Origin of the sequence: Actinoplanes sp. NPDC049265 (assembly GCF_043197135.1) — a bacterium.
Classification (GTDB): Bacteria; Actinomycetota; Actinomycetes; order Mycobacteriales; family Micromonosporaceae; genus Actinoplanes.
Map to the genome: position 1 here is coordinate 57,672 of NZ_JBICSP010000002.1, position 56,019 is coordinate 113,690.

Annotated in this window: 57 protein-coding genes (2 of these 57 running past the window's edge); 32 read left to right on the forward strand and 25 right to left on the reverse strand. The window is 71.0% G+C overall.

From position 1 onward, the window contains the following. Positions 1–444, forward strand: partial view of a DNA-binding response regulator gene (locus tag ACGFIO_RS06050; protein WP_392822700.1) — the 3' portion only. 147 nt of this gene lie to the left of the window's left edge; only the last 444 of its 591 coding nucleotides appear in the window; its start codon lies beyond the left edge, outside the window; the stop codon is at positions 442–444. 10 nt (positions 445–454) lie between these two features. Here the strand turns inward: ACGFIO_RS06050 and ACGFIO_RS06055 are convergent, their stop codons facing one another. From ACGFIO_RS06055 to ACGFIO_RS06080, 6 genes are all read right to left on the reverse strand, one after another. Further along, positions 455–1,681: an adenylosuccinate synthetase gene (locus ACGFIO_RS06055; RefSeq protein ID WP_392824332.1), complete on the reverse strand. Its 1,227-nt coding sequence runs from the start codon at positions 1,679–1,681 to the stop codon at positions 455–457. A 188-nt stretch (positions 1,682–1,869) separates the two neighbouring features. Then, on the reverse strand, positions 1,870–2,799 hold the full coding sequence (locus ACGFIO_RS06060) for a hypothetical protein (RefSeq protein WP_392822702.1): 930 nt from the start codon (positions 2,797–2,799) through the stop codon (positions 1,870–1,872). A 2-nt stretch (positions 2,800–2,801) separates the two neighbouring features. Then, positions 2,802–4,025 carry a hypothetical protein gene (locus ACGFIO_RS06065; RefSeq protein WP_392822704.1) on the reverse strand — a complete coding sequence of 408 codons (1,224 nt, stop codon included), beginning with the start codon at positions 4,023–4,025 and terminating at the stop codon, positions 2,802–2,804. Then, complete coding sequence (locus ACGFIO_RS06070) at positions 4,022–4,342, reverse strand: hypothetical protein (RefSeq protein ID WP_392822706.1); 321 nt, start codon at positions 4,340–4,342, stop codon at positions 4,022–4,024. The genes ACGFIO_RS06065 and ACGFIO_RS06070 overlap by 4 nt, the downstream gene beginning before the upstream one ends. Then, positions 4,339–5,076: an NUDIX domain-containing protein gene (locus ACGFIO_RS06075; protein WP_392822708.1), complete on the reverse strand. Its 738-nt coding sequence runs from the start codon at positions 5,074–5,076 to the stop codon at positions 4,339–4,341. Before ACGFIO_RS06075 ends, ACGFIO_RS06070 begins: the two co-directional genes overlap by 4 nt. Positions 5,077–5,318: 242 nt before the next feature. Then, positions 5,319–5,609 carry a DUF1540 domain-containing protein gene (locus tag ACGFIO_RS06080; protein ID WP_392822710.1) on the reverse strand — a complete coding sequence of 97 codons (291 nt, stop codon included), beginning with the start codon at positions 5,607–5,609 and terminating at the stop codon, positions 5,319–5,321. A gap of 305 nt (positions 5,610–5,914) precedes the next feature. Here ACGFIO_RS06080 and ACGFIO_RS06085 point away from each other — a divergent pair, with 305 nt between their 5' ends. Both ACGFIO_RS06085 and ACGFIO_RS06090 read left to right on the forward strand, forming a co-directional pair. After that, positions 5,915–6,844, forward strand: a complete 930-nt coding sequence (locus tag ACGFIO_RS06085) for a glycoside hydrolase family 26 protein (RefSeq protein ID WP_392822713.1) — start codon at positions 5,915–5,917, stop codon at positions 6,842–6,844. A gap of 137 nt (positions 6,845–6,981) precedes the next feature. After that, positions 6,982–8,196 (forward strand): IPT/TIG domain-containing protein, encoded by a 1,215-nt coding sequence (locus ACGFIO_RS06090; RefSeq protein WP_392822715.1) that lies wholly within the window; start codon positions 6,982–6,984, stop codon positions 8,194–8,196. 61 nt (positions 8,197–8,257) lie between these two features. Here ACGFIO_RS06090 and ACGFIO_RS06095 read toward each other — a convergent pair whose 3' ends face one another. After that, entirely contained in the window at positions 8,258–8,935 is a 678-nt protein-coding gene (locus ACGFIO_RS06095) for a hypothetical protein (protein ID WP_392822717.1), read from the reverse strand. 141 nt (positions 8,936–9,076) lie between these two features. On the opposite strand from ACGFIO_RS06095, the gene ACGFIO_RS06100 reads away from it, so the two are divergent. Genes ACGFIO_RS06100 through ACGFIO_RS06110 form a run of 3 tightly spaced genes read left to right on the forward strand, consistent with a single transcriptional unit; the run spans position 9,077 to position 12,588 of the window. After that, entirely contained in the window at positions 9,077–10,801 is a 1,725-nt protein-coding gene (locus ACGFIO_RS06100; RefSeq protein WP_392822719.1) for a S8 family serine peptidase, read from the forward strand. Between the two features lie 30 nt (positions 10,802–10,831). Continuing rightward, a complete protein-coding gene (locus tag ACGFIO_RS06105; RefSeq protein WP_392822721.1) occupies positions 10,832–11,758 on the forward strand; it encodes an aldo/keto reductase in 927 nt (308 codons plus the stop codon). Next, positions 11,755–12,588 carry a patatin-like phospholipase family protein gene (locus ACGFIO_RS06110; RefSeq protein WP_392822723.1) on the forward strand — a complete coding sequence of 278 codons (834 nt, stop codon included), beginning with the start codon at positions 11,755–11,757 and terminating at the stop codon, positions 12,586–12,588. Before ACGFIO_RS06105 ends, ACGFIO_RS06110 begins: the two co-directional genes overlap by 4 nt. Here ACGFIO_RS06110 and ACGFIO_RS06115 read toward each other — a convergent pair. Beyond that, positions 12,585–12,743 carry a hypothetical protein gene (locus ACGFIO_RS06115; RefSeq protein ID WP_392822725.1) on the reverse strand — a complete coding sequence of 53 codons (159 nt, stop codon included), beginning with the start codon at positions 12,741–12,743 and terminating at the stop codon, positions 12,585–12,587. The genes ACGFIO_RS06110 and ACGFIO_RS06115 overlap by 4 nt on opposite strands. Before the next feature lie 293 nt (positions 12,744–13,036). Between ACGFIO_RS06115 and ACGFIO_RS06120 the strand changes: the two genes are divergently transcribed. Beyond that, entirely contained in the window at positions 13,037–13,636 is a 600-nt protein-coding gene (locus tag ACGFIO_RS06120; RefSeq protein ID WP_392822728.1) for a sulfite oxidase-like oxidoreductase, read from the forward strand. Next, a complete protein-coding gene (locus ACGFIO_RS06125) occupies positions 13,606–14,364 on the forward strand; it encodes a ferredoxin reductase (protein WP_392822730.1) in 759 nt (252 codons plus the stop codon). Before ACGFIO_RS06120 ends, ACGFIO_RS06125 begins: the two co-directional genes overlap by 31 nt. 267 nt (positions 14,365–14,631) lie before the next feature. Here ACGFIO_RS06125 and ACGFIO_RS06130 read toward each other — a convergent pair whose 3' ends face one another. After that, a complete protein-coding gene (locus ACGFIO_RS06130; protein WP_392822733.1) occupies positions 14,632–15,423 on the reverse strand; it encodes an SGNH/GDSL hydrolase family protein in 792 nt (263 codons plus the stop codon). A 155-nt stretch (positions 15,424–15,578) separates the two neighbouring features. Here ACGFIO_RS06130 and ACGFIO_RS06135 point away from each other — a divergent pair, with 155 nt between their 5' ends. After that, positions 15,579–15,962, forward strand: a complete 384-nt coding sequence (locus ACGFIO_RS06135; protein ID WP_392822736.1) for a hypothetical protein — start codon at positions 15,579–15,581, stop codon at positions 15,960–15,962. A gap of 9 nt (positions 15,963–15,971) precedes the next feature. Next, positions 15,972–17,087 (forward strand): flavin-containing monooxygenase, encoded by a 1,116-nt coding sequence (locus ACGFIO_RS06140; RefSeq protein ID WP_392822738.1) that lies wholly within the window; start codon positions 15,972–15,974, stop codon positions 17,085–17,087. A 270-nt stretch (positions 17,088–17,357) separates the two neighbouring features. On the opposite strand, the gene tuf is transcribed toward ACGFIO_RS06140, so the two are convergent. From tuf to ACGFIO_RS06155, 3 genes are all read right to left on the reverse strand, one after another. Next, a complete protein-coding gene (gene tuf / locus ACGFIO_RS06145) occupies positions 17,358–18,548 on the reverse strand; it encodes an elongation factor Tu (RefSeq protein ID WP_392822740.1) in 1,191 nt (396 codons plus the stop codon). Positions 18,549–18,935: 387 nt separating this feature from the next. Next, the gene (locus tag ACGFIO_RS06150) at positions 18,936–19,712 is read right to left on the reverse strand and encodes a L,D-transpeptidase (protein WP_392822742.1); all 777 of its coding nucleotides are present in this window, start codon (positions 19,710–19,712) and stop codon (positions 18,936–18,938) included. A 26-nt stretch (positions 19,713–19,738) separates the two neighbouring features. Further along, a complete protein-coding gene (locus ACGFIO_RS06155) occupies positions 19,739–21,538 on the reverse strand; it encodes a serine/threonine protein kinase (protein ID WP_392822744.1) in 1,800 nt (599 codons plus the stop codon). 214 nt (positions 21,539–21,752) lie between these two features. Between ACGFIO_RS06155 and ACGFIO_RS06160 the strand changes: the two genes are divergently transcribed. Beyond that, the gene (locus tag ACGFIO_RS06160; RefSeq protein ID WP_392822746.1) at positions 21,753–23,795 is read left to right on the forward strand and encodes a response regulator; all 2,043 of its coding nucleotides are present in this window, start codon (positions 21,753–21,755) and stop codon (positions 23,793–23,795) included. Here ACGFIO_RS06160 and ACGFIO_RS06165 read toward each other — a convergent pair. From ACGFIO_RS06165 to ACGFIO_RS06185, 5 genes are all read right to left on the reverse strand, one after another. Beyond that, positions 23,731–24,174 carry a roadblock/LC7 domain-containing protein gene (locus tag ACGFIO_RS06165; RefSeq protein WP_392822748.1) on the reverse strand — a complete coding sequence of 148 codons (444 nt, stop codon included), beginning with the start codon at positions 24,172–24,174 and terminating at the stop codon, positions 23,731–23,733. The genes ACGFIO_RS06160 and ACGFIO_RS06165 overlap by 65 nt on opposite strands. A gap of 28 nt (positions 24,175–24,202) precedes the next feature. Further along, positions 24,203–24,745 (reverse strand): hypothetical protein, encoded by a 543-nt coding sequence (locus tag ACGFIO_RS06170; RefSeq protein WP_392822750.1) that lies wholly within the window; start codon positions 24,743–24,745, stop codon positions 24,203–24,205. 22 nt (positions 24,746–24,767) lie between these two features. Continuing rightward, positions 24,768–25,220: a hypothetical protein gene (locus tag ACGFIO_RS06175; protein WP_392822752.1), complete on the reverse strand. Its 453-nt coding sequence runs from the start codon at positions 25,218–25,220 to the stop codon at positions 24,768–24,770. After that, the gene (locus ACGFIO_RS06180) at positions 25,217–25,594 is read right to left on the reverse strand and encodes a hypothetical protein (protein ID WP_392822754.1); all 378 of its coding nucleotides are present in this window, start codon (positions 25,592–25,594) and stop codon (positions 25,217–25,219) included. The genes ACGFIO_RS06175 and ACGFIO_RS06180 overlap by 4 nt, the downstream gene beginning before the upstream one ends. 188 nt (positions 25,595–25,782) lie before the next feature. Then, positions 25,783–26,721, reverse strand: a complete 939-nt coding sequence (locus ACGFIO_RS06185) for a ribose-phosphate diphosphokinase (RefSeq protein WP_392822756.1) — start codon at positions 26,719–26,721, stop codon at positions 25,783–25,785. Positions 26,722–26,793: 72 nt separating this feature from the next. Here ACGFIO_RS06185 and ACGFIO_RS06190 point away from each other — a divergent pair, with 72 nt between their 5' ends. The 4 genes from ACGFIO_RS06190 to ACGFIO_RS06205 all read left to right on the forward strand — a co-directional run bounded on the left by ACGFIO_RS06190 (position 26,794) and on the right by ACGFIO_RS06205 (position 28,565). Then, the gene (locus ACGFIO_RS06190) at positions 26,794–27,096 is read left to right on the forward strand and encodes an ArsR/SmtB family transcription factor (protein WP_392822758.1); all 303 of its coding nucleotides are present in this window, start codon (positions 26,794–26,796) and stop codon (positions 27,094–27,096) included. Positions 27,097–27,173: 77 nt separating this feature from the next. Beyond that, a complete protein-coding gene (locus ACGFIO_RS06195; RefSeq protein WP_392822761.1) occupies positions 27,174–27,368 on the forward strand; it encodes a hypothetical protein in 195 nt (64 codons plus the stop codon). After that, positions 27,365–28,201, forward strand: a complete 837-nt coding sequence (locus ACGFIO_RS06200) for an ABC transporter ATP-binding protein (RefSeq protein WP_392822764.1) — start codon at positions 27,365–27,367, stop codon at positions 28,199–28,201. The genes ACGFIO_RS06195 and ACGFIO_RS06200 overlap by 4 nt, the downstream gene beginning before the upstream one ends. Before the next feature lie 37 nt (positions 28,202–28,238). After that, positions 28,239–28,565 carry a hypothetical protein gene (locus tag ACGFIO_RS06205; RefSeq protein WP_392822767.1) on the forward strand — a complete coding sequence of 109 codons (327 nt, stop codon included), beginning with the start codon at positions 28,239–28,241 and terminating at the stop codon, positions 28,563–28,565. On the opposite strand, the gene ACGFIO_RS06210 is transcribed toward ACGFIO_RS06205, so the two are convergent. Beyond that, positions 28,562–29,221, reverse strand: a complete 660-nt coding sequence (locus ACGFIO_RS06210; protein WP_392822769.1) for an ABC transporter ATP-binding protein — start codon at positions 29,219–29,221, stop codon at positions 28,562–28,564. The two genes, ACGFIO_RS06205 and ACGFIO_RS06210, sit on opposite strands and share 4 nt — an antisense overlap. A 51-nt stretch (positions 29,222–29,272) precedes the next feature. On the opposite strand from ACGFIO_RS06210, the gene ACGFIO_RS06215 reads away from it, so the two are divergent. After that, the gene (locus ACGFIO_RS06215) at positions 29,273–30,646 is read left to right on the forward strand and encodes an Hsp70 family protein (RefSeq protein WP_392822772.1); all 1,374 of its coding nucleotides are present in this window, start codon (positions 29,273–29,275) and stop codon (positions 30,644–30,646) included. Between the two features lie 8 nt (positions 30,647–30,654). After that, positions 30,655–31,386: a DUF6193 family natural product biosynthesis protein gene (locus tag ACGFIO_RS06220; RefSeq protein WP_392822774.1), complete on the forward strand. Its 732-nt coding sequence runs from the start codon at positions 30,655–30,657 to the stop codon at positions 31,384–31,386. A 51-nt stretch (positions 31,387–31,437) separates the two neighbouring features. Here the strand turns inward: ACGFIO_RS06220 and ACGFIO_RS06225 are convergent, their stop codons facing one another. After that, positions 31,438–32,442: a magnesium transporter CorA family protein gene (locus ACGFIO_RS06225; protein WP_392822776.1), complete on the reverse strand. Its 1,005-nt coding sequence runs from the start codon at positions 32,440–32,442 to the stop codon at positions 31,438–31,440. A gap of 82 nt (positions 32,443–32,524) precedes the next feature. Here ACGFIO_RS06225 and ACGFIO_RS06230 point away from each other — a divergent pair, with 82 nt between their 5' ends. Then, positions 32,525–33,580, forward strand: coding sequence for an aldo/keto reductase (locus tag ACGFIO_RS06230; RefSeq protein ID WP_392822779.1), 1,056 nt, complete (start codon positions 32,525–32,527; stop codon positions 33,578–33,580). A 108-nt stretch (positions 33,581–33,688) separates the two neighbouring features. Here ACGFIO_RS06230 and ACGFIO_RS06235 read toward each other — a convergent pair whose 3' ends face one another. Continuing rightward, the gene (locus ACGFIO_RS06235) at positions 33,689–34,459 is read right to left on the reverse strand and encodes an alpha/beta fold hydrolase (protein WP_392822782.1); all 771 of its coding nucleotides are present in this window, start codon (positions 34,457–34,459) and stop codon (positions 33,689–33,691) included. Positions 34,460–34,549: 90 nt separating this feature from the next. Between ACGFIO_RS06235 and ACGFIO_RS06240 the strand changes: the two genes are divergently transcribed. Beyond that, a complete protein-coding gene (locus ACGFIO_RS06240) occupies positions 34,550–35,404 on the forward strand; it encodes a LysR family transcriptional regulator (protein WP_392822785.1) in 855 nt (284 codons plus the stop codon). Positions 35,405–35,552: 148 nt separating this feature from the next. Here the strand turns inward: ACGFIO_RS06240 and ACGFIO_RS06245 are convergent, their stop codons facing one another. Beyond that, positions 35,553–37,790, reverse strand: coding sequence for an ATP-binding protein (locus ACGFIO_RS06245; RefSeq protein WP_392822788.1), 2,238 nt, complete (start codon positions 37,788–37,790; stop codon positions 35,553–35,555). Positions 37,791–38,126: 336 nt separating this feature from the next. Beyond that, positions 38,127–38,573, reverse strand: coding sequence for a nitroreductase/quinone reductase family protein (locus ACGFIO_RS06250; RefSeq protein ID WP_392822791.1), 447 nt, complete (start codon positions 38,571–38,573; stop codon positions 38,127–38,129). A gap of 56 nt (positions 38,574–38,629) precedes the next feature. Here ACGFIO_RS06250 and ACGFIO_RS06255 point away from each other — a divergent pair, with 56 nt between their 5' ends. After that, complete coding sequence (locus ACGFIO_RS06255; RefSeq protein ID WP_392822793.1) at positions 38,630–39,295, forward strand: TetR/AcrR family transcriptional regulator; 666 nt, start codon at positions 38,630–38,632, stop codon at positions 39,293–39,295. Between the two features lie 43 nt (positions 39,296–39,338). Here the strand turns inward: ACGFIO_RS06255 and ACGFIO_RS06260 are convergent, their stop codons facing one another. Next, positions 39,339–39,869 (reverse strand): hypothetical protein, encoded by a 531-nt coding sequence (locus ACGFIO_RS06260; protein ID WP_392822796.1) that lies wholly within the window; start codon positions 39,867–39,869, stop codon positions 39,339–39,341. A 295-nt stretch (positions 39,870–40,164) separates the two neighbouring features. Here ACGFIO_RS06260 and ACGFIO_RS06265 point away from each other — a divergent pair, with 295 nt between their 5' ends. From ACGFIO_RS06265 to ACGFIO_RS06300, 8 genes are all read left to right on the forward strand, one after another. Further along, entirely contained in the window at positions 40,165–41,421 is a 1,257-nt protein-coding gene (locus ACGFIO_RS06265; RefSeq protein ID WP_392822799.1) for an efflux RND transporter periplasmic adaptor subunit, read from the forward strand. Positions 41,422–41,482: 61 nt separating this feature from the next. Further along, on the forward strand, positions 41,483–42,256 hold the full coding sequence (locus ACGFIO_RS06270) for a response regulator transcription factor (RefSeq protein ID WP_392822801.1): 774 nt from the start codon (positions 41,483–41,485) through the stop codon (positions 42,254–42,256). Positions 42,257–42,279: 23 nt separating this feature from the next. Further along, on the forward strand, positions 42,280–43,485 hold the full coding sequence (locus tag ACGFIO_RS06275; protein WP_392822803.1) for an efflux RND transporter periplasmic adaptor subunit: 1,206 nt from the start codon (positions 42,280–42,282) through the stop codon (positions 43,483–43,485). Then, entirely contained in the window at positions 43,482–44,192 is a 711-nt protein-coding gene (locus tag ACGFIO_RS06280; RefSeq protein WP_392822806.1) for an ABC transporter ATP-binding protein, read from the forward strand. Before ACGFIO_RS06275 ends, ACGFIO_RS06280 begins: the two co-directional genes overlap by 4 nt. After that, positions 44,189–45,373 carry an ABC transporter permease gene (locus ACGFIO_RS06285; protein ID WP_392822808.1) on the forward strand — a complete coding sequence of 395 codons (1,185 nt, stop codon included), beginning with the start codon at positions 44,189–44,191 and terminating at the stop codon, positions 45,371–45,373. The genes ACGFIO_RS06280 and ACGFIO_RS06285 overlap by 4 nt, the downstream gene beginning before the upstream one ends. 9 nt (positions 45,374–45,382) lie before the next feature. Then, on the forward strand, positions 45,383–45,961 hold the full coding sequence (locus tag ACGFIO_RS06290; protein WP_392822810.1) for a hypothetical protein: 579 nt from the start codon (positions 45,383–45,385) through the stop codon (positions 45,959–45,961). 117 nt (positions 45,962–46,078) lie between these two features. Then, a complete protein-coding gene (locus ACGFIO_RS06295) occupies positions 46,079–46,627 on the forward strand; it encodes a TetR family transcriptional regulator (protein ID WP_392822811.1) in 549 nt (182 codons plus the stop codon). A gap of 1 nt (position 46,628) precedes the next feature. Then, entirely contained in the window at positions 46,629–48,818 is a 2,190-nt protein-coding gene (locus tag ACGFIO_RS06300; RefSeq protein WP_392822813.1) for an MMPL family transporter, read from the forward strand. A gap of 70 nt (positions 48,819–48,888) precedes the next feature. On the opposite strand, the gene ACGFIO_RS06305 is transcribed toward ACGFIO_RS06300, so the two are convergent. Together ACGFIO_RS06305 and ACGFIO_RS06310 are read right to left on the reverse strand one after the other, a co-directional pair. Continuing rightward, positions 48,889–50,562 (reverse strand): AMP-binding protein, encoded by a 1,674-nt coding sequence (locus tag ACGFIO_RS06305; RefSeq protein WP_392822815.1) that lies wholly within the window; start codon positions 50,560–50,562, stop codon positions 48,889–48,891. A 49-nt stretch (positions 50,563–50,611) separates the two neighbouring features. After that, positions 50,612–51,895, reverse strand: coding sequence for a Gfo/Idh/MocA family protein (locus ACGFIO_RS06310; RefSeq protein ID WP_392822816.1), 1,284 nt, complete (start codon positions 51,893–51,895; stop codon positions 50,612–50,614). 70 nt (positions 51,896–51,965) lie between these two features. Between ACGFIO_RS06310 and ACGFIO_RS06315 the strand changes: the two genes are divergently transcribed. From ACGFIO_RS06315 to ACGFIO_RS06330, 4 genes are all read left to right on the forward strand, one after another. Further along, entirely contained in the window at positions 51,966–53,072 is a 1,107-nt protein-coding gene (locus tag ACGFIO_RS06315) for an ROK family protein (RefSeq protein WP_392822818.1), read from the forward strand. A 77-nt stretch (positions 53,073–53,149) separates the two neighbouring features. Next, the gene (locus tag ACGFIO_RS06320; protein WP_392822821.1) at positions 53,150–54,388 is read left to right on the forward strand and encodes an extracellular solute-binding protein; all 1,239 of its coding nucleotides are present in this window, start codon (positions 53,150–53,152) and stop codon (positions 54,386–54,388) included. Between the two features lie 2 nt (positions 54,389–54,390). Continuing rightward, positions 54,391–55,293, forward strand: coding sequence for a carbohydrate ABC transporter permease (locus ACGFIO_RS06325; protein WP_392822823.1), 903 nt, complete (start codon positions 54,391–54,393; stop codon positions 55,291–55,293). After that, positions 55,286–56,019, forward strand: the 5' portion of a protein-coding gene (locus ACGFIO_RS06330; RefSeq protein ID WP_392822826.1) for a carbohydrate ABC transporter permease. The gene runs 91 nt beyond the window's last position; only the first 734 of its 825 coding nucleotides appear in the window; its start codon is at positions 55,286–55,288; its stop codon lies off the right edge, out of view. Before ACGFIO_RS06325 ends, ACGFIO_RS06330 begins: the two co-directional genes overlap by 8 nt.

Here is a 56,019-nt window from a genome sequence, read left to right on the forward strand (position 1 = left end):
CTCGCTGTTCTGGATCTCGAAATGCCGCCTGGTGACGGGATCGCCGCGGCCGCCCGACTGGCCATGCCGGTCGTCCTTGTCACTCGGCATGCGCGGCCGGGCATCTTGCGGCGGGCGCTCAGTGCCGGAGTTCGAGGGTTCGTGCCGAAGACCACGCCGGCCGAACGGCTCGCCGCGATCATTCGGGAGGTGCACGGCGGGCGGCGTTATGTGGATCAGGACTTCGCTTCCTTCGCGCTCAGCGAGCGGCCGTGTCCGTTGACAGATCGCGAAATGGATGTGCTGCGCGTGACGCGGCAAGGCTTGTCGATCAAGGGGATCGCGACGGTCGTTCATTTGACGCCGGGCACGGTTCGGAACTACCTGTCGAGCGCAATCACGAAGCTCGCTGTCGCCGATCGCCACGCCGCCGCTCAGGCGGCGTGGGAGCAGGGCTGGATCTAGACATGGCGAATCAACAACGCAACTTCTTGTCATTGGTGGCCGGGCCATGAGACTCGACCAGCACGGGAGCGCCGAGTACTTCGCTGATCTCGGCCGGCCAGTTCTCGGGGGTGTGGAGGTCGCCCGGACGGGCACGATTCAGGAGCGCGGTCAAGGCGGACTGATATCCGAGGTCCTGCGGTGGGCCGGGGACTACCCGCCGCCACGGCTGATCGTCGTCCACTGTGTAAGAGGTGCACATCTTCATGGCCGGGGTGACGCGGTCCAGGTGGGTGATCGCGAGGCCGTCCAGTCCGCCCGCCACCTCTGCCGCGTATCGGTGCGCCACGGCGTCGAAGTGACCGATGCGAAAGGATCCTTGCCACTCGTCCACGGCGTTGTGCGGCTCGGGGAGGTCCAGGTCGGTGGTCTCGGTGACCAGCGGGCCGGCGCCGTGGCGGGTGGTGTAGGTGCGGACGACGCCGAGGCGGATGAACGAGTCGCACAGGGCCGCCACGTTGTCGAAGGTGGTGGTCGACCAGGTGGTATAGGGGTGCCAGCCGCGCCATTCGTCGAGCAGCACGCCCTGGGCGCCTTCGAAGACACAGGGGCCCTCGTTCAGCAACTTGGCGACGTGGGAGCCGTCCACGATCGACACTGCCCGGCCGAAGGCGAGGAAGGCATCCACCACCGCGTGCAGTGGCGGTGCCGGGAGGGGTCCGTATTGCTCGGTGAGGACGGCGCGGACCTGGGCCAGGCGAGTACGCAGGCGGGACGGAGAGCGGACGTCGCCCACACGCGGGGCGGACGGGTGCTGCAGTGCGTACTCCATAGTTTGGCCGACACCCAACCCGCACGAGCCGTGGCGGCCGTCGCCTCGGCGCTGTTCGCGAAGCTGGTTGGCCGCGCGGTGCCACGGGGTCGCAAGCAGCGCGTCCTCGTCCACCGTGAGCAGGTGGTACGGGTTGCCGAGAGCGGACGCCTCGGCCGAAAGAGCCAGCGGGTCCACCACCATGAAGCGGGTGAGGTGCGTCGGCACACCCTGCAGAGTGCCCGCGCCGAACTGGGCGAAGGTGTGGTGCCGGCCCGATGCGGTGATCACGTTGTGGGCGGCCTGCGCTCCCCCGTTGAAGCGCAGGACCGCCCGGCGGGCCGTGGCGCACAGGGCGTCCACCACCGTCCCCTTGCCGGCGTCGCCATAGCCCAGATCAACGACGGCGACATGCTCGGCGCCGGCCGCTCGACGAGGTGCGACCAGTGCCGGGCGCCCAGACGACGACCTGCCCGAGTGGCGCGAACCATCCGATGGCGCCGGGCCGGCCAACGCTGCAGCGGGCTGAAGCGGCCCGACGGACGCCGCTGGGCTGGACGACAACGCGGCCGGCCGGAAGGGCTCGACCTGGGTCGGGCAACCGGACGGCGGCGTTGCCGGGTCGCGGGGCGATGTCACAGCCGGATGTTCCCGGCTGAGGTTGGCAGTTGGCGGCGTAGTGGGGCCAGCGCCTTGCCGACCGTGGTGGTGGCGGTCGAGCCGTATTCGACGAGGTCCGCCAGGCCGGCGTCCAGGTCGATGGTGTCCTCGCCCATGCCGACAGTGAGGGCGATGGTCTCGCAGACGGCGTCCAGGTCGTCGAGCTCGATGACGTTCTGGCCGAGCAGATCCCGCCACCGCGTCAGGACCTCCCGGTCGCCGCCCCAGCCGGCCGCGGTGGGCAGCAGGTAGTAGACGTCGAACGTCTGCTGCAGCTCGGCGAGCATCGTTTCGGTGCGGATCGGCTCGGTCAGGTTGTCGCCGATCCGGGCGCGGACCTCCTTCGGCTTCACTGCCGGGTAGGGCATCTCGTCGCCGATCAGAAACAGGTAGCCACGACGTCCACGCGTGAGCATCGAGTCGAGGGAGGTATGCCGGGCCATGAAATACATCGCCAGTTCGTAGGACTCCATCTTCTGACCGCCGCCACCGCCCTCGAGGACGATGCGGGCCAGGTCGTCGTCCATGCGGTTGTCCGACTCGAACTGGCCGATCTGCAGGGGAACTCGGTCGCAGGTTGCGTCGCCTACCGCGCCGAAGAGGAGGTGCGGGTCGGTGGCATAACCCTTGCGGGTCAGCAAGCCGAGCAGCTGGGGCAGCTTTGTCTGCAGCACGCGCGGGACGCCGCCCATCGAGCCGGTGACGTCGAAGAGGACCGCGATCGGGGTGCTTTGCGGGTGTTCGTCGCTGTCGCGGCTCTCCCGGTGAGTCACGCCCTTCGGGTCCAGGGCGGGGTGGGCTGCGCGGGCTCCGCTGTCGCTGTAGGAGAAGGCGCTCGTTCCAGTGGCCGCGCGGTAGTTGCGCGCGGCGTCGTACACGTCGGTGGACCAACGTCCACTGCCCATGATCAGGCTCCTTTCAGGAGAGTGAATGGCCGGAACTTTCGGGGGCCGAAGCAGGCGAAGAGCACTTCGTCGAGCTCGGCCAGCAACGCCCAGGCGTCTTGGGGACGCATCTGGGGCGCGTCGTAGAGGCAGCCGTCCAAGAAGCGCGCGATCGGTGCCGGCGACTGCCGGATCAGTCGTCGCATCAGGACGGTCGCCAGATAGATGTCAGTGGCGGGGGTAGCCGGCTGCTTCGACGGGACCTCGGGCGGATAGTCGGCGCGGTGCTGGCCGACCAGCGCGGTCAGCGGCGTGCCGGTCGCCACCGAATAACACCAGTCGACCAGCACCACGCCGTGCTCAGCGGGATGGATCAGCACGTGCGGCGGCAGCACGGCACCGTGCACCACGCCGGAACGATGCGCCCAGCCGAGGGCGGTCAGCAGGCGTCGCCATATCCACGCCGCGTCGCGCGGGTCGATGCCGTCGGGTCGCAGCCGCAAGACGTCGGACAGGGTGACGAAGCCCTCCAGTCGCTCCAGCACGTTCACCCGCTTGCGGCCATCGCGCACCGACTCGATGAGACGCGGCGCATAGGCGCGGTAACGAGGGTCGCCTTCGGTCCACAGTGTTCTGAGAGCCGCGGCCTCGGCGGTCATCAGGTCGTTGTCGCCGACCAGGCGCGGCGCCTTGCGCAGCGTGCGGCCACCGTCGAGCGGTGTCAGATCCGCGATGTCGCCGCACAGGCCGCCCGGGAAAGCGCCGTCCGGCCCGCCGGGGACACCGCCACTCGACCCACCCGGGACACCACCACTCGACCCACCCGGGACACCACCACTCGACCCACCCGGGACACCACCACTCGACCCACCCGCGAAGCCGCCGCCTGGGGCGCCGGGAAAACGGCCGCTCGAAGCGCCGGAGAAACCGCCGCGCGGGGCACCGGAAAAGCCGCCGGCCGAGACGTCGGAAAAGCCGCTGCCCGGGACGGCGGAGGAACTGCCGGTTGGTCGAGACGCCGACCAGAGGGACGAGAGCTTTGCGAAGGCTTCCGTCGCATGGGCGGACTCCGTTGGTGGTGCGACGTCTGGGTGCACGATTTTCGAGAGCATGCGGTAGGTCTCGACAGGCTCACCAAGGATGACTCCGCTGCTGACGGAAGCCGACGTGGGGTGGGCGGACGGACGGACGAGATCATCGAAGGTTCGCGCACGGGTGATTGCGGTGATCGCCTCTTCGAAAGTCACTGTGGGCCCCGCTCGAAGAACGGTAAGAACGGTAAGAACGGTAAGAACGGCGAAGACAGCGAGAACAACGACAAGAGCGACAGGAGCGAGGACAACGAGAGCAGCGAGGACAACGAAAGCGACGAGAGGAGCGACAGGGGCGAGACGAGCGACAGGGTCAACAGGACCGAGAGGAACGACAGGGGCGAAAGGAACGACAGGGGCGAAAGGAACGACAGGGGCGAAAGGAACGACAGGGGCGAAAGGAACGACAGGGGCGAAAGGAACGACAGGGGCGGAGGCGACGAGAACAGGGACAGCGATCGCGGCGGGGTCATCGGACTGTGTCCTCGCGGGTTGGCCTCAGCAAGGCTGGGTGTAGGAGGTGGGCGTCGCCTGGGCGGTAGAGACGGGCCTTGGGGCCACCCCGTTCGCCGCCTCGGGAAGCGGTGGTGCCGGTGCTCTCGACGAAGCCGGGGACGGAAAGGACCTTGCGGTGGAAGTTGCCGGCGTGGAGATCTTCGCCCCAGACCGCGGCGTACACCGCTCTCAGCTCGGTCATCGTGAACTCCGGAGGGAGGAACGCGGTGGCCAGCGGGGTGTACTCGAGCTTCGAACGGGCCCGGTCCAGGGCGTCGGCCAGGATGTGGGCGTGGTCGAAGGCCAGCTCCGTCACCTCGTCGACCGGGACCCAGAAGGCGCCGGACGCGTCGCCGCCCGCTCTGGGGTCGGGCAGGCTGGGGGCGAAAGCCAGGTAGGCCACGGACACCACGCGCATGCGCGGGTCGCGCTGGGGGGTGCCGTACGTGCGCAGCTGCTCCAGGTGCACGGCCGCGGGCATGGCGGCGCCGGTCTCCTCGGCCAGTTCGCGTAGCGCCGCGGCGTCGAGGGTCTCCTCGCGGACGAAACCGCCGGGGAGGGCCCGCCAGCCGGCATACGGCGACTCGCCCCGCTCGACCAGCAGCACACACAGCCGGCCGGCCCGGATGGTCAGCGCGACCACATCCACCGTCACGGCTACCGGCGTGAAGGCACTTGGGTCGTACGCCGCCAGGAACTCCTCGTCCGTCACCGCTTGCCCCTCGGTTGTTCTCGGCTTGAGTATTTCTTGATCTGAGAACAACCTAGCGGCCATGAGGGCGACGGTCAAGAGGCCCGGACGGACGGCAGAAGTAGACGGGCGGTCGAGAATGCCTCGGCCGTTGGGATTGATCTTGACCCGAGAACAGGGCCAGGAAAAGGGGCAACAATTAGCCGCGCAAAAGATTAGGCCCGCCTTCACCGAGGGAAGGCGGGCCTAACGTTGAATGAGCCTTACCTGGCCTCGAAAGTGAGGCAGTCGGCCTGATCGGTCGCGCTGCCGACGGTGATCGCCGGGGCCTGGCACTCGAGGTTGCTGTTGTGCTTGCACTCGGACCGCTTGCAGGCGCCGACCTGGGCCATGAGCTGCCCGATCCCGCCCTGCAGATCGGAGTCGACATACGTGTCGCACTCCGAGTTGCGGCGGCCGATGGTGATCGCGAACGCGGTGCATCCGTCGTGGTTGTAGCCGCAGCCGCTCACCGTGCACTGCGACACCCGCGGCATTTCCATCATCTGCGTCATGGCGTGGGCCTCCTCATTCTCATCGCATCTGCGACCCACGATAATGCAATCGACGACGATTCGCGCGGCACGCGCGCGGCCATTTCAACAATCAAATGTCTAAGGTTAGGCTGCAATTACTCGTACTTAGGTGAGGCAAACCGGAGGATCCCCGTATGTCACGCGCACGGCTCGCCACCGCCCTGCTGGCGGTGCTCGTCGCCATGGGCGGCTGCACAAAAGCCACGGAGACACCGGCTGCCGACAAAGCCACGGAAAGCCCAGCGGACGCAACAACGGACGCAAGAGCGGAACAGAAGGCGAGCGTGTTGCTCGCGGCCCCGCGTACCCCTGGGATCTGGCCTGGACCGAACGGCCTGTCCGGCGTGAACGGCGATCCGACCTTCGACACCGCGCACGTCGAGGCATTCTGCACCGAGCGCGGGCGGCCATGCAAGATCGCCCAGACCTACACCGACCGCAGCAGCTACGCGGCGATGACCAGCGGTACGGGCTGGACGTTCGAGTTCTTCGACGACTTCCCGGGGGCGCTTGTGGTGTCACAGGGGCTGGTGCCGACGGGCGGCGAGGCCGAGCTGCCGAAGTGCGCGGCCGGCCAGTACGACGAGCAGTGGCGCGACTTCGGCAATCTCATGGTCCAGCACAGGCGCGGCGACTCGATCGTGCGGCTGGGCTGGGAGATGCAGGAGAAGACGATGCCCTGGCGGGCGACCGACACGAGTGCGTACGTCGGCTGCTACCGGCGGGCGGCCGACAACATCCGGGCGACCAACCCGGACGTGATCCTGGACTGGTCGATCAACGCGCACAGCTCGCCGGCGGGGCTGTGCGGCGGAGTGAGCACCAACTGCTACCCGGGCGACGGCTACGTCGACATCGTCGGGATCGACAACTACGACCACTTCCCGTGGAGCCCGACCAAGGCCGCGTTCGACCGGACGGCGGCGCGGCCGGAGGGACTGACCTGGCTGTACGACTTCGCCCGCAAGCACGGCAAGCCGTTCTCGGTCGGCGAGTGGGGCGTGGTGCCGACCGGCGACGCCGGCCGGGAGAACCCGGATTACATCACCTGGATGCACGAGTGGTTCGCGGCGCACGCCGAGCATCTGGCCTACGAGGCGTACTTCTCCGACTGCGGCGAGGGCGGCGTACAGAGCAGTCTGTTCCGTGACGACGCCCAGTGCGTGAAGAACCCGAGGTCAGCTGCCACGTACCGAACGCTGTGGGCGCAGTGAGTCCATCGAAATTGCTCGTTACTGGCAAACCGCTGTAAAAACCACATTACGCTCCGTGCGAGAGGGCCCGTTGTGTCGACATGCGCGGGCCACACACCCAGCCCAGACGGTTCGCAGAGACCGTAGGAGGACCTCGCATGCGTAAGTCCGAAACAGGCACCGGCGCCCGGTTGCTCAAAGCCGGTATCGCGACCGCGGCGGCGGCCGCGGTCGTCGCAGGTGCGGCAACACCCGCCTTCGCGGCGACGGTGCCCATGACGCTCAGCGCGATCACGGGCCCGTCCGGCGGCCTGAACACCCTGCTCGGCAAGACGGCGACAGCGGTATTCACGACCGTACCGGCCGTCAACTTCGTGGTCGGCGCGACGTGCCCGGCCACCTTCACCGCACCGGCCGCGGTCACGGCCACGGCCGGCACCGTCCGGGCCACGGCCGGCACGGTGAAGAAGCTGTCCACCACCCAGATCTCCATCACGGTGCCCGCCGGCGTGGCCCTGCCCGCGAGCACGTCGTCGTTGAAGTGGAACGTCTGCGCCTACAGCGGGACGACAGTGGCTTCGGCCGCCGGCGTCACGCCCGTCGTCGTCGGTAGCCCGCTGGTCGCCAACGCGACCTACACGATCGCGGCCAAGCCGGTACTCGCGGCGAGCAACGTGGTCACACCGGCCACCGGACCGGCCCTGGGCGGCACCTCGGTCACCGTCACCGGTGACGGCACCTACAAGTTCCCGACGACCGGCGTCACCGCCACCATCGGGGGCGAGCCGCTGACGGCGATCGTGGTGTCCTCGGACCAGCTCTCCTTCACCGCCACGACGCCGGCCCACGGGGCGGCGACCAACCAGACGCTGGCCGTCACCACCTCCGGCGGCACGGTGACGAAGGCGGGCGCGTTCGCGTTCACCAACAACCTCAACGTCACGCCGAACACCTCGCCCGGCAACCAGTCCGTCGACGTTCTGGTCGAGGGTTCGGGCGTCGGCGACGCGTTCGCCACCTGGTCGGCACCGGCCAGTTCGGACACCGACGACCCGCACATCTACCTGGTCCAAGGTGCGTACAACCCGACGGCCAACTCGACCAACAAGACGCTCGGACCGATCGCCGACGCTTCCGGGATCACCTACATCGGCCCGAACCAGGTGCTCGCCACCTTCAACCTCGCCAACAGCGTGGCGGTGGACGGCACGGCCGCGGCCGGCACCCCGGTTCCGGACGGTGCCTACACGGTGACCTGGGTGACCAACGGCAAGATCGCCGTACAGCCGGGTGGGGCCAACGTCGACCCGCTCAAGCCGTACAGCAAGTCGATCGTGACCAGCGGCTCGACCTTCACGGTCGCTGACTACTGATCCGTCACCACGGCAAGGAGGAACGGCCCGGAGCGAGCTCCGGGCCGTTCCTCCTTGCCGGTCAGCCCAACCGGTTCCACTGCTTGTCGAGAGCCGCGACGCTCGCCGTCCGCGACGGCCGGCCGGCCGGGTTGGTGGCGACCGTGTACACGCTGCGTCCGGCGCTGGTCCGCCAGCACACCAGCAATGCCGGCTTCTCGGCCGGCTCCATCGTGGCGCTGAACCGGAACGTCTGCGAGCACCTGGCCGAGCCGGTGGGCTCACCGTCGTCGGCCACCCATCCGAGCTCCCGATAACCGGCCAGGTTCTTGCGCGCCGACATGACCCGGAGAGTCTGGCGACCGTTCACCACCCGGGTCTCGGTCACGTCAGCCGCGGTGACGGAGCGGTCGGCGGCGGTCCGCGGAAGCTGCCGCTGGATCTCCACGCCACGTTCCCGGCCGGCGTCCTGGGCCGCCTTGACACGGTCGGCGGTGGTTCTCTCGGCCGGTGCGGGCGACGGCGTCGGCGACGACGGGGCGGTCGTACCAGACTTGGCCGGGGTCGTGGTCGCCGGGGACGGGCCGGCCGGCGAAGGCTCCGGCGCGCCCTCCGACGACGCCTCCGCGGCCGGGGGCAGAGAGGTCACCGTGGGCTTGTCGTCGTTGGCCAGGTGATCGGTCACCACGTAGGCGCCGGCGCCCAGGGCGGCCAGGCCCACGATCCCGACGATCGCCTGCTTGCGGCGTGCGTGCGTCATCAAACTGATCCTCTCCTGACGAACGGCGGAACCCACATGCTCCCAAGAATCGGGACATAGCGGACCAGAACTCAAAAGACCTACGGTTCCCTCCCGGCCGGCCGATCGGACATCTCGTTGCCAGGCCAAGGGGAGGTTCACATGGGTCGGAAGCACTACGGTCTCGGACTCGGAGCGCTCGGTGTCGCAGCCGCTCTGGTCGCTCCGAGCGCGGCCATGGCGGCGGAACCGCCGCTGCCCGTCGCCGTCGCCAAGTCGATCCCGGCCAAGGTGAGCAAGGCCAGCCCCGTACGCATCACGCGTACCACCAAGGACCGCTCCGGCCGGCCCACCTTCACCACCCGTACCGCGACCAGCCGGGCCGAGGCCGAGCGGCTGATCCGCGCCTCGGGCACCGGCACGGCTGAGGTGGACCAGCCGATCCGTGCGCTGGACGCCGACACGTACCAGAGCCTGCTGTGGGCCCTGCCCAAGATCAAAGCTACCGACGCGTGGCCCACCTCGACCGGCTCCGGCGTGACCGTGGCCGTGCTCGACACCGGCGTCTCGGCCAGTCACCCGGACCTGGCCGGCCAGGTCCTGACCGGCTACAACGCGTTCACCGACACCACCGGGACCAGCTCCGACGCGCACGGGCACGGCACCCACGTGGCCGGCACCATCGCCGCGCTGGCCAACAACGGCCAGGGCGTGGCCGGCGTGGCCCCGAACGTGAAGATCCTCCCGGTCAAGGTGCTCGCCGACAACGGCGGCGGCACGTCGGTCTCGGCCTCGGCCGGCATGGTCTGGGCGGCCGATCACGGCGCCCAGGTGATCAGCATGTCGCTCGGTGGTGCCGGTTCCTCGCAGGCCTACCAGGCCGCGATCGACTACGCGCGGTCCAGGAACGTCGTGGTCATCGCCGCCGCCGGCAACGAACGCACGAACGGCAGCCCGGTCATGTACCCGGGCGCGGCGCCGGGCGTGGTCGCGGTGGCCGCCACCGACAACAACGACAGCGTGGCGTACTTCTCCAACGCCGGCAGCTACGTCGACGTGGCCGCGCCCGGCGTGAACATCTACAGCACAGTCCCGGGCGACGGGTACGCGTACAAGAGCGGCACCTCGATGGCCACCCCGCACGTCGCCGCCGTGGCCGCGCTGCTCCTGGCCAAGAACCCGGCGCTCACCCCGGACCAGGTCGAGCAGGCGATGGAGAGCAGCGCCAAGGACCTCGGCACCGCGGGCAAGGACAACGACTACGGGTACGGCCGGGTCGACGCGGTCGCCGCCCTCGCCGCCGTCTCCAGCGGCGGCGGAACCACCCCGCCGCCCCCGCCCCCGGCCCCGGCCCCGGCCGGCGCTTCGATCACCTCCGACGCCACCGACGAGCAGGTGCTCTTCAACACCAAGGTCGACACCAAGTTCACGGTGACCATCGACGGCGCCACGGCCGCCAAGCGAACCATTCAGCTCTGCACCGCCGACAAGGGCGCCGCCGAGAAGTGCAAGAACGGCACCACCAAGGCCGACGGCACCTACACGTTCACCCGCAAGGTGACCTTCCCGTACACCGTGCGCCTGAGCGTGCCGGCGACCCGGAAGAGCACCGTCACCGGCACCTCCGGGACGTACACGTACACGGTGCGGTCCGAGGTTTCGCTGGCCGTCCGCAAGAACTCGCTGGTGGTCAGCCTGACCGGCGCGAACAAGCAGGTCAACGTGCTGCAGCGGTCGGCCGACGGGATCACCTGGGAAACCGACCGCACCTTCAAGGCGGCCACGAAGTCGACCCTCACCAAGGTGGCCGCCGGATACCAGTACCAGGTGGTCGTGCCCGACACCGCGCTGGTGGCCGGGTCGACCAGCAACGCCGTGCAGATGTAGATCGGCCGGCCACGTCGTACCGTGTCGACCATGATGGCGAAGCGTCCCCTGGGCGCCACCGGGATCGAGGTCAGCACGGTCGGGCTGGGAGCGTGGCAGCTGGGCCGCTCGGCCGAGTGGCCCAGCGGTCCGGAACCGGAGGAGGCGGCCCGCATCGTGCGGGCCGCCTTCGACGTCGGTGTGACGTTCATCGACACCGCGCCGGCCTACGCGGGCGGGCAGAGCGAGCTGAACGTCGGCCGGGCGCTGGCCGGTGTCCCCCGCGACCGGTTCGTGCTGTGCACCAAGGTCGGCCGGCGGCCGGACGGCAGCGCCGACTGGGCACCGGAGGCGATCGAGGCGTCGGTCGTCGGCAGCGCCGGGCGTCTCGGGGTCGAGCACATCGACGTCGTGGTCCTGCACAGCCCGCCGGCCGAGGTTCTGGACAGCCCGGCCCACTACCAGGCGCTGCGCGCGCTGAAGGACAAAGGGCTGATCCGGGCGTACGGGGCCTCGGTCGACCACGGCCACGAGATCGAGGCGGCGGCCGAGGCCGAGGTGCTCGAGGTACGCCTGTCCGCGCTCTACCAGGAGCCTCTGCCGGCCCTGGAGAAGGCGGGTACCGGCGCGATCATCAAGGTGCCGCTGGAGTCGGGCTGGCTGTCCGGCGCGTACGACGAGGACTCCCGCTTCGACGACGTACGGGCCCGCTGGTCGCCGGCCGACGTGGCGCTGCGGGCGTCCCTGGCCGGCGAGTTCCGGGCGCTGCTGCCGGACGGCGTGGACGTGACCGAGGGGGCTTTGCGCTTCCTGCTGGCCCTCGACCCGGTCAGCACGGTCATCCCCGGCACCCGGTCGCTGTCCCACCTGGAGGCGAGCGTGGCCGCGGCCGCCCGGGGCCCGCTCGATCCGGCCACCGTGGACGCCGTCCTCGCCTGGTATCAGGACCGGCTCGGCGAGCAGGCCCTGCGGTGGTGAGCGACGAGCGGCGCGCGGTCGTCCTCGGCGGTGGCGGCGTCACCGGCGTGGCCTGGGAGATCGGGATGATCCACGGGCTCGCCGAGCGGGGCGTGGACCTGTCCCGGGCCGACCTGTTCGTCGGCACGTCGGCCGGGTCGGTGGTGTCGGCCCAGATCACCGCCGGTGTCCCACTCGACCAGCTGTACGCCCTCGAACTCGCCGACACCTCGGGCGACCGCAACGCCCGGATCAGCCGGGGCGTCATCCTGCGTTTCGCCGTCGCCGGTCTCCTGCCCGGCGCCCGCGGCCGGGCCTGGCTGGGCCGGGCGGCACTGCGGGCGCGGACCGTCCCCGAGGCCGAACGGCGCGCCGCCATCGCCAGCCGGGTGACGTCGGAGGTGTGGCCGGGCGCCCGGCTGCGGATCCCGGCCGTGGCCGCCGCCACCGGGCAGGTGGTGGTCTTCGACAACGACAGCGGTGTCCCGCTGGTCGACGCGGTCGCCGCCAGCTGCGCGGTGCCGCTGGTCTGGCCGCCGATGACCGTCGCCGGCACCCGCTACATCGACGGCGGCATGCGCTCGATCGCCAACGTGGACCTGGCCACCGGCTACGGCCGGGTGGTCGTGCTGGCCCCGGCCAACCTGTCGGTGCGGCGGTCGACCCGGCCCTCGGCGCAGACGGCGGCGCTGGCCGAGGGCGTACGCCGGATCTGTGTGCAACCGAGCGCGACCGCCCTCGACGCGATCGGCGACAACCCGCTCAGCCCCGAACGGCGCGCGGCGGCCGCCGAAGCCGGCCACGCCCAGTCGGCCGAGGCGGTCGACGCCGTCCGCGCGGTCTGGGGCTAAAAGGACTCGAGCGGCTCGCGCGACTTGATCAGCTCCTGGATGCGGTCGGTCACGTCCCAGACGTTCACGTTCATGCCGGCCAGCACCCGCCCCTCGAACGTCCAGAACGCGACGAACTCCCGGGCGGCAGAGCCGGCCGGCGACGGCGTGGCCATCAGGATCCCCGAGCGGCGTGACGACCTGATCGCCGGCCGAGGCGCCGGACGTCACCGCGTACCGCCAAGGAGGCCGGCACCGCGTCACCGAGCTCGACACCCTGGGTTTCCAGCCCCGCGCCGACGGCGACCTGATCGTGCTGGACGCCTACCCGTTCCACGCCCTGGCGGCCCGGCACGGCACCCTGATCTGCGGCATCGGTGGCGTTCCGGCGCGGCGTCACCGAGGGAAGCGACCGGCATCACGCGATACCGTCTCCCCACCGGGGCGGCTGTTGCGTAGCGTTGCGCCCATGAGCATCATCTCGACCGGCTTCGGCGGCCGGCGACGCTCCTCGCGCCCCGAGCTGCCGCCCGGGCAATACCTCACCACCGATTTCCCGGTGCTGTCGGCCGGCCCGACGCCGCGCGTCCCGCTCGACCGGTGGAAGTTCACGATCACCACCGAGTCCGGCGGCCGGCACGAGTGGAGTTGGACCGAGTTCACCAAGCTGCCCGCCGAGGACGTGACAACCGACATCCACTGCGTCACCAAGTGGTCCAAACTGGGCACCACCTGGCGCGGCGTCTCCCTCGACACCCTGTTCGAGCAGGTCGAGACCGCCGCCGACTTCACGATGGTCCACGGGTACGGCGGCTACACCACCAACGTGCCGATGCAAGACCTGGTCGACGGGCAGGCGTGGATCGCGTACGAGTTCGACGGCGAACCCCTCGCCTCCGAGCACGGCGGCCCCGCCCGGCTGATCGTCCCGCACCTGTACTTCTGGAAGTCGGCGAAGTGGGTCAACGGCATCGAGATGCTGCACGACGACGAGCCCGGCTTCTGGGAGGAGGCCGGCTACCACATGTACGGGGACCCATGGCGCGAGCAGCGATACCAGGGCGACTGACCTGGCGGGTGGCCACGGTCGCCGAGATCCGCGACGAGACCGCCACCGCCCGGACCCTCGCGCTCGACATCCCCGGCTGGCCCGGCCACCTGCCCGGCCAGCATCTCAACGTCCGCCTGACCGCCCCCGACGGCTACCAGGCGCAGCGCGACTACTCGATCGGCTCGGCCTGGCCCGCCCCCAGCCCCGACCCTGCTTCCGGCCCCGACTTTGGCTCCGGCTCCGGCTCCGGCTCCGGCTTTGTCGAGCTGACCGTGCAGCGGGTCGACGACGGCGAGGTCTCCGACTACCTGACCACCGGTGTCGCGCCCGGCGACCAGCTGGAGTTGCGCGGCCCGATCGGCGGCTGGTTCGTCTGGCGCCCGGCGTCGACGGCGCCGGTGCTGCTGGTGGCCGGCGGCTCCGGCATGGTGCCATTGATGTCGATGATCAGGGCCCGGCGCCGCCAGCCGTTCCGCCTGATCTACTCGGCGCGGACCCCGGAGGACGTGCTCTACCGCACCGAACTGGCCCGGCAGAAACCCGGCCTCGACATCCACTACGTCTACACCCGGGTGCCGCCGGCCCGCCGGATCAGCGTGGCGACGCTCAACACACACGGCTGGCCCCCCGACTTCGAACCGGACTGCTTCGTCTGCGGCCCGACCGGCTTCGTCGAGGCGGCGGCCGACATGCTGGTCGCCCTCGGCCACGACCCGCGCCGCGTCAAAACCGAACGCTTCGGCTGAGCCAGATCAAATCCGAGATCAAGAGCCGGTCGTAGCCGGGTGGGTGGCCCAGACCGCAGCTCCCGCCGAGGGTCGCTCCGCTCCACCTGCGTAAATGGTCACCCCCCGCCAACCGCCTCCCGCCCTCTCAACACCCCCGCCCACACGCCCCCCGTGCGCCCGCGCACCGCCACACCCCCGGATCTGAGCCCGGAACGGGCGGCACAGGCCGGACCACCGACCGGCTCGCCGGCCGGGCGAGCACGTGCTGTGCCCGTACCCGGCGAATTAAAGGGCTTTGACCAGGGCGTCCAGGTATCCGAGGCGGTAGCCGTCGGCGGTGGGGTGGAACGAGTCGGTCGGCGGGAGGGCGACCAGGCCGTGGATCCAGTTGGCGGGGGCGCAGATGCCGTGGCCGGCGAACTCGTCGGTTACGTCGACAAAGGTGAGTCCGGCGGCCTCGGCGCGGTCCTCGATGAGGGCGTTGAGCTCGGCGTTGGCGGCGTTGATGGCCCGGCGCTTGGGGATGCTCATGCCGGCGAATCCGCAGGTGGGGGCGTTGACGTCGAACAGGATGGGGTAGCCGAGGACGTATACGCCGGCGTGGGGGGCGTGGCGTTTGATGGCGCGGTAGGTGGCGTCGAGTTTGGCCGGCAGTTCCTCGCGGACGGTGACGGCCGCGTTGTCGACGACCGCCTGGCAGGCGGCGTCGCTGACCACCGTGCAGCTGATCACCGTGGGGGCGAAGCCGGCGTCGTTGCCGCCGATGGTGACCGTGACCAGGTCGGTCTTGCCGCTCAGGCCGATCAGCTGGGTGGCCCGCAGGGTGTCGGTGGTGGCGCCGCCGCAGGCTACGGAACGGTAGGAGTGCGGGTCGTTGGCGGCGGCCCAGAGCCCGGGGTAGCCCTTGGGGCTGCGCAGGCAGAGCCCGGTCGGGCCGGGGGCGCCGACGCCGGACGAGTACGAGTCACCCATCGCGACGTAGTCGACGGTGCTGGTGGCGGCCAGGGCGGGGGTGGCGACGGCCAGGGTGAGGAGGGACGAGGTGACGAGAGTTCCCAGGACGGTGGAGAGCCTCATCGATGACCTCCGCTGAGGTGAGGGGGTTACCCGACGGTAGGTCAAGGATTTAACAAAAGAAACATGGTGTTTTAACTATTACTTCGGAGTAACGTGTATCGATGTCTTAGCCGGCGTTCAGGCACCGCACAGCGATGAGAGCTACTTTCGTCGGCATGGAACAGGAGCAGGCCGAGCGGATCGTCACCGTGCTGCGGGCACGGAACGTCTTCGCGCACGTCAAACTGCCGCACGCCGGCATCACGCAGTACGGCATCCGGGTCGTACTGCCCGACGGCCGCGAGGCGGTCTGGGACAACGACGGCACCGCGGGGCTCGAGGCGCAGGTGATGCGCGACGGCGTCCTGGTCGGCTTCGTCCCGTCCATACCGGGTTCGGAAAACTTCTCCGACGAGCAGATCACCGAGGCGATCGCGGGCGCCGACTACGACCAGCCGATCGGCCGGTCCCGTCCGGCCACCCCGCGACCGGGCCCCGGGCCGGCGGCGCGACCGCGGACCATCGGCGAGCGTTTGCGGGGAACCCTCCGAAACTTCTAGAAAGGTCACGTGAACAACGTGACTGTGCTCGGCGCCGGTGCCGCCGGACTGGCCGTGGCGGCCCAGCTGAAGGCGCGCGGCGCCGACCCCGTCGTCCTCGAACGCGGCGACGGGGTGGCCGCCAGCTGGCGTGGCCGCTACGACCGGCTCAAGCTGCACACCACCCGGCGGCTGTCCGGGTTGCCCGGATTCCCCATACCGCGTGGGTACGGCCGCTGGGTCAAGCGCGACGACCTGGTGCGCTATCTGGCCGCGTACGCCGAGAAGTTCGACCTCGACGTCCGCACCGGCACCACGGTCACGAAGATCCAGCCCGGTGACCGCTGGTCGCTGAAGCTCGACGACGGCAGCGAGCACACCACCCGGACCCTGATCGTCGCGACCGGCAACCTGCACACGCCGCTGATCCCGGACTGGCCCGGCCGCGAGACCTGGCCCGGCACGCTGATCCATTCGGCCGGGTACCGCAACGCCGAGCCCTTCCGCGGCCAGGACGTCCTGGTCGCCGGCCCCGGCAACAGCGGCGCTGAGATCGCGAGCGACCTGGCCGCCGGCGGCGCCGCCTCGGTCCGCCTGGCCATCCGCACCCCGCCGCACATCGTCCGCCGTGCCGTCCTCGGCTGGCCCGCCCAGCTCAACGGCGTGCTCATGGGCGGCCTGCCCGAGCCGCTGTTCAACCGGATCGCCGCCCAGCTGATCAAGGTCGAGGTGCCCGACCTGCGCCCGTACGGCATCGCCCGCCCGGCCAAGGGCCTCAAGACTCGCTTCCGCACCGAACGCTACGTCCCCCTGCAGGACGTCGGCATCGTCAGGGACGTCCTCGCCCGGCGGGTGCTCCCGGTGGCCGCGGTGACCGCCTTCGACGGGCCGTCGGTCCGCCTGGCCGACGGCACCAGCCTGCGCCCGGACACGGTGATCGCGGCCACCGGCTACGGCACCGGGCTGCGCGAACTGTTCGACGATCCGGCGTTGCTCGACGAGGCCGGGCGCCCGCACATCCACGGTGGTGCGCCGGCGCGGCCCGGCCTGTTCTTCGCGGGTTACGACGTCAAGCTGGGCGGCATGCTGCGCCAGGCCGCGATCGAGTCACGCCGGGTGGCGCGGGCCGCACTTCAAAACCTTTGACGGGTACGAGCACAGCACGTGCTCGCCGAGCCGGCGAGCAGGTGGGTGGTCCGGCCCGTGCCGCCCGTTCCGGGCTGAGATCGGTGGTACAGCGCTTCCCAGCCGCCGCCCGAAACCGGCCGGTGGCCCGCGCGCCTCCGCCCACCATCGCCAAGCACGGCTCCGCTGACGGGTCGGACGCAATGGTGCAAGGGTGGTCGGGCCGGCCCGCGGCGGAACGGACAGCGGCCCGGGTCCACAAGGACCCGGGCCGCGGCGAGAGGACCAGCGTCAGTCGAGGATCTCGGTGACCGTGCCGGCGGCGACCGTGCGGCCACCCTCGCGGACGGCGAAGCCGAGGCCCGCCTCCATCGCGATCTCCTTACCGAGGTGAACGGTCACGGTGCCGGAGTCGCCGGGCAGCATCATCTCGATGCCGTCGGCGAGTTCGATCGCGCCGGACACGTCGGTGGTGCGGAAGTAGAACTGCGGCCGATAGTTCGCCACGAACGGCGTGTGGCGGCCGCCTTCCTCCTTCGTCAGGGCGTACAGGTTGGCGCGGAACGCCCGGTGCGGCGTCACCGAGCCGGGCACCGCGACCACCTGGCCACGCTGCACCTGCTCACGGCGTACGCCGCGAAGCAGCACGGCCGCGTTGTCGCCGGCCTCGGCGGTGGGCAGCGACTTGCCGAACGTCTCGAGCCCGGTCGCCACCGTGGCGACCGTCGGCCCGAGACCGACCACCTCGACCGGCTCGCCGACCCGCAGGACACCGCGCTCGATCTTGCCGGTGACCACGGTGCCGCGGCCGCTGATGGTGAGCACGTTCTCGATCGGCATCAGGAACGGCTCCCCCAGCGCGCGCTCGGGCACCGGCACGTAGCTGTCGACCGCGTCGAGCAGGTCCATGATGGACCGCTCCCACACCGGGTCGCCTTCGAGGGCCTTGAGCGCGCTGACCCGGACCACCGGCACCTCGTCGCCGGGGAACCCGTACTCGGACAGCAGCTCGCGGACCTCGAGCTCGACCAGGTCGAGCAACTCGGCGTCGGGGGCGGCGTCGGCCTTGTTGAGCGCGACGACCAGCCACGGCACGCCGACCCGCTGGGCCAGCAGCACATGCTCACGCGTCTGCGGCATCGACCCGTCCTGCGCCGACACCACCAGGATCGCGCCGTCCACCTGGGCGGCACCGGTGATCATGTTCTTCACGTAGTCGGCGTGCCCCGGCATGTCGACGTGCGCGTAGTGCCGGCCGGCGGTCTCGTACTCGACGTGGGCGATGTTGATCGTGATGCCCCGCTGGGCCTCCTCCGGCGCCTTGTCGATGCCCTCGAACGCCACGAACCGGTTGGTTGCCGGGTCGCGGTCGGCCAGGACCTTGGTGATCGCGGCGGTCAGGGTGGTCTTCCCGTGGTCGACGTGTCCCATCGTGCCGATGTTCAGGTGTGGCTTGGTGCGTACGAACTGGCTCTTGGCCATGGAAATGTGTCCTCACTGGATGCGAGAAACCGACAGGCATTCTTTGGTACGCGGTGACGGGTGCCAACCCCGCCTGCGTCAGAACCGAGCAGCGCTCAGCGACCCGTCCCCGGGTTCTGCTGGCGCTGGGGACGGGTCAGATTCGCGTATCGGCGAGATCGCACGCGGGAGCGGCCGCGAAGAGCGGCAGCTGCAGACCGGGCGCGAACATGGTGATCACGGTAGGCCAGAACGCACGGAGTATCGACCGTATTTCCGCGGCCGGTCACGCGGCATCCGCCCGGCCGCGCCGCCCCCGAGGCGAGGCGGGGCGGCGCGAGAGAAGGCGGGGCGGCGTCAAAGCAGCGCGGCGCGAGGGGTGGCGGCGCGAGGCGGGGTGGGGTGGGGTCAGGCGCCGTTGATGTGGGCCAACGGGGCCATGACGATGCGTGGCTTCTTGGCCGGGTCGAGCCACTTGAGCACGTTGATCATGTCGGCGCGGGCGAGGGAGACGCAACCGGCGGTTGAGCCGCTGCCGTTGACATGCAGGAAGATCGCGGAGCCGCGGCGGACGTCGACCGGCTTGCTGGTGATGTGCTCGCTGTAGGTGGTGTTCCAGGTGAGCGAGCCGGCGGCGGGGCGGTTGAAGTCTATGACGGCGGCGTACGCGTACTGGGTGGGGTAGTCGGCCAGGCGCTCGGCCTGGCTGGTGCGCCACGTGCGCTTGGCCGAGGCCGAGGGCTGGAAGATGTTGTACGTCTTCGGGTCCTTGTTGTCGCCGACCCAGTAGTCGTTGCTGTCGGCGCGGCGGTACGAGACCTTCGTCCCGGGATTGGCCTGCAGGCCGAAGGCGGTGGTGATCGCGTACGTGCCGGCCGGTGTGGTGCCGGTGTCCTGGATGCGCGAGTTGCCCCAGGCCCAGCCGGCGTAGCCGTTGCGGGCGGGCATGGCCGGGAAGCGTTCGGTCCAGCGGCCGTCGGTCCCGAGCTGGTAGGTGCGCAGCGTCGCGTAGGTGGAGGTGGTCGACTGCCCGGTGACCACGATCAGCTGCTTCGCGTCACCGACGTGGGCCAGCCGGGTGGGGTGGTAGGTGGGCGCCCCAGCGGCGAAGGCCTGCTGGGTGACGGCCACACCGGCGGCGCCGAGCACGGCCGCGGCGGCGATCACCACGAGTGACTTCTTCATCGCCGCGCACTGTATCGCGGGCCGGCTCAGAACGTGAAGGCTTCTCCCGAGGCTGACCCGTTGTTCATTTTGCCCTCGCGGGAGAACGACCATGCGACGCGGACGGTGTAGGTGTGGCCCCGGCTGGCGGCGACGGTCCGCGGCCCGCACTCCTGCGTGGTGTCGTCCCTGGTGAATTCCAGGTTCGAGCAGGTGTACGGGCCCGCGACGGTGCGCCCGCTCTCGACCAGGGCGACCGAGATGCTGCCGTACCCGCCGGACGCCGCGGTCACCGAGCCGGACATCTGCACCGCCTTGCCGACCGACTGGCACGGCTTGATCGCCAGCGGGTTGCTCATGTCGAACGAGAAGACCTGCCGGCAGTTCCACGGCCCGTACGGGCGGGCTTCCGGTTGCGGCTTGCGGGTGGCCGCGGGCTTGGCCGTCGTCGACGGGCGGACCGGGTCGCCGGGCTCGTCCTCGGCCGCCGGCGAGGTCGCCTTCCGGGCCCGGGGCGGGGCGGGCGGGGCGGAGGTCTCCCGCGCGACCGGCGTGGACGGCGCGGGGCTGGGCCGCTGGAACGCCACGGACGGCACCGAGGCGGACACGGGGATGTCCGCCGCCGACGCCCCGGAGCGGGTGACGTGCCAGGCGGTGGTGGCCACGCCCGAGGCCAGCATGGTGCCGACCAGCACGGTCAGCACCGTCCCGGGCCGCCGCCACCGCCAGCTGGCCGCCTTGTTGAGCGGCCGCTTCGGTACGCGTGGCTCCGGCACCAGGCTGAGCCGGGGCAGGTCGAAAGGCGACGGCGAAGCGGCCGGCGGAAGGGCGGGCAGGTCGAAGGGCGACGGCGAAGCGGCCGGCGGAAGGGCGGCCGGGTCGAAGGGCGACGGCGAAGCGGCCGGGGGACGGGAGGGCAGGTCGGGGGCGGCTGAAGTGGGGGCCGGAAGTTTGGGCGCGCCGGCGACCGCGCGGGCGACGTCGGCCAACTCGGCGACCAGTTCCTCGGAGGTCGGGCGCAGCCGCGGCTTCTGCTCAAGGCAGGATCCGATCACCGCCCAGACCTGGTCGGGGAGGCCGTCGGGGCGTTCGGGGCCGCCGGCCAGGTGCCGCTGCATCAGCTCGTGCACCGAGTCGCCGCTGTACGGCGGCCGGCCGGTGACCATCTCGTAGAGCGTGATGCCGAGCGCGTAGATGTCGGCGGCGGGGCTGGCCGGCGCGCCGTGGAACGCCTCCGGCGACATGTAGTGCGGGGTGCCGACGACCGCGTTCGGCGTGGTGATGGACGGCATGTTGAGCACCCGGGCGATGCCGAAGTCGGTCAGCCGGGTCTCCAGCCGGCCGTCCTCGGTCTGCAGCAGGATGTTGTCCGGTTTGAGGTCGCGGTGGATCACGTTGAGGCCGTGCGCCTCGGCCAGGGCGGCGGCGAGCTGACCGGCCAGCCGGGCGGCCTCGCCGGCCGCGATGGTGTGGTGTTCGCGCAGGTGGTCGCGGAGGCTGCCGCCGGGCACCAGGTCCATCACCAGGCCGAGCGACTCGCCCACGCTGAACAGGTCGCGGACCCGCACGACGTTGCGGTGCCGCAGCATCATCAGGATGGTTCGCTCCTGTACGAAGCGGGTGACCAGTTTGGGCTGGCGCAGCAGGCTCTCGTGCAGCAGTTTGACCGCGACCGGCTGGCCGGAGGACCGGTCGACGCCGCGCCAGACCGTGCCCGTGGCCCCTTGGCCCAGGGGCCGGACCAGGATGTACGAGCTGCCGACGCACCGTCCGCTCAGATCCAGCGTCGACGCGCCGTACCCGGATACGCCCGGCGCGCTGCTGCTGCTCGTACGATCCTGGTCCACCCGAAAGGTTCCTTTCCGTCGCCTTTTCGCCCAGAGATCCTGCTGTTTGTCCGGATCACTTCTCAACCTGACATGCCGGAGTTCGCACGTGGCGGACGAGACCTACCGCACCCGTCACCGTCGGCGGCTGTGACTCGTTCGGCCGAATGGTTGCTTTCCGCCCGAACCGCCCGCGCCTGGTCGTGGTTGCCCCGATCATGTCCGCATGGGTGTCATGGCTTATCCGCTTCGGTACGCGCTCGCCGACCTCGCCCTGGCCTTGAGCCGGGCCGCCGAGGACGCCGCCGAGGTGCGGTCCATCGCCGCCCGGGCCGCGGCCGACATGATCGGCGACGGCGCCGGCATCCAACTGCTCGGCGACGACGGCCGGTACGACGCGATCACCTTCCATCACCCCGACGTGGAACGCTCGGCCGCCCTGCGGCAGGCGCTGGACCTGCGCGGCCGGCTGCCCGAGGACGACTTCTCGACCACGCTGGCGGCCAGCCGCCGGCCGGTGGTGCTGGCCGCGGACGGGCGGGAGCCGCTCCCGCAGTTCTCGACCGGTGTGCACGCCGCCGTGCTGTGCCCGGTGATCGTGGACAACACGTACGCCGGCTATCTGATCCTGACCCGCGGTGAGGTGGGCTCGTTCTATGCCGCGGCCGAGGTCGAGCTGGCCCGGGACATCGCCGGCGAGCTGTGCCTGGCGCTGAGCTCGGCCCGGGCCCGCGAGCGGCTCAAGGCGACTGAGGAGAAGTACCGCCGGGTCCTGGAGACGATCCCCGAGGGCGTGCTCCAGCTCGACACCGAGGGCGTGGCGACGTACGCCAACGAGCCGATGGGCGTGGTCCTCGGCCTGCCGCGGCACCAGCTGGTCGGCATGCCGCTGCGGGGCTTCCTGGACGGCATGGGTCAGAAGGAGCTCAGCCGCCGGCTGGCCGAGTGCAAGGCGGGCCGGTCGACCGTCGGGGCCACCCGGTTGATCCGGGCCGACGGGTCGCACCGCAGCGTACGGGTGAGCATGATGCCCTTGCCGGACGAGCACGGGACCTACGCCGGCGTCGTCTGCATGGTCACCGACACCACCGACCACATCGACGCCCGCGGTCTCAAGCGGCAACTCGACCACCTGCGCCGGCTGGACAGCCTGGGCCAGCTCATCGGCGGCATCTCGCACGACTTCAACAACCTGCTGACCGTGGTGGCCGGGTCAGCCGACATGATCGCGACCACCACCGCCGAGGGGTCACCCCAGCACCAGATGGCCAAGGACATCATGGCCGCGGTGAACACCGGGCGCAGCCTGACGCATCAGCTGCTCGCCTTCGGGCGTACCGAGGGCAACCGGCCGGAGATCATCCCCATCCCGGACCTGCTCACCGACGTGCAGAGCCTGTTCTCCCGCACGCTGGGCGAGCACATCGGGCTCGACCTGGCCTTCGGGCCGGACGTCTGGCCGATCCGGGCCGAGCGCGGGCCGCTGGAGCAGGCGCTGGTCAACCTGGCCGCCAACGCGCGGGACGCGATGCTGCGCGGCGGCATGCTGCGGGTGGCCGCGACCAACGAGGTGGTGCAGCCGGGGCAGCTGGCCGAGGGCGCGCCGACCGGCAAGCTGGTGCACATCGTGGTCACCGACACCGGCGTAGGGATGAGCGACGAGACCAAGCGGCGGGCGTTGGAGCCGTTCTTCACCACCCGGCCCACCGCGGCCGGGCTGGGCCTGGCCACCACGGCCGGCATCGTGCAGGGCATCGGCGGGCACATCGAGCTGGAGTCCGAGCCGCGGATGGGCACCACCGTGCACCTGTATCTGCCCGCGGCCGAGGAACGGCCCGGCCCGGCGGTGGACCGGCAGACCACCCCCGCGGTGATCGGCCGGGTGCTGATCGTCGAGGACCAGCCCGAGGTCGCCCAGCTGGTGCAGCGCCTGATCGAGCCGGCCGGCTACACGATCACGGTGGCCACCGACGCGCTGATGGCGGTCACCCAGGTGGCCGCGGGCGAGCACCCGGACCTGCTGATCACCGACGTGGTGATGCCGGCGATGACCGGGCCGGAGCTGGCCAACGCGCTGCGTACGCACCACCCGGACCTGCCGGTGCTGTACATGTCCGGCTACACCGCGGCGTCGCTCGGCCCGCAGCTCAACCTGGACGCGAACAGCATGCTGATCGAGAAGCCGTTCACCCGGTCGACGCTGCTCGGGGCGATCAAGAGCCTGTGTGGCCCGCAGCCGGTTCGGGATACCAGTCCTCCGCGTCCTGAACCGTCCTGATCTCCAGCTGCTTGGCCAGCCGGGCGGTGGTCTGCCGCGCCTCCAGGTGCAGGCGGGCGATGTTCAGGCCATCGTCGCCGATCACGGCCAGCAGGGCGAGCTCGCCGACCGCGTACACGGCCATGTAGCCCTTCTGGTTGCGGATCGTGCACTCGTGGAAGCCGCCCTGGTGCAGGGCGCCGCCACAGGTGCGGCTGATCCCGTGCGCCCCGGCGGCCAGCGCCGCCAGGTCGTGCGGTTCGGCCGCGGACATCGAGTCGTGGAGGATGAGCAGGCCGTCGACGCCGGCGACCACGCACCCCTGCACGCCGGTGACCGCGTGCCGAAGGTTGGCCAGTTCGGCGCGGGCGGCCTTGAACGGGTCCTGGGGGGTCTGCACGATTGCTCCCACGATTAAAGGTGTCGGTTCAGAGCTGTTTCAGGGTTCCGATGATCCGGTCGAGCGCCGATTCGTCGTTGACGTACGGCTGCCCGACCAGCTCGAGCCAGCCCGGCGGCACGAATTCGTCCCGCTCGGCGAAGGCGGCGGCCGGCAACCCATTCCCCCGTTGTCGTTTCGGAAGAGGCTCTATCTCAACGACGGTCTCGGGTTCCGGGCCGGCCAGGTAGCGGTCGGTGATGTCCTTGAACTCGCGCCGGGCCAGCGCCAGGTTCGCCGCGCCCCGGCTGAGCGTCAGGTGCGCGACCTGCGTCCCGCCGACCTCCGGGTCGAGCACCCGGAGGACGTGGAACGCCGAGGTGGTGGTGAGCAGGATGTCGCCCATCTCATCGTCCGGATCGACCAGCCGGACCAGCGTGGCGGCCGCGCCGGCCAGCGCGCCGACGGCGACCGCGTCGTCGCCGTCGGGCTCGTGACCGCCCGCCCACCAGGACGCCGCCGCGTCCCGGATGGAGAAGACCGCCACCGAGAGAGCCCCGCCGATCTCGAGAGCCATCTCCAGCGGCTGCATGTGGGTCCGTCCGTGATTCGGGTCAGGCGAAGTCGGCGTCCATCTGCTTCATGACCACGCGGGCCTGGGCGAACAGCATGCCGATGTTCGCGACCCGCTTGCACACCACCACCGCGACCAGGTCCTGGTGGCGGTTGCTGCGCAGGAACAGGTGCACCAGGTCGTCGCTGTTGACCAGCATCTCCTGGAAGTAGTGCCGGTCGCTCTGCGTGTGCCGGTCGGCGAAGACGTCCCGGATGATCGAGACGTTGCGCCCCTGGAACAGGTCGAACGTGGCCGCCGCGAGGAGGTCCAGCTGCTCGTCGGGCTGCTGGTCGTCGATCGTGTCCACGGCCAGCAGCATGCCGGTCGACATGTCCACCAGCGCCGCCGTGATGGCCTCGGGCACCTGGCCGCGGAACGTCCGCACCGTGTCGGTGACCACCTGGGACATGCTGCGCCCGGTGGTCACCGGCTTCTCGTCGACGGCCGTCATACGTCGAGGTCGGCTTCGATCTTGCGGAGCTGGTGACGGGCCAGACCGAGGTTGGCGCGGCTCTTGCTGAGCGCGAGGTAGAGGAACAGCGCGTCGCCGCCACCGCGACGGTTCGGGATCAGCCGGATCAGGTGGTACTGGGAGTCCAGGGTGATCAGGATGTCCTCGATGTCCTCGCCGAGTCCCAGCATCTCGACGGCGCGCATCTTGGCCCGGACGACGTCGGTGTTGCCGGCTGCCGCGACGTTCATGTCCATCGCCGGCGAGCCGCCGATGACGCCCAGCGTCAAACCGCTGGTGTAGTCCACGAGGGCCACGCCGATCGCGCCCTCGATGGCCATCGCTTCCTTGAGAGAGGTCTCGATGTTGGCCACTTGCTCTCGCCTCCGTGGGGGGTGTCAGCTTTGCGATCTTGCCGCCGCCGAGCGTGACACACGTTCACCCGAAAGAGACCGCCCGAGCTGGCAAAATGCTTCAGGATGGACTGATCATCGGTGGTTACTCAGTCCGATCTCTCGAAAATGCATCATGCCGGACGATGGACACGGGCCGTGTTCAAGGTTTACGCGAAGAGTGCGCTGACGCTCTCGCCGTTGTGGATGCGGCGCATCGCCTCGGCCAGCGGGGCCGCCACCGACAGCACGGTCAGCTTGTCGGTCTGTTTGGCCGGCGGGATCGGGACGGTGTTCGTGCACACGATCTCCTCGACGTCCTTCTCGGCGCTCAGCCGCTCGATCGCGTCGCCCGAGAACAGGCCGTGCGTGCAGGCCACCCGGACGCTGCGGATGCTCCGCTCACGGAGCCGGCCGAGCAGCTCGAACACCGTGCTGCCCTTGGCGATCTCGTCGTCCAGGACGATCACGTCCCGGTCGGTCACCTCGCCGATGACCGAGCTGATCACCACCTTGTCGTCGGCGAAGCGCTGCTTGGCGCCGGCCGCCACCTCGACGCCGAGCATCCGGGCGAACGCCGCCGCCTCCTTGGCGTTGCCCAGGTCCGGGGAGACCACCACGGTGTTGCTCAGGTCGTAGCCCCGGAAGTGGTCGGCCAGCTCGCGCAGGGCGTGCAGGTGGTCGACCGGGATGCTGAAGAAGCCGTGCACCTGCGGCGAGTGCAGGGTCATGGCCAGGATGCGGTCGGCGCCGGCCTGATGCAGCAGGTCGGCCACCAGGCGGCCGCCGATGGAGATGCGGGGGGCGTCCTTCTTGTCGGAGCGGGCGTACGCGTAGTGCGGCAGCACCACGGTGATCCGCCCGGCCGACGCGCCCCGGGCCGCGTCGAGCATGAACAGCAGCTCGACCAGGTTCTCCTGGGTCGGTGGCACGAGGGGCTGGATCAGGAACACGTCCCGTTCCCGGCAGTTTCCCTGCAGCTGCACCTCGATGCAGTCGTTGGCGAACCGGGACACCCGGGTCGGCAGCAGCGGCACCCCCAGGTGGTGGCAAATCTCGGCGGCCAGGGCAGGATGGGCACTTCCACTGAAAACGGCGATGTCGCGCACGGGCCCCACCCTAGGTGGCGCTGTCCGGCCACTTGCGGGCGACCTTAGGTTCCTCTACGGTAACCGTTACTCATGAGCGACCAAGCGTTTGACCTGGCCTTCGACGCCCTCGGTGATCCGATGCGGCGGCGCATCGTCGAACGGTTGCGGCCCGGACCGCTGCCGGTCGGCGAGCTGGCCGCCCAGCTGCCGATCGGCCGCCCCGCGGTCTCCAAACACCTCAAGGTGCTCCAGGGCGCGGGCCTGGTCGAACACCGCAGCGTCGGCACCCGCAACCTGTACGCGCTGGCACCGCCCGGCTTCACCCCCCTCCAGCAGTGGCTGGCCGGCATGTGGGACGACGCGCTGACCGCCTTCTCCCGGGAAATCCCATGACCCTCCCACCGACATCGCCCCCGTCTGCGCCAAACAGACCCTGGTGACGATCACCCACTCGGGCTGGGAGACGATCGATGCCCGCCAGGAGTACCGCTCCGGTGGCCCCGGTCCTGACCGGCTACGTCCGCCAGGTGCGCTCGCCGGTGACCGAGGACGGCACGATCGTCCCGCTGCTCGCCCACTCCCCCGGGACCGGCGATGTGCGGTCGCCCGGCTTCCGGGGACTGGGTCGTCGCGAGCACCGGAGTTTCACTATCGTGATCGCATGAACGGGCTGGCTGTGGCTTGTCGCCGGGTTGTGCACATCTACCGCGCCGAGGCGGGGGACGTGGTGGCCCTGGCCGGGGTCGACCTGTCCATCGCGCCCGGCGAGACGCTCGCACTGGTCGGACCGTCCGGCTCGGGCAAATCCACGCTGATCGCGCTGCTGGCCGGCCTGATGCGGCCGTCGGCCGGGCGGATCAACATCGGCACGTACGACATGGGCAAGCTCTCCGACGCCGAGGTGTCCCGGCTGCGTGGCACCGAGATCGGGGTGGTGCTGCAGGGCGCGGCACGCAACCTCCTGCCCTACGTGTCACTGCACCGCAACATCTGGCTCGCGCAGCGCCGGGCCGCGCACACCCGCGGCATCGAGCTCGACGACCCCGACCGCATCCTCGACCTGGTCGGATTGCCCGGTCAGGGCCGCGCCCGGCTGGACGACCTGACCCCCGGTGGCCGGCAGCGGGCCGCCCTGGCCGTGGGCATCGCCGCCGGGCCGGGCCTGCTGCTGGTCGACGAGCCGACCAGCCGGCTCGACACCAAGGGCCGCGACGAGGTGCTCGCCGCGATGGAGACGGTCAACCAGGAACGGCAGACCACCATCGTGGTGGTGACCCACGACAACGAGGTCGGCGCCCGGCTGGGCCGCGCGGTGACGATCCGGGACGGCCGGGTCGGCGCCGAGGGGCGCGACGGGCAGGACTTCGCGGTCGTGGCCGGGGACGGGACAGTGCAGCTGCCACCGGACGTGCTGGGCTCGTACCCGCCGGGCACGCTCTTCACGGTCCAGCACGTCGACGGCGAGGTGACCCTGGTTCCCGGGGGAACCGAGGCATGAGTTGAACCTCGGGACGTCCCCTCCGTAGAGGAAATGCATGAACGCCTTGACCGAGCAGCTGACCCTGAGCGCCGACCTGGCCGGCCGCTACAGTGCGGCCATGCGTGACCTGCCCGGTCACGCCGATCGGCTCAGGCACCTGCGGGACGAGCACATCAGCCACCTGATCGCCCTGCTCGACCAGACCTGCGCCGGTCCGGCCCAGGCCCGCGACGCCGGCGCCGTACTGCGGGAACTGCGCGAGCTGGAGGACACCGCGGCCCTCCGGGCCGGGCAGGCCTGCCTGGCCGCCCCCGACGCGGAGGCGATCCTGCTCGGCACCATCGCGGCCGCGCTGGCCGCGCACGGCGAAGCTCTGACCTAAGTCGTGTTCCGGACCCAGCCGGCCTCGCCGTCGAGCAGGTGCAGCTCGCGGTCGCAGAGGGCGGCCGCCTCCGGGTCGTGGGTGGCCAGCACCACGGCGGCGCCACGGTGGGCCTCCGAGCGCAGCATGTCCATCACCTTCTGCCGGTTGGACGCGTCCAGCTCACTGGTCACCTCGTCGGCCAGCACCACGTCGCCGGCCAGGGCGAGGCCGCGGGCGATGGCCGTACGCTGCTGCTGCCCACCGGACAGCTCCTCGATCAGCTGATCGCCGTGCGCGGCCAGACCGACCCGTTCCAGCGCCTCCGCGGTCCGCCGGCGCGCCTCGGCCGGCGTACCCCCGGTGGCGATCACCGCGACCGCGATGTTCTCCGCCGCCGTGAGAATCGCGGCCAGCCCGTTGTCCTGCGGGATCAGCACCACGCCGAGGGACACCGCGAGATCGCGGCCGTCCAGCGCGGCGTCGTCCACGAGCACCTTGCCGGCCACCGGGGTAAGCAGACCGGCCATGGCCGCCAGCAGCGTCGTCTTGCCCGCACCGGACGGCCCGGTCACGGCCAGGATCTCCCCCGGCCGCACGGTGACCGACACGTCGCGCAACACCGGCTCACCGGCGCCGTAGCCGATCGACGCCGCCTCGACCGTGAGCGTCCTCATCGGATGGCCACCCCCTCGCCCGGACAGATCCTCGGGAGCATACTTCCCTGGATGGAATACGCACTGGGCGTCGACCTCGGGACCACCCATGTCGCGGCGGCCGTGAACGTCGACGGCCGGGTCGACGTGGTCCAGCTCGGCGACCGGAACCCGGAGATGCCGGCACTGATCCACCTGGCCGAAGACGGCCGGACGACGGTCGGCGACAGCGCCGCCCGGCACGGCCGCACCGACCCTTCCCGCCTGGCCCGCGAGGTGAAACGCCGGATCGGCGACCCGGTCCCGATCCTGGTCGGCGGGACGCCGTTCTCCGCGCACGCGTTGCTCGGACGGCTGCTCGAACACGTGGTCGAGACGGTCACCCGGCAGTACGACGGGCCGCCGGCCCGGGTGGTCGTGACGCATCCGGCCAACTGGGGCCCGTACAAGCGGGAACAGCTCGACCAGGTCTTCGCGGCCGCCGGGCTGACCGGGGTGGTGACCCGGACCGAACCCGAGGCGGCCGCGCTGCACCACGCGGCGGGCAAACGGATCGCCCCCGGCGAGCTGATCGCCGTGTACGACCTGGGCGGCGGCACCTTCGACGCGACGGTGCTGCGGCGCACCACCGACGGCTACTCGATGGTCGGCCCGTCCAGTGGCATCGAACAGCTCGGCGGCATGGACTTCGACGCGGCCGTCTTCGAGCACGCGTCCCGGGTGCTCGGCCCGGACCTGGCCCAGCACGACCTGCACGACCTCGCACCGCTGCGCCGCGAATGCGTCGAGGCCAAGGAGGCGCTGTCCTTCGACGACGAGGTGCGGATTCCCGTGGCGCTGCCCCGGCTCCACACCCGGGTCCGTCTGACCCGCGCCGAGTTGGAGGCGCTGATCACGCCGGCGCTGGGCGACACGGTGGCGGCGTTCGGGCGCGCGATCCGCGACGCCGGCGTGACCGCCGACGAGATCTCGATGGTCCTGCTGAGCGGGGGATCGTCGCGCATTCCGCTGGTCACGCAGCTGCTTTCGGCCGCGTACGGGCGGCCGATCGCGCCCGACCCCCATCCTGAGCACAGCATCGCCCTGGGGGCGGCGCTGGTGGCGGGCTCGCTCCCGGCCCCCTCGCCTTCTCCACCTCCTTTGTCATCACCTCCGCTGCCTTTGTCCCCGCCGTCTTTGTCACCACCGCCTTTGTCACCGCCGGGTGATCGGCCTCCGCTGCCGCGGGCCACTGTGCGGGCGGTTGCCCGATCGGCGGACACCACTCAGGAGTTCGCGCCCCTCGCCCCCGGGCCCGACCCCGGCGCCGCGTTCCGCCGCCGCCAGCGGATGGCCCTGATCGCCGCCATCGTCATCGTGCTCATCGGCGCGGTCGGCGGGGTGGCGCTGGCCGTGCGGGGCCGCGACGACGTCCGCCCGGCCGGCGTCACCGGCACGGTCCGGTAGGCCGCACGATGGCCGACCACTTCCTCTACCCCGACGTCGCGGCCGCCGGCGACCTCCGCGTGTTGCTGCAGCGGGCCTTCGACGGCGCCGGCATCCCGCTCCGGGTAGGCCCCGAGCAGACCCCCGGCCGGGTCAGCGTCGAGGCCGGCGACCGGTCGGCCACGGTCAGCACGGCCACGAGCAGCCGCGCGTTCCTGATCCAGCTGTGGACGCGCACCGTACAGATGGCCTATGGCTCGATCGACACCCCCGACCGGGCGGCGGCCGCGATCGGCATGTTCCTGTCCGGCGTACCCCTGCGGCGTTTGACGTCGGCGTGGCCGTTCCTCACGTTCACCGGTTTCGCCGAGGCCTTCGAGCGCGGCGAGCCGTACGCCATCGCGTTCCGCTGGCAGGAGTACCTGGACATCTCCTCCACCCGGTCGCTGCCCCTGCTCAACCTGCACGCCTTCCTCCTGGCCGCGTCCACCGAGCCCCGCCTGCGCGCCCTGTTCCCGTTCACCAGCCACGCCGACCTGGGCTTCCGCCGCCAGGTGAGCGACCCGGCGTCCCGTTCCCTGGCCTGGGTCCGCCCGCACGGCGAAGGCCGCTACCTGGTCACCGGCCCGCACCGCGCCCGCCTCGGCCGGCCCGGCCCGATCCGCACACCCGACCTGGGCCCGGTGCCCGGCGCCCTCGGCCCGGCCGGCCCCGGGGAAAGCGTCACCCTGGTCCTGCGGGCAATGGCCGAGCCCGGCTGACCCGCACCACCCACCCCGCTACGACCAGCTCTTGACCTTGAATTCTGATCGTCACAGCCAGTTCTTGCGCTTGAAGGTCAGGATCAGCCCACCCGCCGCCCCCAGCATCAGCAGCGCGCTGACCACCACGCCGAGCCAGGTACCGGACGTCGGATACGGGACGTTCTGGCCGAAATAGCCAGTCACCGCCGTCGGCACCGCGATGATCGCGGCCCAGGCGGCCAGTTTCTTGGTGATGTCGTTGAGGGCGTTGCTCTGCTCGTTGAGGTCGGCGTCGAGGAGGCCGTTGATGCGTTCGCGGGCCATCTCGGTGGTTTCGGCGGCGTGCTGGGCGTGGTCCTGCACGTCGCGGAGGTAGGGCTTGAGCTGGTCGGACAGGTGCAGGTGGGCACCGATGTCGAGGAGTTCGGTGACGATGGCCGGCATGGGGGCGACGCCGCGCTGGAGCATGGCCAGGGTGCGCCGCAGGTCGAAGCCGCGCGCCCGCACGGCCCGCGGGGCGCCGCCCTCCTTCAGCAGCTCGTCCTCGACGCTGTCCATGGCCCGGTCGAGTTTCTGGGCGGCGTCCAGCTGGGCGTCCATGACCACGTCGAGCAGGCCGTAGACCAGGAACGCCACCCCGCTCTCGGCGCCCAGCGTGGCGCTGTCGGCGTCCCAGCGGGAGGTCAGCGTGGACAGGTCGCCCTGGGCCTTGTGCACGGTGATCAGGGCCCGTTCGAGGATGAACGCGCTGATCTCGGTCTTGTGCAGCGACGGCGGGTTGGTGGCGACCCGCACCTGGTAGACGTTGAGGAACAGGTGCTCGGAGTAGCGGTCGAGCTTGGGGCGCTCGTGGTCCTGGACGGCGTCCTCGACGGCCAACGGGTGCAGGCCGAAGATCTCCTGCGCGGCGGCCAGGTCGGGTTCCTCGGGATCGAGCAGGTCGAGCCACAGCACCGCGTCGGGGTGCCGGCGGAGCAGGGCGGGGATGCGCTCCGGCGGGAAGCCTTCCTCGACCACCTTGCCGGCCTGGTAGAGCCGGGTGGTGGCGGGCGGGCCGGAAGTCGTGGTGGTCACATCTGAAGTCTTACCCGGTTCGGTGGACAGCCGTGCGGACGCGGGTAAGGGTTCTTTCGTAGACGACGAAGGGTGAAGCAAAATGCAGTATCGCCAACTGGGCCGGTCCGGTCTGCGGGTCTCGACGTTCACGCTGGGCACGATGGGCTTCGGCGGCACCGGGTTCGCGGCCAGCGTCGGCAAGATCGACGTGGCCGGAGCACGCGAGCAGATCGCGGTGGCCAAGGACTTCGGGGTCAACCTGATCGACACCGCGGACGTCTACTCGACCGGCTGGTCGGAGGAGATCCTGGGCGAGGCGCTCGGCGACAAACGCGACGACTGGCTGGTCGCGACCAAGGTCCGGATGCCGATGGCCGAGGGCCCGAACGACGCCGGCCTGTCCCGCCACCACATCATCCGCGGCGCCGAGGCCAGCCTGCGCCGCCTCAAGACCGACTACATCGACCTTTACCAGGTGCACGAGTGGGACGGCCACACCCCGCTGGAAGAGACCCTGAGCGCGCTGAACGACCTGGTCCGCAGCGGCAAGGTGCGCTACATCGGCTGCTCCAACTATGCCGCCTGGCAGCTGATGAAGGCCCTGTCGATCAGCGACGCCAGGCACCTGGAGCGGTTCGTCAGCCAGCAGATGTACTACAGCCTGCAAAATCGTGACATCGAGGCCGAACACATCCCGCTGACCGTCGACCAGGGCCTCGGCGTGCTGGTCTGGAGCCCGCTGGCCGGCGGCCTGCTCAGCGGCAAGTATCGCCGCGGCACCGACGCCCCCGAGGGCAGCCGGCACCTCGGCGACTGGGACGAGCCGCCGGTCAACGACGAGGACAAGCTCTACGCGACAATCGAGAAGGCGGTCCAGATCGGCGAGGCGCACGGGGTGTCCGCGGCCCGGGTGTCGCTGGCCTGGCTGCTCCGCAAGCCCGGCGTCACTTCCCTGATCGTCGGGGCGCGCACCCCCGAGCAACTCCGCGACAGCCTGAGCGCGTCCGAGCTGGACCTGACCGACGACGAGGTGGCGGCCCTGGACGACGTGAGCGGTTCGCCGCTGCGCTACCCGTTCTGGCATCAACGCAACACCAGCAGCGACCGGCTCAGCCCCGCCGACCTCACCCAGATCGGGCCGTTCCTCGACAAATAGATCAAGGTCAAGGGCCTGATGTCGTAGCGGGGTGGTGGTGCGGACCGTCGCTCCCGCCGAGGTCGCTTCGCTCCATGTCCGTGATTGGTCGTTACTCCAAGAGCTCGGTCAGCGCCTCCCGGTATCAGCCGGCGGCAACGAGTCCCAGAAAGCGCGCAACGTGTCGGCGGCCCGTGCCGGGTCCTGCAGCATCCAGTAGTGGCCGAGACCGTCGAGCTCCCGCAGGAGGGCGCCCGTGGTCGCGGCGACTTCCTCGTTCTGGGTGCGGACCTCGTCCGGGTCGACGCCGTCCATCGCGTCGCCGGTCGGCATCAGGATCAGGCCGGGTACGTCGATCGGCGCGGCTTTCCAGTCGGCGTCGAAGTTCGGCCACGCGGAGCGGTAGAGCGCCAGGATCGCGGCGTCCATCGTCTCGTCGTGCGCCGCGTCGATGTCGGCTCCCACCTCGGGCGTCATGCCGCGCGGGCCCAGCAGCCGGCCGAAGGTGCCGGGGGTGCCGGCACGGATGGCCGCGAGCGACTGCTCACCCTCCGGGCTCTGCTGCCACATGGTCGCGGCCGGGTGCCAGCGGTAGCCAGGATGCCAGCCGTAGGCGACGTCGGAGACCCAGCTGCGCACCGGTACGCCGGGGAACGCGGACACCACCCGCATGGCCAGATGGCCACCCCAATCGTGGCCGACGAGATCGATGTCGGCACCGATGTTCCGCAACTCGCCCGCAAGCCAGGCGGCGTACGCGTCCTTACCGGTCAGCTCCGGCGGCCGAGGCGAACCGAAGCCCGGCAGCCGTAGGGCCACGCTGTCACCCGGGAGCAGGCGCCGGACGGCGTCCCACACAGTCGGCGTTTCCGGCACGCCATGAACGAAGACGATAGTCACGAGCACCGATCCTGCACCTGGCCGAGGCCCGGAGCCCAGACCGATCCCGGCATGCGCGTCCATGCCGGACGGGCATGGGAGACTGGCAGAGTGGCCGATGTCGAGTTCCGCCAGCTGCTCTACCTGATCGCCGTCGCCGATCACGGCGGCATCACCCGTGCCGCGGAGAGTCTCGGGATGACCCAGCCCGCCCTGAGCCGGGCCGTCGCCGCCCTCGAACGATCCGTGGGAGTGGCCCTCGTCGTCCGGCTGCCCCGCGGGGCCGTCCTGACCGCCGCCGGACAGATCCTCGTCGACCGGGCCCGGGTGATCAGCCGGGAGGTAAGCGCCGCCGTCAGCCAGTCCCGCGAGGTCGGGGCACGCAAGTCACCCATCCGGATCAGCGCCCGAGCCTGCGACTTCGATCTAGTCGGCGAGCTGCTCGCGCGCGATCCCGATCAACCGGTCGAGCCGGTCATGGCGCACTGGCGCACGCAACTGGCCTCGTTGCGAGCCGGCGTCGTGGATATCGCTCTGGTCAGCGGCGAGTTCGACGAGACCGGCCTGGACACCGCGCTGGTCACCGTCCAGGACCGGGTGGTGATGCTGCCAGCAAGCCACCGGTTCGCCGGGCAGCACTCCGTCGGCCGCGCTGATCTGTTCGCCGATCCGGTCCTGGGCTGGGTGGGCACCACCGGACCGGAGCGTGATTACTGGCTGGATGGAGCCCCCCTGGCCGGACCGGAGGTGGAGGATCTGCTCCAGCTCGTAGTGCACGTGCGATCCGGCGACGGCGTCGCGTTCCTGCCGCTTCCGATGCTGGCCGAGGCGCCGTCGCTGCCCGGGATCCGGCTGATCCGGGTCGACGGTCTGGCCCCGGCCCGGGTCCGGCTGGCCTGGGTGTCTGATCTGACGTCAACCAGGATCGCCCGGTTCGTCGCCGCGTACGAGTCAGTGCCTCGGTGAGCTAGCCGGCCGGCCGGTTGAGGGCTGCGCACCTTGACCGTCGGGCCGGCCGGGCCGCCGGAGGTGACCAGGGCGCCGAGCTCCAGGGCCAGGTCCGGTGAACGTATAGCCCGCGCGTACCTCGGCTGGAAGGTCCATGAACAGCAACCTAGCTGGAAGAACGCCCGGCGCGAAGCCGGGCCAGGTTGCGTTCGACCTCCTCCGAGGCGTGCGAGCCGATCTCCTGGTAGATCTCCAGCGCTTCCTGCCAGCAGCGGCCGGCCGCGTCCGCGTGGCCCAGCTCGTGGTGGGCCGAGCCGGCGTGGCTGAGCACCTCGGCCTCGTGGAAACGGTCGCCACTGCGGTGGAACAGGGCCGCCGACCGCTCGTACATCTCGGCCGCCAAGGCCACCTCGCCGCGCGCCTCGTAGGCCACGGCCAGGCTGTCGGTGGTCGCCGCCTGCCCGTTGAGGTCGCCGCCGGCCTCCTGGATCTCCAGCGCCTCGCGGCAGTTGGCGATGGTCTCGTCGTACTCGCCCAGGTTGGCCGCGATCCAGCCGACGGCGTTCAGGGCCCGGGCCAGGCCGGCTGAGTATCCGGCCTGGCGGTAGAGGGCGACCGCTTGCCGGGAGTGGCCGATCGCGTCGGCCGGGCGGTCTGATTGCAGCGCGATCTCGCCCAGGTTGTGCAGCGCCTGCGCCTCGCCGAGCAGGTCACCGAGCCCGGCGTAGAGGTCGCGGGCGGCGCGCATGCCCTCGTCGGCCTCGGCCAGCCGGCCGGTGCGGGAGTCGGCCCGGGCCAGCAGGCGACGGGCGGTGGCCTGGCCGAGGACGTCGCCGGAGCGGGTGGCCGCGGTCAGGCCGAGACGCTGCAGGGGCCCGCTCTCGGACCAGCGCGCGCCGGGTGCGTAGAAGCAGCTGAGGTACGCGGCCAGGCGCCACGGGTACGCGTCGGCGCCGGTCTCGACGGCCGAGCGCAGGATGCCGGGGAGCACGCGGTCCTCGGCGGTGAACCACGCGGTCGCCTCCTCGTGCGTGGCCGGCCGGTCGGCGGTGCCGGTCAGCGGCTCGGGCATGGGGACCTTGAGCCACTGCGGTTGCAGCAGTTCCCCGGCCGCGCACGCGCGTTGCAGGTAGTGGTCGTACATCCGCAACCGGGCAGCGGTCAGGTCCTCAGGGTCCTCGGCGCTTCGCGCCAGCTCGTTGGCGTACGCGCGGAGCAGGTCATGAAACGCGAACCGGCCGGGCCGGTGCTGGGCGAGCAGATGCAACCGGGTCAGCTCGGCCAGCAGCGGCGCCACCTCGGCCACCGGCACGCCGGCCAGGGCGGCCGCGGCGCTCGCGGTCAGGTCCGGTCCCGGGTGCGGCCCGAGCAGCCGGAACAGCCGCCGCGCCTCCTTCGAGCAGGCGAGGTACGACCAGCTGAAGACCCGCCGCACGTCTCCGTCGGCCAGCGCGTCCAGTCGCCCGTCGGGCGCCCGCAGCTCGGCCGCGAACGTGGACAGCGGGAAGCCGGGATGGGTGGCTATGCGGGCCGCCGCGATGGTCAGCGCCAGCGGCAGCCGGGCCGTGCAGGCGATGATCTCGGCCGCGGCGTCCGGTTCGGCGGTCACCCGGTCGGCGCCGGCCCGGGCGGTGAGCAGCGCCCACGCCTCCGCCTCGGAGAGCACGTCGAGCAGCACCGGCCGGGCGCCCTGGGCGGCGACCAGCCCGGCCATCCGGTCCCGGCTGGTGACCACGACCGCGCAGCCGCCGGCCGCGGGCAGCAGGGGCCGGACCTGCTCCTCGTCGCGGGCGTTGTCGAGGACCACGAGCACCCGCCGGTCGCCGAGTACGGTGCGGTAGAGCGCGGCGCGTTCGTCGAGGCTGCGCGGGATCCGGCCGGGTGGCACGTCGAGGGCCTGGAGGAAGCCGCGCAGCACGTCGGACGGGTCGGCCACGGACTCGGCGGCGTCGAAGCCGCGCAGGTTGACGTAGAGCTGGCCGTCCGGGTAGTCGTCGCGGACCCGGTGGGCCCAGTGCAGAGCGAGCGCGGTCTTGCCGACGCCGGCCATGCCGGCCACCGCGGACAGCACCACGGTGGCGGGCCGTTCGCCGGAGGCGCCGACGACATCGTCCAGCCGGGACAGTTCGCCGGCCCGGCCGGAGAAGTCGGCGATGTCCAGCGGCAGCTGCCGCGGCCCGGTGGACGGCGCCTCCGGGGCAGCCGACCGCAGGAACCGCTCGCGCTCGGCGCCGCGGAGCCGGAAGGCGTCGGCCAACAGGCGTACCGTGCTGGCCCGGGGCCGGGCCACCCGCCCCGCCTCGAGATCCCGGATGCCGCGCACGCTGATCCCGGTCCGCGTGGCCAGCTCGCCCTGGGTGAGTCCTTCCTGTCGCCGGAGTTCCGCCACCGAACGGCCGAACACCCATCCACCTCCGCCGTTTTGTTCCCCCGTCGGGGTCAGCCTACGACGTCGGGGCGATTCGCAACTGCCGGTCAACTGCCGGTCGGTTTCCTGGCCGAACACCGGGTTGATTGGCGAGAGTGGAGGTCGGGCTTTCCTCGGTCGGGGATGTCTCGACGCCGGTCGCGCCGCCCGGCCGGCCGGGTACGACGTCGTCATGGTGCTCCGGCACCGAGAACGGGGGGATGACGTCGTCCCGGCCTACGGGGCCCTGGGCGTGCGCGACCGGCGTCGTCCCGTTTCAGTGGTGGCCCAGGGCGGTGTCCGCCGCCCCGACGGCGCGCTGGGCTACCACTGTCATGGGGCGGGGGCCAGGACGACCACGGCGGTTTCGCGGCCGCGGCGGGCGGCGAGGGCGTCCAGTTCGCCGTACCCGGAGTAGTCGCGCAGCGTGGCCCAGAGGCGGTCACGTTCGGTGCCGGTGGCTTCTCGCGCGTACACGATCCGTTTGCTCCCGGCCAGGTCGACCCGGCTCTCGGGCCGCGACCGCAGGTTGAGCCACCAGGCCGGGTCGGGCCCGGCCCAGCCGTTCATAGCCAGGGTGACCAGGTTGTCGCCGTCCTCGATGTAGCCGAGCACGACGGCGCGCGCCTTTCCCGACTTCCGGCCCACGGTGTGCAGCCGGAGCATCCCGAACCGGCCGTTCGTGGTGGGCGTGGACAGGCCCACGCGATCTCTGGTCAGGCCGAGCAGCGCCTTGTGCGCGACCCAGGCGGTACGGATGAACCAACGCGGCGGCATCATTTCTACACTGTAGGTCTACGACGTAGAAAAGGGAAGCGGGCAAGTAGGGTGAGGGTGTGCCACGACGTTCCGCCTCAGGTTCCACCCGTGCCGGCTCCCGGCTCAGTCGCGAGACCATCGTCTCGGCGGCGGTCGAGCTGGCCGACCGGGAAGGGCTGAACGCGCTGAGCATGCGCCGGTTGGCCCAGCAGCTGGGCGTCGACGCCATGTCGACCTACTACCACCTGCCCGACAAGAACGCGCTGCTCACCGCCATGGCCGACGCCGTCGTGGCCGAGATCGTGCCGCCCCCGCCGACGGACGCGCCGTGGACCGAGGAGTTGCGGGCGCTCATCACGGCGGCCCGGAGCACGGTGTCCCGGCACCCGTGGGCGGCCCACATTCTGGAACAGCGCCAGGAACCGTCACCGGCGGTCATGCTGCACATCGAGCGGGTGCTGGCCGTCATGCGGCGCGGCGGGTGCTCGGTCGCGCTCGGCCACCACGCGATCCACCTGCTGGGCAGCCGCATCCTCGGCTTCAGTCAGGACCTGTTCGACGACAAAGCCGCCCCCGCCCCACCACCCGAGCGGATCGAGCAGTGGGCCACGGCCATGCCGCACATCGCCGAACTGGCCGCCCAGGTGTCCCACCAGGGCCCCCTGGGCGGCTGCGACGACGACGAAGAGTTCGCGTTCGCCCTCGACGTGCTGCTCGAAGGCCTGGAACGCCGGCGAACCTAAGGCGTGTTTCACAACCCGGCCAGGGCTGGGTTGTAAACACGCCTTAGCTGGACGGGCGGGGCGTCGGGGCCAGCGCCTCGCACGCCTCGCGGGCCTTCCGCAGAGTGGCGTCATCCGGGGGCGCCGACGCGCCCGAACCGAACGTGGCACCGTGTTCCTGCAGGCAGTTGCGGTACGCCGGGGACATCTGCCCCCGCCCGCCGCGCCCGTTGCCGCCGCCCGGACCGAAACTCGGCCGCACCGACGCGCACGCCGCCTGCGCCTTCTCCCAGGTGGCGTCGTCCACGCCGTCCGGCTTGCCGCCCATGAGGCCGCCGCCACCCGGACGCGGGCCACCGGACGGCCGGGGCTGACCCGAGGGACGGGCACCACGGGACGGGCGGGTGATCGTGACACCGTTCTTCTGCAGGCACTCGAAGTACGCGTTCATCGCGGTGCCACCCGGGCCGCCCGGGCCTCCGCCGCTCTGCTCGCTGCCGGTCGGAGGCGCCGCGTCGCCGCCACCGCCGCAGGCCGCCGCCCCGAACAGCAGGGCCAGGGATGCAAGGACCAGTCCGGTTCGGTGCAGCGCCACGATCGTCTCCTCAGCGAAGTGGTGTCACCTCCTGGTGCGCAGAGCAGCTCTGCTCACTACGAGGTGGTGTCGACCCCTGGTGCGCAGAGCAGCTCTGCTCACCACGAGGGGGTGCCGACTCCTGGTGCGCAGAGCCGCTCTGCTCACCGGGAGGCGACAAAGGGACGCCGAACAGCCAAGACCATGGACCTCGCGGCCGGGTCGGACGGTGCTGGGAGCCGGCTGGGAGCTTTCCGAGGCAACTCCGAGGTGGGCACGAGGCGGCGGCGAGGACCGGCGGCGAGACTTGCCATCCATGCGGAGAGGCCGGTTGATCAGCGGGGTCGTGGCCGGCGTGGTGGTGCTGGCCGTGACCGGCTTCTTCGGCGTACGCGCGCTGCTCGGCGACAAGCCCGAAGCCGCCGCCGCGACCGCCACCGCGACCGTCGACCGCGGCGCGGTGACCGCCCAGGTCGCCACCACCGGAACGGTCGAGCCCGCGCAGACCCGCAGCCTTTCTTTCACGGCGGCCGGGACCGTGGCGTCGGTCAAGGTCCGGGCGGGCAGCGTCGTGACCGCCGGCCAGGTGCTCGCCGCCATCGACGACGACGATGCGGCCGAGGCCGTCGACGACGCCCGGGGCAACGTGGCCTCGGCGCAGGACGCGCTGACCGATGCCCGGGCCGCCGCCGACAAGGCGCAGACCCAGGTCAGTACCGGCTGTAACGTGGCCGCTGCGGCTCCGGCACCGACGGTGCGCCCGGCGGCGACCACGACCCGACCGGCCGGCACTCCGCCGACCGGTGCCACCCCGACGGGGAACCCGACCGCGTCCCGGCCGACCGGCGGCGCGACGCCGCAGCCGCGCCCCTCGGCGACCACCACCGCCCCGGCATGCGGCACCCAACGCAGCGACCAAAGCCGGCAGAACGCACAGGGCGGGCAGGACGGGCAAGGCACGCAGGGCGGGCCGGGCGGGGATCAGATCTTCAGCGCCCAGCAGCGCCTCCACCAGGCCGAGAAGACGCTGGCCGACGCCGAGGACGCGCTGGACGGGACCACGATCACCGCCCCGATGGCCGGCCGGGTGCTGAGCGTCTCCGGTACGGTCGGCAGCAACGTGCGGGCCGGCACCGCGTTCGTCACCGTGGCCGGCAGCACCATGCAGATCAGCGCCGACTTCCCCGAGGCCGACGCCGGGCGACTGGCGGTGCGGCAGAAGGCGACTGTCACCCCGGCCGGGGCGGACGGCGACCTGGCCGCCACGGTCGTGCAGGTCGATCCGGCCGGCACCAGCGACGGGACGATGGTCCGCTACGGGCTGGTGGCCGCATTCGACAAGGCGCCGCCGGGGCTGCTGATCGGCCAGCGGGCGGCGCTGAAGGTGACCACCGGGTCGGCCCCGGACGTGCTGCGCGTGCCGAGCACAGCGGTGCACGACGTGGCCGGCGAGCAGGGCACCGTGCTGCGCGGCGGCGCCCGGACGAAGGTCGGCATCGGGCTGCGCGGGGACGCGTACACCGAGATCGTCTCTGGTCTGACCGAGGGTGACGTGGTCGCGCGGAGCTGGTGAACTCAGCTCGCTCCTAAGGCTTTCATGGCGAATTCAAAGGAAGCGTTGATAGTTCTTCCGGGTGCTTTCCGATACCGGCGGCTCGACCGCCCTCCTCGGTGACCCTCCGGCCCGGATCGGGCGGGTGCTGGTCGTCGACGACGAGGCCCCCACGTCCGGTCTGCTCTCGGCCACGTTGCGGCTGGTGGCGTACGACGTCCGGGTGGTGACGTCCGGGCGTGAGGCGCTGGCCGCGATCGACGAGTTCGACCCGGACCTGATCGTGCTCGACGTGGTGCTGCCGGACGGGGACGGTCTGGAGGTGGCGCGGCGGCTGCGGGCGGCCGGGCGTACCACTCCGGTCCTGGTCCTGAGCGCGCGTGACACGGTCGAGGACAAGGTGGCGGGGCTGGCCGCCGGGGCCGACGACTACGTGACCAAGCCGTTCAGCATCGAGGAGGTGGTCCTGCGGATCCGGGCCATCCTGCGCCGCAGCCGGCCGGGCCCGATGGCGCCGCCGGCCGGGGCCACGTTGCGCTACGCCGACCTCGAACTGGACGAGGACGCCCACGAGGTACGCCGGGCCGGCCGCCTCGTGGACCTGTCGCCGACCGAGTTCAACCTGCTGCACTACCTGCTCCGGAACGCCGGCCGGGTGGTCAGCAAGGCGCAGATCCTGGACCGGGTGTGGAAGTACGACTTCGGCGGGGACGGGCGGATCGTCGAGTCGTACGTCTACTACCTGCGCCGCAAGATCGACACGGTCGGGCCGCCGCTGCTCCACACCGTCCGCGGCGTCGGCTACACGCTGCGACGGCCGCGAGTCGACTCCGAGCCCGCTCCGAGGTTCCCTTGAGCAGCGATCTCCACAGTAGGCGGATGCGGCCGTCCTTGATCGTCAACATCGCGCTGGTGCTGGTTCTGGCCGGTGGCGGCTTTGCGATCTACCGGGTGGTGGCGGGGCCGGCGACCGCACAGGCCGCGGATTCGTCCGTCCGTTCCGTACCCGTCCAGCAGGGAACCGTCACCAAGACGGTGACCGCCGACGGCTCGGTGGGGGCCGCGAGCTCGGCCAGCGCCGAGTTCACCACCGGCGGCACTGTCACGTCGATCTCGGTGAAGGTCGGCGACAAGGTGACGAAGGGCCAGACGCTGGCCAAGGTCGACCCAGCCGCCGCACAGCGCACGCTGGACACCGCGCGGGCCGACCTGGACGCTGCCGAGGACGCGCTGGACCGTGCGCAGGACGCCGGCTCCGACACGTCGTCGGCCGAGAACGAGGTCGAGCAGTCGCGCCTCGCGGTGAACGAGGCCGAGGCCGGCGTCGAGGGCACAGTGCTCCAGGCCCCGATGGCCGGCACGGTCGTCGCGGTCAACGGAACCCTCGGTGGATCGGCGTCGGGAAGCACGCAACCGAGCAGCGGCCAGCAGAGTGGCGGTCAGCAGCAGACATCGACGAGTTCCAGCAGCAGCACCAGCGGCACCGGCTTCGTCGACATCGCCGATCTGACCAAACTGTCGGTGACGGCGCAGTTCGCCGAGGACGACGCGACCAAGCTGAAGGAGAAGCAGGCCGCCACGGTCACCTGGAACGCCCTCGACGGCGTGGCCGAGAGCGCCCAGGTCGCCGCGATCGACCCGCAGGCCACGTCGTCCACCTCGGGCGGTGACACGGTCACCTACGGCGTCACGCTGACCCTGGACAAGGTGCCGGCCGGGGCCAAGCCCGGCCAGACGGTGTCCGTGGCCGTGGTGACCGGCGAGGTCGAGGACGCGGTCTACGTGGCGTCGGCGGCGGTCGTGACGGCCGGTCGCCGGCACACCGTGACAGTGCTCAACGGGACCGCGCGCGAGCCCCGTCAGGTGGAGATCGGCCTGGTCGGCGACGCGGCCACGGAGATCACTTCGGGGCTTGCCGCCGGCGAGCGGGTGGTCCTTCCGCAAACTTCGACGGGTACGCAGAACAGCAACCCGTTCGGCGGCGGTGCCCGTGGCGGCGGGCTGGGTGGCCTCACCGGTGGCGGCGGACCGGCCGGTGGCGGCGGCCTGCCCGGCGGCAACGGTCAGAACCGGGGTGGCCGATGAGCCGGCCCGTGCTCGACGTCCGCGACCTCACCAAGACGTACGGCGAGGGCCCGACCGCCGTGCACGCCCTGCGCGGCGTCACACTGACCGTCCCCCGCGGCGAATACCTGGCCATCATGGGCTCGTCCGGCTCCGGCAAGTCGACGCTGATGAACATCCTGGGCGCCCTCGACGTGCCGACGTCGGGCACCTACCGGCTGGACGGTGTGGACGTCAGCCGGCTGGCCGACCGGCAGCTGGCGCTGGCCCGGAACCGGCTGATCGGCTTCGTGTTCCAGGCGTTCAACCTGATCCCCCGGACGACGGCGCTGGCCAACGTCGAGCTGCCCCTGGCGTACGCGGGAATCAAGGCCCGGACCCGCCGGCGCCGCGCCCTCGACGCCCTGGATCTGGTCGGCCTGGCCGACCGGGCCGGACACGAACCGAACCAGCTCTCCGGCGGCCAGCAGCAGCGCGTCGCGGTGGCCCGGGCGCTGGTCACCGAGCCGGCGCTGCTGCTCGCCGACGAACCCACCGGCAACCTGGACAGCCGTTCCACCGAGGACATCCTGGACGTGTTCGACCAGCTCAGCGCGGCCGGGCGGACGATCGTGCTGATCACCCACGAGCAGGAGGTCGGCGACCGCGCCAGCCGCCTGATTCGCCTGGTCGACGGCCAGATCGTCACCGACACCCGGCAGCTCGTGACCGGACGGCACGCCTCATGAGCGTCGGCGAGGTCATCCGGTTCGCGCTGCGTGGGCTGTCGGCCAACAAGCTCCGCTCGGCGCTGACCATGCTGGGCATCCTGATCGGTGTGGCCGCGGTGATCCTGCTGGTCGCCGTGGGCAACGGTTCGGCCCGCGCGATCAGCTCCCGGATCGAGGCGCTCGGCACCAACACGGTCACCGTGCTCGGCACCGGGCGCAGCAGCCCGCTCACCCTGCCGCTGGCCACCGCCCTGGTCGATCCGGTCCTCGCCCCGGACGTCGCGTCGGTGTCGCCGGTGGTCAGCGCGTCGGCGACGCTCACCTACGACGGCAGCGACCACGACGTGAACAGCTTCGTCGGCACCACGCCGGGCTGGTTCGCGGCGTCCAACACCCCGGTCGGTACGGGGGCGACGTTCACCGCCGACGACGAGGCGCAGGGCCGCCGGGTGGTGGTGATCGGGCAGACCGTGGCCGAGGAGCTGTTCCCCGGCGTCGACCCGATCGACCAGCAGGTGACCGTGGGCGGGGCGCTGTTCACGGTGATCGGGGTGCTGGCCGGGAAGAGCTCGACCGGCTTCCAGGACAGCAACGACACCGCGATCGCCCCGCTCTCGGCGGTGCGTCAGGTGCTCACCGGGTACGGAACGCTCAACTCGATCCTGGTCGAGGCGGCCGCCCCCGACCGGGTCACCGCGGTCCAGTCCGAGGTGGCGTCCATTCTCGACCAGCGCCTCGGCGTCACCACCGGCGAGACCGCGCCCTACCGCATCCAGAACGCGGCGCAGCTGCTGCAGACGCAGACCGAGACGGCCGACACGTTCACCGCCCTGCTCGGCGCGGTGGCCGCGATCAGCCTGCTCGTCGGCGGCATCGGGATCACCAACATCATGCTGGTCACGGTGACCGAGCGGACCCGCGAGATCGGCATCCGCAAGGCTCTCGGCGCGCCCCGGCGGACCGTGCTGACCCAGTTCCTGATCGAGGCCACGCTGTTGAGCGTGATCGGGGGCGCGCTGGGCGTGCTGGCCGCGCTGGTCGGCAGCCGGTTCGAGATCGTCGGCGTACGCCCGGTCATCGTGCCCAGCTCGGTGGCGCTGGCCCTCGGCGTCTCGATCGCCATCGGCCTGTTCTTCGGCGGCCTGCCCGCGGCCCGGGCCGCCCGTCTCCGCCCCATCGACGCCCTGCGCTACGAGTGAGGAACCACCGTGACCACCTCCTCCGCTGACGAAACGGTTGTGCTGCCGGTGGCCGACGACGACGTGCCGCCGGACGGGCTGGCCGCCGAGCTGGCCCAGGCCGCACCCCGGCGCTGGCACAACCGGGCGACCCTGCCGCTGGCGGCGTTGGTGCTGGTGGCAGGCGGTTTCCTCGGTGGTGCGCTGGTCCAGAAGAACTTCGGGGCGGCGCAGCCGGCGGCCGGTCGGAACTTCCCGGCCGGCGGATTCGCGGCCGGCGGCGGTTTCGGCCAACGCTCTGGCGCGGGCAATCAGGGCGCCGGCAACCCCGGAGCAGGCAATCCGGGCGCGGGTAACCAAGGCGCGGCCGACCCGGGCGCGACGGCCGGCGGCGCCACGACCGGAACGGTCAAGCTCGTGGACGGCAGCACCATCTATGTGGAGACGGCGGACGGCACGACCATCACCGTGAAAACCGGCAAGGACACCTCCGTCCGTACGTCGAAGGCCGCCAAGCTGAGCGACGTCAAAGCCGGCGCCAAGGTCACCGTGCAGGGCACCACCGCGGGTGAGGACACGGTCACGGCGACCGCGGTGACCACGCGATGACCCCTCCTAGTGCGCAGAGCGGCTCCGCGCACCAGGAGGGAGCGGGGACTGTTAGCTGAGCCACTTTCCTGACCGATCGGTCAGAGACTGTCCGATCGGTCAGGCACCATGGTCGCCATGGTTCGCGTGAACACGCGTGACGAGATCCTCCGCGTCGCGGGTGAGCAATTCGCCCGCGTCGGCTTCAAGGGCACGTCGCTGTCGGACATCGCCGTCGAGGTCGGCTGCTCCAAGGCCGCCCTGCTCTACCATTTCGCCGCCAAGGAACAGATTCTGCTCGCGCTGGTCGCCACGGCCGAGCGGGCCCTGGCCGACCTGGTCGCCGACCTCGACGCCCTGGACGGCCCCGACGCACAGAGCGTCGCCATCGAACGCTTCGTCGACCTCGTGCTGCACTACCGGCGCGAGGCCGCCCTGGTCTACGAGGTCGTCCCGCAGTTCCACAGCGAACCGGCCTTCGGCGAGGTCCTCCGCCAGGCCGACAAGCTGTGCGACGCCATCACCGCCCGCTCCGGCGATCCCGCTGATGCCATCGCGGCCCAAACCGTCCTGCACGGGATCGTCAACGTCGCCATCGACGACACCTGGGACGCGGCTCAGCTGCGGCCCGCTCTCCTGCGCGTCGCACGACGCGCGCTGATCACCCCTCACCACGACAAGGATTGAGATGGCAACCCTTCTCTATCGGCTCGGCCGGGCCTCGTTCCGCCATCGCAGGGCGGTGGGCGCCCTGTGGCTGGTCGTGCTGGCCGCGCTGGCGGTCGGCGCGTTGACGCTGCGCGGCGAGACCGGCAACAACTTCACCATGCCGGGCACCGAGTCGCAGCGTGCGATCGACGCCCTGCAGCACGAGTTCCCCGAGGCCAGCGGCGCCAGTGGCGTGATCGTGGTGCAGGCCCCGGCGGGCCGGACCCTGCAGGACCCGGCCCTCGCGGGCGCCGTCATGGGCCTGGTCAAGGAGGCCAACGGGTTGCCCGGCGTGCTCGCCGCGGTCGACCCGTTCCAGGCCAAGGCGCTCACCCCGGACGTCCGCACCGCGATGGTCAACGTCCAGTTCAAGCAGCGCGCCGACGAGATCACCCCGGCCGAGAAGGACGCCTTCCTGGCCAGCGGCGCGGCCGCCGCGCAGGCCGGACTGCGCGTCGAGCACGGCGGCGAGGTGCTCAGCGCCCCGCCGGAGGTCGGCGGCACCGAGGCCATCGGCGTGGTGATCGCGCTGATCGTCCTGCTCGTCACCCTTGGCTCGCTCATCGCGGCCGGGATGACCATGTTCAACGCGCTGATCGGCGTGGGCGCGGGCATGGCCGGGTTGTTCGCGCTGAGCGGCGTGATCGAGCTGACCAGCACCGCCCCGGTGCTGGCGCTGATGCTCGGCCTGGCCGTCGGCATCGACTACTCGCTGTTCATCACGTCCCGCCACCGGCAGAACCTGGTCGAGGGGCTGTCGCCGGAGGAAGCGGCCGCGCGGGCGGTCGGCACGGCCGGGTCGGCCGTGCTGTTCGCCGGGGTCACGGTCATCATCGCGCTGGCCGGGCTGTCCGTGGTCAACATCCCGTTCCTGACCGTGATGGGCCTGGCCGCCGCCGGAACGGTCGCGGTGGCGGTGCTGGTGGCCGTCACGCTGCTGCCGGCGCTGCTCGGGTTCGCCGGGCTGCGGGTGCTGCCGCGGCGGATGCGGGCCAACCCGGCCGCGGCGCCGGTCAAGGAGGGCTTCGGGTTCCGGTGGGCGCGGCTGGTGATCAAGCTGCGCGTACCCGTCATCCTGGTCGGCATCCTCGGCCTCGGTGCGCTGACGCTGCCCGCACCCGACATGCGCCTCGCGCTGCCCGGCCCGCAGGCCGGCGCCGAGGGAACCCCCGCGCGGGACGCCGCCGACCTGGTCAGCACGTCGTTCGGTGAGGGCTTCAACGGCCGGCTGGCACTGGTCGTGTCGAGCGACTCGGCCCAGCAGACAGGCGCGGCCGTCGGCCAGGTCAACCAGAAGCTGCAGGGTACGCCGAACCTGCTCTTCGTCACCCCGCCCAACTTCAGCCAGGACTCCAAGACCGCGGTACTCGGTCTGATCCCCAAGGACGGGCCGACGTCGGCGTCCACCGAGGACCTGGTGCACGAGGTCCGCGACCGCACCCACGGGCTGGACGGCATCGACGTGTCGGTGACCGGGCAGACCGCGATCGGCATCGACGTGTCCGAGAAGCTGTCCGACGCGATGCCGATCTACCTGCTGCTCGTGGTCGGCCTGTCGGTGCTGCTGCTGATGCTGGTCTTCCGGTCGATCCTGGTGCCGCTGAAGGCCGCGCTGGGCTTCCTGCTGACCGTCGGCGCCACGTTCGGCATCACGGTGTTCATCTTCCAGCAGGGTCACCTGGCCGGCCTGGTCGGTCTGGACAGCCCGGGGCCGTTGGTCAGCTTCCTGCCGATCCTGCTCATCGGCATCCTGTTCGGGCTGGCCATGGACTACGAGGTGTTCCTGGTGTCGCGGATGCGCGAGGACTTCGTGCACGGCGAGACCCCGTACCAGGCGGTGGTCAGCGGCACCGGTCACGGCGCCCGGGTGGTGACCGCGGCGGCGCTGATCATGACCAGTGTCTTCTCCGGCTTCATGCTGATCGACGACCCGATCATCAAGTCGATGGGCTTCGCCCTGGCCATCGGCGTGGCCATCGACGCCTTCGTGGTCCGCATGACCATCGTTCCCGCGGTGATGTCGCTGCTGGGCCGGGGCGCCTGGTGGATTCCGCGCTGGCTCGACCGGGTCCTCCCCGACGTCGACATCGAGGGCGAGAAGCTGCGCAAGCGGATCGACGCCCCGCCGTCCGCCGCGGCGGCCGACGACCCGGAGCCGGTGCACGTCTGACGACCCTGGCAGTGGTAGGCCTGGACGGTATCGAGGACCGAATACCGTCCGGGCCTACCACTGAGGTTTGTCAGCTCGCTCGCTGCTGGACCCAGGTGCGCAGCTCGCGCTTGAGCACCTTGCCGTTCGCGTTGCGGGGAAGCCGGTCCATCGTCTCGACCCGCGTCGGCTGGTAGAACTCGGTCATGCCCTCGGCGGTCAGATAGGCGCGGATCTCGTCGAGCGTCGGCGGGGTGCCGGCACCGGCCACTACCGCGCACCCGGTCTCCTGACCGTTGGCGCCGACGTAGCCCACGATCGCGACGTCGGCGACGGCCGGGTGCTCGAGCAGCTGGGCCTCGACGTCGGCGACCGGGATCATCAGGGCGCCGCCGACCCGGTCGGCGGCCCGCCCGACGTGCCGGATCCCGCCCCGGCCGTCGGACACGACCAGGTCGCCGGTGTTGAACCAGCCACCGTCGCGGTCGGCCAGGATCTCGACCGTGCCGCTGTCCCGGCCGACGTAGGCCAGGCACAGCCCGGCCCCGCGGACGTGCAGCTCGGCCGGGTTCTCCTTGCTGATCTCGCCGTCGCCGCGCAGGTCGATCTCCAGGGCCGGCCCGGGACGGCCGTCGCTGTGCGCGGCCCAGTCCGGCGGGTCGTCCATCCGGGTCCAGGTGCCGATGGGCAGCTCGGTCATGCCGTACGCGGCCTGCAGCGGAACGCCCAGCGTCTTGTAGACGTCGTGCACCAGCTTGGGCGGAATCGGGGCGGCACCCGAGATGACGTAGCGCAGCGACGACGTGTCGGTGCCGGCGGCGGCGGTCGCCTTGAGGATGTCGTCGACGAAGAACGCGGCGGCGCACAGAATGGTCGGCCGCGCCTCCTCGATGATCTCGGCGATCCGGCCGGGCGCCCAGGCGTCGAAGAGGACCGCCCGGCTGCCGGTCTGCAGCGGCAGGATGATGGAGACCGCGATGCTGAGGATGTGGGTCAGGTTGTGCGGCGTGTAGGCCGCCTCCGACCGGCCCAGGTTCCCGTCCTCGACCACGCCGGCCGACATCGCCGCCATCGTATTCGAGGTGTGCAGCACCGCCTTGGGCTCGCCGGTGGTGCCCGAGGTGAACAGGGTCAGGGCCACCTGGTCGGGGTCCACCGGCTCGGCCAGCGGCATCGGGTGCCGCTCGGCCCACGACGCCCGCACGAAGTGCTCCTCGAAGCTGAGCTCACCGTCGCCGGCGGCCCGGCCCATCACCACGCGGTGGCGCAGGTACGGGAGCCGTCCGGCCATCTCGGCCAGCGCACCGGCGTGGTCGTAGCCGTCCCACTCGCTGACCGTCACCACGACCGTGGCGCGCAGCTGCGCGAGCACCTTCTCGAGCTCGCGGTTACGCAGGGCGGCGATCACCGGCGCGACGACCGCACCGGTACGGATCACGGCCAGGATGAGCGCGCTGGTCTCCCACCAGTTCGGGGCCTGGATGGCGACCACCTGGCCGGGCCCGACGCCGAGGGCGCGCAGGGCGGACGCGAACCGTTCCACCTGGCCGGCGTACTCGTACCAGGTCAGGGTGACGGTCGGGCCGTCCGTGCGATAGCCGACGACCGCGATGTCGTCCGGCGTCTCCCGGCGGTGCTGGTCGAGGAAGTCCAGCAGGTGCTCGGCGCGCCAGAGGCCGCGCCGGCGGTAGTCCTCGACGGCTTCGGTGGAGGGTCGGATGGCAGCGGGCGGCCACGTTGCCGCGTCTGCGTCGATTTCAGCCATACCTCCATCGACGCAGGAGCCGGTGTTCGTCTCACCAATGTGATCCGTACTACATGGTCTGAAAGTGGACAATCTCGTCGTTGCGGCGGGCCTGTTCGGCCGCCCAGACCACCCGGTGGGTGGCCAGGCTCTCGACCGGGTCGGAGGGCAGGAGCGACGGGTCGCCGGTGGCCACGGCGGCGATGAACGCCTTGGTGAGCCCCTCGTCGCCGCCACCGTGACCGTCCGCGGCCGACGCGCCGGCCGACTCGTCGGAGTCGAACACCTCGGTCTCGCCGGTCACGAAGTCGAGCAGCGTCACGTAGCGGCCGTCGCCGTCCAGGTAGCCGCGGGTGCCCTGCAGGCGGGTGCGGCGGTGCTCCATCGGGGTGAACGCGCTGACCGTGAACGAGCAGGTCGCGCCGTCCGCGAAGGCCAGGTTGACGACCTGGTGGTCGACCACGTCGTTGTCGCAGGCGTACACGCAGCGGCCGTACGGGCCTTCGCGCAGCGCCGTCCGCAGCGACTCCTCGGTGGCGATCGGGGTGACCGCGCCGAGCGGCCAGAAGTGGTCGTCCGGGTCGGCCAGCGCCTGCTCGTAGCGCCGCTTGGCCGAGTATGGGCAGGTGGACTCGACTGAGCAGTCCAGGCACCGGTCGGCCGCACCCTCGGGCCGCTCGGACGGCTTGAAGTGGCTGAGGCTGCCGAACGAGCTGATCCGCTCGGGCAGCTGCCCGAACAGGTGCACCAGCCAGTCGATGTCGTGGCAGCACTTGGTCAGCAGCAGCGGGCCCGACTCGGCGGTGTTGCGCCAGTTGCCGCGGACGAACGAGTGCGCGAAGTGCCACCACCCGACCGGCTCCAGGTGCTGGACGCTGACCAGCTTGCCGATCCGCCCGGCGTCGAGCAGCCCTTTGACCAGCCGGGTGTACGGCGTGTAGCGCATCACGTGACACACCGCCGCGATCACCTTGTTGCGCACCGCCGCGTCGACGATGGCCGCCGCGTCCTCCTCGGTCGGGGCCAGGGGCTTCTCGATCAGCAGGTGGTAGCCGAGGTCGGCCAGCGCGACGGCCGGGTCGCGGTGCATCCGGTCCTGGGTGGCGACGATCGCGGCGTCCGCGAGCCGGGGCTCGCCGTTCAGCCCAGCCAGCCGGGGCTGGGCGACCAGGCCGGACCAGGAGTCGAAGACGAACTCAGGGTCGATGCCGAACTCGGCGGCGGCGGCCGCCCGGCGTCCGGGGTCGGGTTCGGCCACCGCCACCACCCGGGCCTGTCCGGTGCCGACGGCCAGCCGGGCGTACGCCTGACCCCGAAGGCCGGCCCCGACGAGAGCTAGAGTCACCGCAGACATGGCGTCCCTCCGTTTGTTAAACAGGACTCCATCTAAAGACACGAGATGGCCGTACGCCAAGGGGGCATGTTTGACCGCGCACGTCGCCGGGGGCGATCTCTCCCGCCTCCGCCAGCTCAACGCCCTCGACGCGATCCGGACGCTGCGGGACGAGCCGCCACAGACCCTGACCGAGCTGTCCCGGCGGATCGGCCTGTCCCGCGCCTCGACCGAGGACGTCGTCCGCGAGCTGCTCGAACTGGGCTGGGTGGCCGAGGTCGAGCCGGCCGCGGGCGGGGTCGGCCGCCCGGCCCGGCGCTACCGCTTCAACGCCGAGGCCGGCCTGCTGCTCGGCGTGGACGTGGGCGGGCACAAGGTGCTGGCGGTGATCACCGACCTGGACGGCACCGTGCTGCACAGCCGGCGGGTCGAGGTGACCACCGAACTGGGCCGGCGCGAGCGGCTGGCCGCGGTCGACCGGGCGGTGTCCGGGGTGCTACGGGCGGCCGGGCCGATCGCCGACCGGTTGTGGGGCACCGGGGTGGCCACCACCGGCTGGGTCGACGGCTCGGGCAAGGTGCTGCTCTCCGACGCGCTGCCCGAGTGGACCGGGGTGGACCTGGCCGCGCACGTGTCGCGGCTGGTGCCGGGGCGGGTGCTGGTCGAGAACGACAGCAAGCTGGCCGCGCTGGCCGAGACCTGGCGCGGGGTCGCCCGGTACGCCTCCGACCTGGTCTTCATCCTGTCCGGCAGGCGTACCGGCGCCGGCCTGATCATCGGCGGGCGGCTGCACCGGGGGTTCGCGCACGGCGCCGGTGAGCTCGGTGCGCTGCCCGCGGTGGGCTGGAAGCGGGCGCCCGACCACCTGGCCGCGTGGCCCAGCGGGAGTGACATCTTCGCCGCCGCGCGGGCCGGTGACCGGGGTGCGCTGGCGGCCGTCCGTCGCTATGTGAAGGACCTCGCGCTGGGCGTATCGGCGCTGGTCCTGACCCTGGATCCGGAACTGGTGGTGCTCGGTGGCGGCTTTTCCCGGTCGGCCGACGTGCTGATCGAGCCGCTGCGTCAGGAGCTGGACCGCTGGGTGCTGCGTACCCCCGAGATCCGGGTCTCGACGCTGGCCGACGAGGGCGTAGCGCTGGGCGCCGCGAAGCTCGCGCTGGACGCGGCCGAGGACCGCTTCTCGCTCAACCGAGGATGAGCGTTTGGCCCGCGAGCCTTGTGATCGGGGTCGCAGTGCACTAGATAGTTCACATGGGCTCCAGGATATTTCTGAATTTGAAACTCTTCGGCACGGCCCTGCTGGCCGTGGGACTCACCTTGACCGGCTGCTCCGGCAGCGACGACAAAGCGGCCGACCCGAACGAGAAGGTCACGCTGACCTACGGTGTCTGGGACCAGAACCAGAAGCAGGCGATGCAGGAACTCGCCGCCGCGTTCACCCAGAACCACCCCAACATCACCGTCGACGTCCAGCTCACGCCCTGGGAGGGCTACTGGACCAAGCTGAAGGCGGCGGTCACCGGCGGCGCCGCGCCCGACGTGTTCTGGATGAACGGACCCAACTTCCAGCTGTACGCCTCGAACAAGGTGATCGCCCCCAACCCGGAGCAGGTCGACGCCTCGGTCTACCCCAAGGCGCTGGTCGACCTCTACACCTTCGAAGGCAAGCAGTACGGCCTGCCGAAGGACATGGACACCATCGGCGTCTGGTACAACAAGAAACTCTTCGACGCCAAGAAGGTCGCGTACCCCTCCGACGGCTGGACCTGGGCCGACTTCCAGGACGCGGCGGCCAAGCTGACCGACGCCAAGGCCGGTGTCTACGGCACGGCGGCCGAGCTCACCAGCTTCCAGGAATACCAGTACAACACCATCGCCCAGGCCGGCGGATACGTGATCTCGCCCGACGGCAAGAAGTCCGGCTACGACGACCCCAAGACCATCGCCGGCCTCAAGTTCTGGACCGACCTGCTCGACAAGAAGCAGTCGCCCGACCTCAAGACGATGACCGACACCGTGCCGCTGCAACTCTTCGAGTCCGGCAAGGTCGCGATGTACTGGGGCGGGTCGTGGAACGTCTCCGAGTTCACCCAGAACGAGTACACCAAGGACAAGGTCGACGTGGCGCCGCTGCCCAAGGGTGAGAAGCAGGCGACGATCATCCACGGCGTGGCCAACGTGGTCGGGGCCAAGTCCGCGCACCCCCAGCAGGCCTGGGAGTTCGTCAAGTTCCTGGGCTCCCAGCCGGCCGCCGACATCCTCGGCAAGTCCGGGCCGATCCCGGCGTACAACGGCACGCAGAAGGCCTGGGTCGCCAAGTACCCCAACCTGAAGCTGCAGACGTTCCTCGACGAGGTCAGCTACGCCGTGCCGTTCCCGGTGTCGAAGAACACCGCCGCCTGGAACGAGGCCGAACTCACCTACCTCACCAAGGCGTGGAACGGCCAGCAGCCCGTCGACCAGGCGTCGACCGAGCTGGCGAAGGCGATGAACGACCTGCTCGCCAAGGAGTGAGGGTGGCTCGTCGCAAGGAGCGGGTGACCGAGGCGCTGTGGGCGTACGCGTTGATCGCGCCCACGGCCCTCGGCCTCGGCCTCTTCTACCTGTGGCCGGTGCTGCAGACCGCCTACTTCTCGTTCACCGAGTGGGGCGCGTTCGGCGGCCACGAGTGGGCCGGCACCGACAACTACGTGCGGCTGGTCAGCGACCCGGAGCTGGGCCGGGCGCTGATCAACACCTTCACGTACACCGGGCTCGGCCTGCTCTCGATCCCGCTCGCGATCGTGTTCGCGGCGCTGCTCAACCGCAAGATGCGCGGCGTCGGCGTCTACCGCACGCTCTTCTTCCTGCCGTACGTGACCATGCCGGTCGCCGTGGCCATGGTCTGGCGCTGGCTCTACAACGGCGACTACGGGCTGATCAACAACGTGCTGTCACTGGTCGGTGTGGACGGGCCGAACTGGATCGCCGACCCCGACACGGCTCTCTACGCGGTGGTCGTGATCGGCGTCTGGAGCAGCATCGGCTACAACATGATCATCCTGCTGGCCGGCATGCAGTCCATCCCGGCCGAGTACTACGAGGCGGCCGCGCTGGACGGCGCCGGGCCGGTCCGGCAGTTCCTGCGGATCACCGTGCCACTGCTGTCCCCGACCGCCTTCTTCGTCTCGGTGATCTCCGTGATCGGTTCGCTCCAGCTCTTCGACCTGGTCTTCGTCATCGCCGGCTCCGGCTCGTCGGCGCGGGCCAACCCCGCCTACCCACGGTTGCAGACGGTGGTCCAGCTCTTCTACGACCGGGCCTTCGTGACCAACGACCGGGGGTACGCGGCCGCGATCGTCATGCTCCTCCTGCTGATCATCGTGATCCTGACCGCGGTGCAGTTCCGCCTCCAGCGCCGGTGGGTGCACTATGCCTAGCTTCTTCAAAGGGTCGCGCGTCCTGCTGCACACCGTGCTGATCGCGGCGTCGCTGGCCATGGTCGTGCCGTTCGTCTGGCAGATCATCACGTCACTCAAGACGCTGTCGTCGGCCACCGCCGTCCCGCCGACGTTCCTGCCCGAGGGACACTGGGCCAACTACGGGCGGGTCTTCGACCTGCTGCCGTTCGGGACGCAATTCCTCAACACGGTCGTGATGGCTCTGGCGCGAACCCTCGGACAGGTTCTGTTCTGTTCGATGGCCGCCTATGCCTTCGCGCGGCTGCGCTTCCCGTTCAAACGAGTCCTCTTCGGCATCATCCTCAGCGTGCTCATGGTGCCGCCGCAGCTGTTCATCATTCCGCAATACCAGATCATGTCCGACCTGGGCTGGCTCAACAGCCTGCAGGCGCTGATCGTGCCCGGTCTGTTCAGCGCGTTCGGCGTGTTCCTGCTGCGGCAGTTCTTCCTCAGCCTGCCGGTCGAACTCGAGGAGGCCGCGCGCATCGACGGCGCCGGGCCGCTGCGCGTCTACTGGTCCATCGTCCTCCCGCTGGCCCGGCCCGGGCTGGTCGCGCTGGCCGTACTCACGTTGTTGTGGTCCTGGAACGACCTCTTCTGGCCGCTGGTGGTCAACAGCGACCCGGACACGATGACGCTGTCGGCCGGGCTCGCGTCGCTGCAAGGTCAGTTCCAGACCGACTATCCCGTCCTGATGGCCGGATC

Bases quoted from the DNA above. Each gene is read 5' to 3' on its own strand.
- ACGFIO_RS06230 (WP_392822779.1), top strand. From the start codon at position 32,525: ATGCAGTATCGCCAACTGGGCCGGTCCGGTCTGCGGGTCTCGACGTTC.
- ACGFIO_RS06130 (WP_392822733.1), bottom strand. From the start codon at position 15,423: ATGAGGCTCTCCACCGTCCTGGGAACTCTCGTCACCTCGTCCCTCCTC.
- ACGFIO_RS06095 (WP_392822717.1), bottom strand. From the start codon at position 8,935: ATGACGCACGCACGCCGCAAGCAGGCGATCGTCGGGATCGTGGGCCTG.
- ACGFIO_RS06070 (WP_392822706.1), bottom strand. From the start codon at position 4,342: ATGACCCCGCCGCGATCGCTGTCCCTGTTCTCGTCGCCTCCGCCCCTG.
- ACGFIO_RS06190 (WP_392822758.1), top strand. From the start codon at position 26,794: ATGAGCGACCAAGCGTTTGACCTGGCCTTCGACGCCCTCGGTGATCCG.
- ACGFIO_RS06310 (WP_392822816.1), bottom strand. From the start codon at position 51,895: ATGTCTGCGGTGACTCTAGCTCTCGTCGGGGCCGGCCTTCGGGGTCAG.
- ACGFIO_RS06100 (WP_392822719.1), top strand. From the start codon at position 9,077: ATGGGTCGGAAGCACTACGGTCTCGGACTCGGAGCGCTCGGTGTCGCA.
- ACGFIO_RS06300 (WP_392822813.1), top strand. From the start codon at position 46,629: ATGGCAACCCTTCTCTATCGGCTCGGCCGGGCCTCGTTCCGCCATCGC.
- ACGFIO_RS06305 (WP_392822815.1), bottom strand. From the start codon at position 50,562: ATGGCTGAAATCGACGCAGACGCGGCAACGTGGCCGCCCGCTGCCATC.
- ACGFIO_RS06295 (WP_392822811.1), top strand. From the start codon at position 46,079: ATGGTTCGCGTGAACACGCGTGACGAGATCCTCCGCGTCGCGGGTGAG.
- tuf (WP_392822740.1), bottom strand. From the start codon at position 18,548: ATGGCCAAGAGCCAGTTCGTACGCACCAAGCCACACCTGAACATCGGC.
- ACGFIO_RS06215 (WP_392822772.1), top strand. From the start codon at position 29,273: ATGGAATACGCACTGGGCGTCGACCTCGGGACCACCCATGTCGCGGCG.
- ACGFIO_RS06285 (WP_392822808.1), top strand. From the start codon at position 44,189: ATGAGCGTCGGCGAGGTCATCCGGTTCGCGCTGCGTGGGCTGTCGGCC.
- ACGFIO_RS06200 (WP_392822764.1), top strand. From the start codon at position 27,365: ATGAACGGGCTGGCTGTGGCTTGTCGCCGGGTTGTGCACATCTACCGC.
- ACGFIO_RS06115 (WP_392822725.1), bottom strand. From the start codon at position 12,743: ATGGCCACGCCGTCGCCGGCCGGCTCTGCCGCCCGGGAGTTCGTCGCG.
- ACGFIO_RS06060 (WP_392822702.1), bottom strand. From the start codon at position 2,799: ATGGGCAGTGGACGTTGGTCCACCGACGTGTACGACGCCGCGCGCAAC.
- ACGFIO_RS06150 (WP_392822742.1), bottom strand. From the start codon at position 19,712: ATGAAGAAGTCACTCGTGGTGATCGCCGCCGCGGCCGTGCTCGGCGCC.
- ACGFIO_RS06250 (WP_392822791.1), bottom strand. From the start codon at position 38,573: ATGATGCCGCCGCGTTGGTTCATCCGTACCGCCTGGGTCGCGCACAAG.
- ACGFIO_RS06275 (WP_392822803.1), top strand. From the start codon at position 42,280: ATGCGGCCGTCCTTGATCGTCAACATCGCGCTGGTGCTGGTTCTGGCC.
- ACGFIO_RS06090 (WP_392822715.1), top strand. From the start codon at position 6,982: ATGCGTAAGTCCGAAACAGGCACCGGCGCCCGGTTGCTCAAAGCCGGT.
- ACGFIO_RS06175 (WP_392822752.1), bottom strand. From the start codon at position 25,220: ATGACGGCCGTCGACGAGAAGCCGGTGACCACCGGGCGCAGCATGTCC.
- ACGFIO_RS06160 (WP_392822746.1), top strand. From the start codon at position 21,753: ATGGCTTATCCGCTTCGGTACGCGCTCGCCGACCTCGCCCTGGCCTTG.
- ACGFIO_RS06220 (WP_392822774.1), top strand. From the start codon at position 30,655: ATGGCCGACCACTTCCTCTACCCCGACGTCGCGGCCGCCGGCGACCTC.
- ACGFIO_RS06080 (WP_392822710.1), bottom strand. From the start codon at position 5,609: ATGACGCAGATGATGGAAATGCCGCGGGTGTCGCAGTGCACGGTGAGC.
- ACGFIO_RS06265 (WP_392822799.1), top strand. From the start codon at position 40,165: ATGCGGAGAGGCCGGTTGATCAGCGGGGTCGTGGCCGGCGTGGTGGTG.
- ACGFIO_RS06280 (WP_392822806.1), top strand. From the start codon at position 43,482: ATGAGCCGGCCCGTGCTCGACGTCCGCGACCTCACCAAGACGTACGGC.
- ACGFIO_RS06125 (WP_392822730.1), top strand. From the start codon at position 13,606: ATGGCGCGAGCAGCGATACCAGGGCGACTGACCTGGCGGGTGGCCACG.
- ACGFIO_RS06195 (WP_392822761.1), top strand. From the start codon at position 27,174: ATGCCCGCCAGGAGTACCGCTCCGGTGGCCCCGGTCCTGACCGGCTAC.
- ACGFIO_RS06170 (WP_392822750.1), bottom strand. From the start codon at position 24,745: ATGCAGCCGCTGGAGATGGCTCTCGAGATCGGCGGGGCTCTCTCGGTG.
- ACGFIO_RS06105 (WP_392822721.1), top strand. From the start codon at position 10,832: ATGATGGCGAAGCGTCCCCTGGGCGCCACCGGGATCGAGGTCAGCACG.
- ACGFIO_RS06210 (WP_392822769.1), bottom strand. From the start codon at position 29,221: ATGAGGACGCTCACGGTCGAGGCGGCGTCGATCGGCTACGGCGCCGGT.
- ACGFIO_RS06120 (WP_392822728.1), top strand. From the start codon at position 13,037: ATGAGCATCATCTCGACCGGCTTCGGCGGCCGGCGACGCTCCTCGCGC.
- ACGFIO_RS06205 (WP_392822767.1), top strand. From the start codon at position 28,239: ATGAACGCCTTGACCGAGCAGCTGACCCTGAGCGCCGACCTGGCCGGC.
- ACGFIO_RS06135 (WP_392822736.1), top strand. From the start codon at position 15,579: ATGGAACAGGAGCAGGCCGAGCGGATCGTCACCGTGCTGCGGGCACGG.